Source organism: Paenibacillus sp. NPDC058174, from assembly GCF_042883865.1.
GTDB lineage: Bacteria > Bacillota > Bacilli > Paenibacillales > Paenibacillaceae > Pristimantibacillus.
On sequence record NZ_JBHVUY010000005.1, the window covers coordinates 1 to 57671 of the forward strand.

General features: G+C 51.7%; 54 protein-coding genes. 39 read left to right on the forward strand and 15 right to left on the reverse strand.

Annotated elements, in window-relative coordinates; translation table 11 throughout:
- Window positions 1-364: 364 nt before the first annotated feature.
- Window positions 365-1366 (reverse strand): ABC transporter substrate-binding protein, encoded by a 1002-nt coding sequence (locus ACFVVF_RS22050; protein ID WP_387814321.1) that lies wholly within the window; start codon window positions 1364-1366, stop codon window positions 365-367.
- Window positions 1367-1579: 213 nt separating this feature from the next.
- Entirely contained in the window at window positions 1580-2335 is a 756-nt protein-coding gene (locus ACFVVF_RS22055; RefSeq protein ID WP_387814323.1) for an exodeoxyribonuclease III, read from the reverse strand.
- 248 nt (window positions 2336-2583) lie between these two features.
- Here ACFVVF_RS22055 and rbsK point away from each other — a divergent pair, with 248 nt between their 5' ends.
- Together rbsK and murI are read left to right on the forward strand one after the other, a co-directional pair.
- Window positions 2584-3504 (forward strand): ribokinase, encoded by a 921-nt coding sequence (gene rbsK, locus ACFVVF_RS22060; protein WP_387814751.1) that lies wholly within the window; start codon window positions 2584-2586, stop codon window positions 3502-3504.
- 124 nt (window positions 3505-3628) lie between these two features.
- Window positions 3629-4402 carry a glutamate racemase gene (gene murI, locus ACFVVF_RS22065; protein WP_387814325.1) on the forward strand — a complete coding sequence of 258 codons (774 nt, stop codon included), beginning with the start codon at window positions 3629-3631 and terminating at the stop codon, window positions 4400-4402.
- A 105-nt stretch (window positions 4403-4507) separates the two neighbouring features.
- Here the strand turns inward: murI and ACFVVF_RS22070 are convergent, their stop codons facing one another.
- Entirely contained in the window at window positions 4508-5572 is a 1065-nt protein-coding gene (locus ACFVVF_RS22070) for a LacI family DNA-binding transcriptional regulator (protein ID WP_387814327.1), read from the reverse strand.
- A 259-nt stretch (window positions 5573-5831) separates the two neighbouring features.
- Between ACFVVF_RS22070 and ACFVVF_RS22075 the strand changes: the two genes are divergently transcribed.
- The 3 genes from ACFVVF_RS22075 to ACFVVF_RS22085 are packed head-to-tail and all read left to right on the forward strand — an operon-like array spanning window position 5832 to window position 10346.
- Window positions 5832-6824 (forward strand): ROK family protein, encoded by a 993-nt coding sequence (locus ACFVVF_RS22075; protein WP_387814329.1) that lies wholly within the window; start codon window positions 5832-5834, stop codon window positions 6822-6824.
- Complete coding sequence (locus tag ACFVVF_RS22080; RefSeq protein ID WP_387814331.1) at window positions 6817-9264, forward strand: glycoside hydrolase family 9 protein; 2448 nt, start codon at window positions 6817-6819, stop codon at window positions 9262-9264. The genes ACFVVF_RS22075 and ACFVVF_RS22080 overlap by 8 nt, the downstream gene beginning before the upstream one ends.
- A complete protein-coding gene (locus ACFVVF_RS22085; protein ID WP_387814753.1) occupies window positions 9264-10346 on the forward strand; it encodes an SIS domain-containing protein in 1083 nt (360 codons plus the stop codon). The genes ACFVVF_RS22080 and ACFVVF_RS22085 overlap by 1 nt, the downstream gene beginning before the upstream one ends.
- Before the next feature lie 765 nt (window positions 10347-11111).
- Here ACFVVF_RS22085 and ACFVVF_RS22090 read toward each other — a convergent pair.
- Window positions 11112-12008 (reverse strand): DMT family transporter, encoded by an 897-nt coding sequence (locus ACFVVF_RS22090; RefSeq protein WP_387814754.1) that lies wholly within the window; start codon window positions 12006-12008, stop codon window positions 11112-11114.
- 191 nt (window positions 12009-12199) lie between these two features.
- Here ACFVVF_RS22090 and hisA point away from each other — a divergent pair, with 191 nt between their 5' ends.
- Window positions 12200-12961, forward strand: a complete 762-nt coding sequence (gene hisA, locus ACFVVF_RS22095; protein WP_387814333.1) for a phosphoribosylformimino-5-aminoimidazole carboxamide ribotide isomerase — start codon at window positions 12200-12202, stop codon at window positions 12959-12961.
- Between the two features lie 83 nt (window positions 12962-13044).
- Here the strand turns inward: hisA and ACFVVF_RS22100 are convergent, their stop codons facing one another.
- Window positions 13045-13851, reverse strand: a complete 807-nt coding sequence (locus tag ACFVVF_RS22100; protein ID WP_387814335.1) for a 3'-5' exonuclease — start codon at window positions 13849-13851, stop codon at window positions 13045-13047.
- Window positions 13852-14046: 195 nt separating this feature from the next.
- Here ACFVVF_RS22100 and ACFVVF_RS22105 point away from each other — a divergent pair, with 195 nt between their 5' ends.
- The 4 genes from ACFVVF_RS22105 (at window position 14047) to ACFVVF_RS22120 (ending at window position 17912) form a co-directional block, all read left to right on the forward strand.
- Window positions 14047-15033, forward strand: a complete 987-nt coding sequence (locus ACFVVF_RS22105) for a diaminopimelate dehydrogenase (RefSeq protein ID WP_387814338.1) — start codon at window positions 14047-14049, stop codon at window positions 15031-15033.
- A 569-nt stretch (window positions 15034-15602) separates the two neighbouring features.
- Window positions 15603-16982 carry an NADP-specific glutamate dehydrogenase gene (gene gdhA / locus ACFVVF_RS22110; RefSeq protein ID WP_387814340.1) on the forward strand — a complete coding sequence of 460 codons (1380 nt, stop codon included), beginning with the start codon at window positions 15603-15605 and terminating at the stop codon, window positions 16980-16982.
- Between the two features lie 321 nt (window positions 16983-17303).
- On the forward strand, window positions 17304-17468 hold the full coding sequence (locus tag ACFVVF_RS22115; RefSeq protein ID WP_387814342.1) for a hypothetical protein: 165 nt from the start codon (window positions 17304-17306) through the stop codon (window positions 17466-17468).
- 300 nt (window positions 17469-17768) lie between these two features.
- Window positions 17769-17912 carry a hypothetical protein gene (locus ACFVVF_RS22120; RefSeq protein WP_387814344.1) on the forward strand — a complete coding sequence of 48 codons (144 nt, stop codon included), beginning with the start codon at window positions 17769-17771 and terminating at the stop codon, window positions 17910-17912.
- Between the two features lie 1119 nt (window positions 17913-19031).
- Here ACFVVF_RS22120 and ACFVVF_RS22125 read toward each other — a convergent pair.
- Window positions 19032-20183, reverse strand: a complete 1152-nt coding sequence (locus ACFVVF_RS22125; protein ID WP_387814346.1) for a winged helix DNA-binding domain-containing protein — start codon at window positions 20181-20183, stop codon at window positions 19032-19034.
- Between the two features lie 109 nt (window positions 20184-20292).
- On the opposite strand from ACFVVF_RS22125, the gene ACFVVF_RS22130 reads away from it, so the two are divergent.
- Both ACFVVF_RS22130 and ACFVVF_RS22135 read left to right on the forward strand, forming a co-directional pair.
- Window positions 20293-20589 (forward strand): 4a-hydroxytetrahydrobiopterin dehydratase, encoded by a 297-nt coding sequence (locus ACFVVF_RS22130; protein WP_387814348.1) that lies wholly within the window; start codon window positions 20293-20295, stop codon window positions 20587-20589.
- Window positions 20590-20682: 93 nt separating this feature from the next.
- Window positions 20683-21123, forward strand: coding sequence for a DUF4395 domain-containing protein (locus ACFVVF_RS22135; RefSeq protein WP_387814349.1), 441 nt, complete (start codon window positions 20683-20685; stop codon window positions 21121-21123).
- 82 nt (window positions 21124-21205) lie between these two features.
- Here ACFVVF_RS22135 and ACFVVF_RS22140 read toward each other — a convergent pair whose 3' ends face one another.
- On the reverse strand, window positions 21206-21412 hold the full coding sequence (locus ACFVVF_RS22140) for a hypothetical protein (RefSeq protein ID WP_387814351.1): 207 nt from the start codon (window positions 21410-21412) through the stop codon (window positions 21206-21208).
- A gap of 5 nt (window positions 21413-21417) precedes the next feature.
- Window positions 21418-21918: a hypothetical protein gene (locus ACFVVF_RS22145; RefSeq protein WP_387814352.1), complete on the reverse strand. Its 501-nt coding sequence runs from the start codon at window positions 21916-21918 to the stop codon at window positions 21418-21420.
- 539 nt (window positions 21919-22457) lie between these two features.
- Between ACFVVF_RS22145 and ACFVVF_RS22150 the strand changes: the two genes are divergently transcribed.
- From ACFVVF_RS22150 to ACFVVF_RS22165, 4 genes are all read left to right on the forward strand, one after another.
- Window positions 22458-23126 (forward strand): bifunctional 2-keto-4-hydroxyglutarate aldolase/2-keto-3-deoxy-6-phosphogluconate aldolase, encoded by a 669-nt coding sequence (locus ACFVVF_RS22150; RefSeq protein ID WP_387814354.1) that lies wholly within the window; start codon window positions 22458-22460, stop codon window positions 23124-23126.
- A gap of 231 nt (window positions 23127-23357) precedes the next feature.
- Window positions 23358-24746 (forward strand): class II fumarate hydratase, encoded by a 1389-nt coding sequence (gene fumC, locus ACFVVF_RS22155; RefSeq protein WP_387814356.1) that lies wholly within the window; start codon window positions 23358-23360, stop codon window positions 24744-24746.
- A 191-nt stretch (window positions 24747-24937) separates the two neighbouring features.
- Entirely contained in the window at window positions 24938-26887 is a 1950-nt protein-coding gene (locus ACFVVF_RS22160) for an ABC-F family ATP-binding cassette domain-containing protein (RefSeq protein ID WP_387814358.1), read from the forward strand.
- Between the two features lie 71 nt (window positions 26888-26958).
- Window positions 26959-27588 (forward strand): fumarylacetoacetate hydrolase family protein, encoded by a 630-nt coding sequence (locus ACFVVF_RS22165; protein WP_387814360.1) that lies wholly within the window; start codon window positions 26959-26961, stop codon window positions 27586-27588.
- Window positions 27589-27681: 93 nt separating this feature from the next.
- Here the strand turns inward: ACFVVF_RS22165 and ACFVVF_RS22170 are convergent, their stop codons facing one another.
- Both ACFVVF_RS22170 and trxB read right to left on the reverse strand, forming a co-directional pair.
- A complete protein-coding gene (locus tag ACFVVF_RS22170; protein WP_387814756.1) occupies window positions 27682-28131 on the reverse strand; it encodes a Dps family protein in 450 nt (149 codons plus the stop codon).
- 330 nt (window positions 28132-28461) lie between these two features.
- Window positions 28462-29409 carry a thioredoxin-disulfide reductase gene (gene trxB, locus ACFVVF_RS22175; protein WP_387814362.1) on the reverse strand — a complete coding sequence of 316 codons (948 nt, stop codon included), beginning with the start codon at window positions 29407-29409 and terminating at the stop codon, window positions 28462-28464.
- A gap of 144 nt (window positions 29410-29553) precedes the next feature.
- On the opposite strand from trxB, the gene ACFVVF_RS22180 reads away from it, so the two are divergent.
- From ACFVVF_RS22180 to ACFVVF_RS22210, 7 genes are all read left to right on the forward strand, one after another.
- Window positions 29554-30228 (forward strand): response regulator transcription factor, encoded by a 675-nt coding sequence (locus ACFVVF_RS22180; RefSeq protein WP_387814364.1) that lies wholly within the window; start codon window positions 29554-29556, stop codon window positions 30226-30228.
- A complete protein-coding gene (locus ACFVVF_RS22185) occupies window positions 30225-31601 on the forward strand; it encodes an ATP-binding protein (RefSeq protein WP_387814365.1) in 1377 nt (458 codons plus the stop codon). The genes ACFVVF_RS22180 and ACFVVF_RS22185 overlap by 4 nt, the downstream gene beginning before the upstream one ends.
- A gap of 72 nt (window positions 31602-31673) precedes the next feature.
- On the forward strand, window positions 31674-32549 hold the full coding sequence (galU, locus tag ACFVVF_RS22190; RefSeq protein WP_387814367.1) for a UTP--glucose-1-phosphate uridylyltransferase GalU: 876 nt from the start codon (window positions 31674-31676) through the stop codon (window positions 32547-32549).
- A gap of 89 nt (window positions 32550-32638) precedes the next feature.
- Window positions 32639-34330 (forward strand): ribulokinase, encoded by a 1692-nt coding sequence (locus tag ACFVVF_RS22195; protein ID WP_387814369.1) that lies wholly within the window; start codon window positions 32639-32641, stop codon window positions 34328-34330.
- Between the two features lie 112 nt (window positions 34331-34442).
- Complete coding sequence (locus ACFVVF_RS22200; protein WP_387814371.1) at window positions 34443-34955, forward strand: DinB family protein; 513 nt, start codon at window positions 34443-34445, stop codon at window positions 34953-34955.
- 227 nt (window positions 34956-35182) lie between these two features.
- Window positions 35183-36424: an FxLYD domain-containing protein gene (locus tag ACFVVF_RS22205; RefSeq protein ID WP_387814373.1), complete on the forward strand. Its 1242-nt coding sequence runs from the start codon at window positions 35183-35185 to the stop codon at window positions 36422-36424.
- A 27-nt stretch (window positions 36425-36451) separates the two neighbouring features.
- Complete coding sequence (locus ACFVVF_RS22210) at window positions 36452-37591, forward strand: S1C family serine protease (RefSeq protein ID WP_387814375.1); 1140 nt, start codon at window positions 36452-36454, stop codon at window positions 37589-37591.
- A gap of 107 nt (window positions 37592-37698) precedes the next feature.
- Here the strand turns inward: ACFVVF_RS22210 and ACFVVF_RS22215 are convergent, their stop codons facing one another.
- Window positions 37699-38442, reverse strand: a complete 744-nt coding sequence (locus tag ACFVVF_RS22215; RefSeq protein ID WP_387814377.1) for a hypothetical protein — start codon at window positions 38440-38442, stop codon at window positions 37699-37701.
- Between the two features lie 149 nt (window positions 38443-38591).
- A complete protein-coding gene (locus ACFVVF_RS22220) occupies window positions 38592-39203 on the reverse strand; it encodes a superoxide dismutase (protein ID WP_387814379.1) in 612 nt (203 codons plus the stop codon).
- Window positions 39204-39558: 355 nt separating this feature from the next.
- Here ACFVVF_RS22220 and ACFVVF_RS22225 point away from each other — a divergent pair, with 355 nt between their 5' ends.
- The 8 genes from ACFVVF_RS22225 to folE all read left to right on the forward strand — a co-directional run bounded on the left by ACFVVF_RS22225 (window position 39559) and on the right by folE (window position 43920).
- Window positions 39559-39981 carry a GNAT family N-acetyltransferase gene (locus tag ACFVVF_RS22225; RefSeq protein ID WP_387814381.1) on the forward strand — a complete coding sequence of 141 codons (423 nt, stop codon included), beginning with the start codon at window positions 39559-39561 and terminating at the stop codon, window positions 39979-39981.
- 114 nt (window positions 39982-40095) lie between these two features.
- On the forward strand, window positions 40096-40407 hold the full coding sequence (locus ACFVVF_RS22230) for a hypothetical protein (protein ID WP_387814383.1): 312 nt from the start codon (window positions 40096-40098) through the stop codon (window positions 40405-40407).
- Window positions 40335-40658: a DUF402 domain-containing protein gene (locus ACFVVF_RS22235; protein ID WP_387814385.1), complete on the forward strand. Its 324-nt coding sequence runs from the start codon at window positions 40335-40337 to the stop codon at window positions 40656-40658. Before ACFVVF_RS22230 ends, ACFVVF_RS22235 begins: the two co-directional genes overlap by 73 nt.
- Window positions 40636-41226, forward strand: coding sequence for a signal peptidase I (gene lepB / locus ACFVVF_RS22240; protein ID WP_387814387.1), 591 nt, complete (start codon window positions 40636-40638; stop codon window positions 41224-41226). The genes ACFVVF_RS22235 and lepB overlap by 23 nt, the downstream gene beginning before the upstream one ends.
- 13 nt (window positions 41227-41239) lie before the next feature.
- Window positions 41240-41677, forward strand: coding sequence for a ribonuclease HI (gene rnhA, locus ACFVVF_RS22245; RefSeq protein ID WP_387814389.1), 438 nt, complete (start codon window positions 41240-41242; stop codon window positions 41675-41677).
- Window positions 41678-41734: 57 nt separating this feature from the next.
- The gene (gene queG, locus ACFVVF_RS22250) at window positions 41735-42910 is read left to right on the forward strand and encodes a tRNA epoxyqueuosine(34) reductase QueG (RefSeq protein ID WP_387814391.1); all 1176 of its coding nucleotides are present in this window, start codon (window positions 41735-41737) and stop codon (window positions 42908-42910) included.
- Window positions 42911-43062: 152 nt separating this feature from the next.
- The gene (locus tag ACFVVF_RS22255) at window positions 43063-43284 is read left to right on the forward strand and encodes a YneF family protein (protein ID WP_387814393.1); all 222 of its coding nucleotides are present in this window, start codon (window positions 43063-43065) and stop codon (window positions 43282-43284) included.
- Between the two features lie 42 nt (window positions 43285-43326).
- Window positions 43327-43920 (forward strand): GTP cyclohydrolase I FolE, encoded by a 594-nt coding sequence (gene folE / locus ACFVVF_RS22260; RefSeq protein ID WP_387814395.1) that lies wholly within the window; start codon window positions 43327-43329, stop codon window positions 43918-43920.
- Window positions 43921-44001: 81 nt separating this feature from the next.
- Here folE and ACFVVF_RS22265 read toward each other — a convergent pair whose 3' ends face one another.
- The gene (locus tag ACFVVF_RS22265) at window positions 44002-45093 is read right to left on the reverse strand and encodes an alpha/beta hydrolase (RefSeq protein WP_387814396.1); all 1092 of its coding nucleotides are present in this window, start codon (window positions 45091-45093) and stop codon (window positions 44002-44004) included.
- A 239-nt stretch (window positions 45094-45332) separates the two neighbouring features.
- Between ACFVVF_RS22265 and ACFVVF_RS22270 the strand changes: the two genes are divergently transcribed.
- From ACFVVF_RS22270 to ACFVVF_RS22305, 8 genes are all read left to right on the forward strand, one after another.
- Window positions 45333-46076: an IclR family transcriptional regulator gene (locus ACFVVF_RS22270; protein WP_387814398.1), complete on the forward strand. Its 744-nt coding sequence runs from the start codon at window positions 45333-45335 to the stop codon at window positions 46074-46076.
- 75 nt (window positions 46077-46151) lie between these two features.
- Complete coding sequence (gene fliB / locus ACFVVF_RS22275) at window positions 46152-47369, forward strand: flagellin lysine-N-methylase (RefSeq protein WP_387814399.1); 1218 nt, start codon at window positions 46152-46154, stop codon at window positions 47367-47369.
- 135 nt (window positions 47370-47504) lie between these two features.
- Window positions 47505-48815 (forward strand): amidase domain-containing protein, encoded by a 1311-nt coding sequence (locus ACFVVF_RS22280; RefSeq protein ID WP_387814401.1) that lies wholly within the window; start codon window positions 47505-47507, stop codon window positions 48813-48815.
- A 26-nt stretch (window positions 48816-48841) separates the two neighbouring features.
- Entirely contained in the window at window positions 48842-49957 is a 1116-nt protein-coding gene (locus ACFVVF_RS22285; RefSeq protein WP_387814403.1) for a D-alanine--D-alanine ligase, read from the forward strand.
- Between the two features lie 21 nt (window positions 49958-49978).
- Window positions 49979-50296: a hypothetical protein gene (locus tag ACFVVF_RS22290; RefSeq protein WP_042167295.1), complete on the forward strand. Its 318-nt coding sequence runs from the start codon at window positions 49979-49981 to the stop codon at window positions 50294-50296.
- 3 nt (window positions 50297-50299) lie between these two features.
- A complete protein-coding gene (gene uvsE, locus ACFVVF_RS22295) occupies window positions 50300-51325 on the forward strand; it encodes a UV DNA damage repair endonuclease UvsE (protein ID WP_387814405.1) in 1026 nt (341 codons plus the stop codon).
- Between the two features lie 71 nt (window positions 51326-51396).
- Complete coding sequence (locus tag ACFVVF_RS22300; RefSeq protein WP_387814758.1) at window positions 51397-52215, forward strand: sulfite exporter TauE/SafE family protein; 819 nt, start codon at window positions 51397-51399, stop codon at window positions 52213-52215.
- A 119-nt stretch (window positions 52216-52334) separates the two neighbouring features.
- Window positions 52335-53189, forward strand: a complete 855-nt coding sequence (locus tag ACFVVF_RS22305; protein WP_387814406.1) for an inositol monophosphatase family protein — start codon at window positions 52335-52337, stop codon at window positions 53187-53189.
- Window positions 53190-54182: 993 nt separating this feature from the next.
- On the opposite strand, the gene ACFVVF_RS22310 is transcribed toward ACFVVF_RS22305, so the two are convergent.
- Window positions 54183-55814, reverse strand: a complete 1632-nt coding sequence (locus tag ACFVVF_RS22310) for a response regulator transcription factor (RefSeq protein ID WP_387814408.1) — start codon at window positions 55812-55814, stop codon at window positions 54183-54185.
- A gap of 3 nt (window positions 55815-55817) precedes the next feature.
- On the reverse strand, window positions 55818-57611 hold the full coding sequence (locus ACFVVF_RS22315) for a sensor histidine kinase (RefSeq protein WP_387814410.1): 1794 nt from the start codon (window positions 57609-57611) through the stop codon (window positions 55818-55820).
- Window positions 57612-57671 lie beyond the last annotated feature (60 nt).

A 57671-nucleotide genomic window follows, 5' to 3' on the forward strand; every position in this document is an offset into this window, starting at 1 on the left:
TGTTACGTGGCTGCTTTTCCATACCGAACACCTCTCCTCGTTAACCTTATTATCTTTCTACACTTAAGAGGTGTCCACTTATTATTCTAATTGCATAGTGCATTTTGATTGGCCCAAAACGGCTCGTTTGAATGAAATTCTGCGATTTCAACTGCACTTTTGCATTTTGAGGGCGGTTTTGGGTCATTTTGAGGCTTTCAAAATGTATTTTTGCATGTTGACCATTTATGGCGGGTACAGAGGGGCGGCAGGCGGTACCCGGCCAAACGCCGGCGTTCAAAACGTATGGAGGGGAGAGGTAGAAAAGCTCTTCCTTAAAGCAAAGAGGCTGTCCTATCGGACGGCCTCTTTGTATTAACAACCTTTATTTTTTGTTCTCTTCGCTTCTAGCGATCAGCATATCGACGATCATGTCAATTTGGCCGGTAATCGCAATCGGATCATAACGATAGAAGGTGTCGAAATCATTGTAGAAGATCGTGTTGTTCTTCGACGCGTCGAGATTTTTCCATACGGGGGAGTTTTTCAGCTTCTCGATCTCTTCGCCTTTTTTCTCTGGATCGTAAGTTGTCAAGAACATATAGTCGGCTGCATATTCCGGCAGCACTTCAAGGGAAAGCTGCGTCGTTGCTTTATCTGCGGATATTTTGGCCGGCATTTTTAACCCCAATGCATTATATACCGCTTGGCCGCCTCGTCCGGCGTTGTCGCCGAATACCCACAGCTCGCCTTTCTCAGTCAGCTCATATAAGCCGAAGGTTGCGTTCTCGTCGATGATGCCTTTCAGCTTCTCGCGTCCTTCCGCTGCTTTTTTATCGAAATTGGCGAGGAATTCATCGGCTTTCTCCGGTGCGCCAACGATGTCGCCGAACAGCTTCACGGCTTCAGAAATGTTGCTGGTCGTACCATATGGGATATGAAGCGTAGGGGCGATCTTGGAAAGCGCCTCATAGCTTTCGTCGTACATCACGACGATGAGATCAGGCTTCAGATCAAGCGCTTTTTCCGCATTGATTGGCGCGCCTACTTCTTTAGCATCCTTCAGCATATCTTTCAGGAACGGATTATCGAACGTAGTTGGCTCTACGCCAACTACTTTCGCGCCTACCGACAGCAGCTCGCCGCCGTAGTAGTCCGTAACAATTCGCTGCGGCTTAACCGGGATTTGGATATCGCCTTTATCGGTTTTATAGGTGCGGAATTGCCCTTCGGCTGGGGGAGCGTTAGTTGCCGCCGGCGCAGCCGTGTTCCCGCTGTTGTTGGTGGAAGTGTTGCCCTTTGAATTATTCGATCCGCAGGCGGATACGATGGCCGTCAGCACGAGCAGCAAAGCGGCGAGAGTGAGTAAAGATTTTTTGTTTTGCACAGGTGAAACCCTCCAGTTTATCAATTGAATGCCGTTTCGATTCACACAATACATGATATTGCGAATCATTATCAAATGAATGATAACAAATATCATTTGAGATGTCCACTGAAATGATCGGGAGAGGGGGGCCAGAAGATTTGGTTACTTAATAAGTAGGCAAATAAAAAAAACAGCCCGGCATTATAACCGGAGCTGTCCATCCATACAAAATTATAGTTCAATCGTAAGCGTCACCGGGCAGTGATCGCTGCCAGTAATATGAGGCTCGATGTCCGCGCTCATGATAGCAGGCTGCAACTGAGAAGAAACGAGGAAATAATCGATGCGCCAGCCGACATTCCGCTCCCGTACCTTCGGCATGTAGGACCACCAGCTGTAGGCGTCCGTCCGTTCGGGATGGAGATGGCGGAAGGAATCGGTGAAGCCGGATTGCAGCAGCTCGGTCATTTTGCCGCGTTCCTCCAGTGTAAACCCGGAGTTGCCGAGATTTGGCTTCGGATTTTTCAGATCGATCTCTTCGTGGGCGACGTTTAGATCACCGCAGACGATAACTGGCTTCTGCTTATCTAGTTCTAGCAAAAAGGTGCGGAACCGGTCCTCCCATTCCAGACGCAGTCCCAGCCTTGAGAGATCGCGCCGGGCGTTCGGCGTATATACATTAACGAGGTAAAAGCCTTCGAATTCGAGAGCGACGATCCGTCCCTCGGATTCGTAGTCTTCTTCCAAGCCATATCTTACCGACAATGGCTTCACCCGGGTGAAAACGGCAGTACCGGAGTAGCCCTTTTTCTCCGCATAGTTCCAGAATTGCTCGTACTCCTCGCCAATCTCCAGAGTGATTTGACCTTCTTGCAGCTTGGTCTCCTGTACGCAGAAAATATCGGCATCCGCTTCTTTAAAATATTCAATGAATCCTTTGTTGACGCAGGCCCGCAGGCCGTTCACGTTCCAAGATACGAGCTTCATTCGCGCATGTCTCCTTACCATCTGTCATGTTGATTCTAGTGTAACATACAATCCCTGAAGCATGTTCTGATAGAATAGAGGAAGAAACAGGAATGGGAACGAGGCTCCTTAATGATAGCTTTGATCGAAACCGGGTAAAATGAACAGCTATGCGCAAGACAGCGAGTTTGACAAACATTAGCGGCATTCGTACTATGAAGCTGTACATACAAGCAGTTGTTACGGAAGCAGAAGGGATGCGAGATAAAATGAATCAGCCACATATTGTAGTAATAGGAAGCTTAAATATGGATATTGTTGTCCAAATGGATCGGTTCCCGGTGCATGGAGAGACGTTGACTGGCCGCGAGGCGCACTTTGTGCCAGGCGGAAAAGGGGCCAATCAAGCCGTGGCGGCGGCCCGTCTTGGCGCACGTACGACGATGGCAGGGGCTGTCGGGGGCGATGCATTCGGCAAGGAACTGCTGGAATCGCTGTATCGCAGCGGTGTCGATCACAGCCAGGTACGGCAATTAGAGGGAGAGTCAACGGGCATTGCCTCCATTATGGTATCGCCTGACGACAACATGATCGTTATCGTGCCGGGTGCCAATGCGCAGTGTCTGCCGGAGCATGCGGCGGCGCTCGAACCGGTCATTGCGGCAGCGGATACCGTGCTGCTGCAGCTCGAAATTCCGCTGGAGACGGTGACAGCCGCAGCGGTGCTGGCGAAGAAACATGGCAAACGGGTCATTCTCAACCCGGCTCCAGCGCAAAAGCTGCCGCAAGAGCTGCTCGATTGCGTCGATGTCATCACGCCTAATCGCTCCGAGCTTGAGCTGCTGACAGGTCTCAAAGCTTCCGAGGGCGAGCTGGAGCAAGCGATGGATGCCATGCTGGCAATGGGGCCGGATACAGTTGTAACGACGCTTGGCGGAGACGGTGCGGTATTCAAGCAGCGCGGCGGGGAGCTTCATTCCCAGTCAGCTTACACGGTGCCAGTCGTTGATACGACGGGAGCGGGTGATGCCTATAATGCCGGACTGGCCTATGCGCTGTCGATCGGAGATGATATTCAGGCAGCTGCAGCACTGGCATCGAAGGTGTCGGCGCTTGCAGTGACGAAGTTCGGAGCGCAGGACGGCATGCCGCTGATGGCCGACGTACAAGCTTTTAACACTCACAATTAAATTAGAATTTTCAAATCCCCTTATTTGGAACGGGAATTGCCATAGTCGGGTCTTGCCGGATGGACGTATTCGTAATATGCTGGAATAGAGTTTGCGACTACATAGGTTAGGAATCGATGATACGATGACAATCGGTTTTTTCGACTCGGGGATCGGCGGCCTTTCGGTGCTAGCCGAAGCGCTGCGGCGGCTCCCTGCACAGGATTATTTGTATATGGCGGACACGCTTCATGTTCCTTATGGCACGAAAGAGAAAGATGATGTTAAAGCTTACGTAATGGATTCCGTCAGCATGATGATGGAGCGGGGGATCGACGCGCTTGTCGTTGCTTGCAATACGGCGACAAGCATTGCGGTGAATGAGCTGAGAGAGGTGTACTCGCTGCCTATCGTCGGCATGGAGCCGGCTGTGAAGCCTGCAGTAGAGATGAACCATGCTACGGGCAAAAGAGTGCTCGTATTCGCGACGCCGCTTACGCTTCAGCTGCCAAAATATTATGCGCTCGTCTCACGTGTGGACGAGGGCGGCATCGTCGATTCGCTGCCGCTTCCGGAGCTGGTTCGTTACTGCGAGAATTTGCAGTTTGATAAAGAAGTGATGGCGCAATATTTCCGCGAGAAGCTGGCAGATTATAATTTGGACGATTACGGCATTATCGTGCTTGGATGCACGCATTATCCTTTTTACAAAAATGTGCTGCGGGAGCTGCTGCCTCCGCATATTCAGATTGTTGACGGCAATGCTGGCACGGTTCGCAGGCTGTCAGCCTTGCTGACCAGATCCGGCATTGCGCATAACGGTACCGGACGCGTCAGCTTTATGTGCTCGGGCAACGAGCCTGCTTATTTGGATAAAATGCAGACTGCGCTCGCTTTTGTCCGGGAGTTGAACGATTAGCAGAAATTTGCGCTGCTCTAGGGAAGAGCAAATGAAAGAAGCCGCTGGCATTATGCCGGCGGCTTCTTTTTTTTGCAGGTTAACAGGTTGTTAAAATCGGAAGTATCATCGTCTGTTAGCAGCGCCGCAAGACTCGCGAACGATCAGCTCCGGCGAATGGTTGAGGCTGATCGTTTCATCCGAGCCGTTGATGGCGCTGATTAATTGCAGTACGGCCATTCGCCCTAGATATTCATTATGCTGGTCCATTGAGGTCAAGCGCGGAATGCTGTAATTACTCTGCTGGAACTGGTCGCAGCTCGCAATGGCAATTTGCTCCGGGCATGACAGTCCGCGGTCCTTCAGCGCACGCATAGCGCCGATGGCAACCATATCGTTCATGGCGATAACGGCGGTTGGGAGACGGTCTGGATTGCTGTCCAGCAGCCGGATCATGGCTTCATAGCCGTCGGGCGCATAATAATCGGACGGTACGATGTAAGAAGGATGCACGGTTTGGCCAAGCGCCTTCATTGACTGTGTAAAAGCTTCTATCCGCGACGTCGTGATGCGAATGCCCGGCTCACCTCCGACAAAGCCGATACGCTCATGGCCCAGCGCGATGAAGTGATGGACAAGTGACGTTACGCCCTGCTTCAAATTCCGCTCTACGAACAGACAGCTGCAGTCCTCGATCTTGGAGCCCATAATGACGACCGGCACCTGCCGATGGAGCTGGTTGAGCGCTTCGACGAACGAGGCCGGGACGTCTTCTTTGTCGATTTGGCCGCCTAGTATGAGAACGCCGTCGACCTGCTTCTCCAGAATGATTTTGAAATAATCCTCTTCTGCAATGGTTTCGTCATAACGGTCGGCGTTCCGTGAGAACATCGTGTTAAACAGCAGCGTCGCATATTGATTTTTGAGCGCAAAGCTCTCCACCTGCAGGAAGAGGGAGGCGAAGTAAGGATTCGTAATGTCGGGCAGAATGACCCCGATGTTTTTCGTTTTATGATTAATCATGCCTCTGGCGAAAATGCTCGGTGTATAGCCGTATTCGTCTATAACCTGCTGAATCCGCTCCCGTTTCTTGGGCGAGACGGAAGGGCTGTTGTTCAGCACCCGCGATACGGTAGAGACGGAGACGCCGCTTTTCTCGGCAATTTCCGTAATGGTAATCTTGCTTTTCAAAAATGCCACATCCTTTAAGCTTGCTAGCCGATGCTTCGATTCTAGCGCAACTTGGGGATGACTGCAATAGGAATTTGGTATCGTTACCAAATTGAATGGTGAATGATTGGTGTTTTGAATGCGGATAGATGAAATAGCTGTTAATGACGTGAAATATAACGATTGACAGTCTATTTTTCGTCTGATAATGTTTGCAGTAACAGCATTCTTTATCATTTCATTTGGTAACGTTACCAAATCAATCAGGAGGTGCATCACTTTGATTAAAGAGATTACGGAATCCGTCCTGGCGGTCGATCTCGGGGGAACCAGCATCGTTGTGGGCGAGGTGACGCCGGGCGGGGAAGTTCTGGGCATCAAATCCTATCCCAGTGATACGACAACACAGTCGTTTGCGCTGGCAGCCATTATGCGGGCAATAGACGATTATAGTCTAACTATAGGACTTCAAGCGGAAAAACAGCTCGCGATCGGCATCGGTCTCGTGGGACGGGTGGATGAGCAGCGGGGCATATGGATCGAAATCGAGCCGGGCAAGACGGAGGTGCTTGATGTACGAGGCATCATTGAGCAGCGTTACGGACTGATTTGCGGCATCGACAACGACGTCGCTTGCGCCACGAAAGCGGAACAGCAATTTGGCTGGGGCAAAGAATCGCAAAACTTCATCTACCTCAACGTCGGTACAGGTATAGCTGCTGGCGTGGTAGCAGAAGGGCAATATGTGAATGGCGCCAGCTTTAACTCGGGAGAAATCGGTCATATGGTCGTTTCCATGGACAGCGATGTTGCATGCGGCTGCGGACGCAAAGGCTGCGTAGAGCGGATCGCATCGGGCTTGGGCCTGCATGAACGGGTGACGGCCCTCAGAAGCCAGTATCCGGGAACCGTGCTGCCTGAACCGGCAGGCAGTGAACGAGTTGCTGCGGAGGTGATATTCGAGGCAGCGCAAAGCGGCGACGAGCTCGCGCTGAAGGTGAGCGAGGATGCAGCCAAAGCGCTGGCAGCGCTAGTGATGAATCTGGTGCGGGTCAGTGACCCGGATACGATCGTGCTGGGCGGCGGCGTTGTAAAAAATAATTATTTTGCCGGACGGGTTCGTTCGTATTTGAATCCGAAGACGATGCGCTTTGTTGCTCATCCTCTTGTACAGACGAAGCAAGCGACGACAGAGGTCGGCTTGGCAGGTGCCGCTTTGGCCGGCTGGCGGGCTAGCCAACGACACGGAGAGGAGATGAAAAGTCATGGATAAGCAGCTATTGGAGGATATTGTGAGGTCCGGTTATATTCACCGGCCGCTGCCGCTGTATGAGGACCGTTCGTTGGAGCATAAGCAGAAGGCCGAGCCGGTGCTGGCGGAGCTGACGCTTATTGGAGAAGGCTCCGGGGAGAGCTCCGGCTGGGTGCATCGTGGTCCAGGTAATTTAATCTTCACAGAAGAGCAGACGGTAACGTTAAGCTCACCGACGCTGATGCCGCATTGGCCGGAAGGAGCTCCTGCTGACGGCGATTACGTCAACTTCGGCATCGCATCAATGGTTAAGACGTTTGAGCGCGCTAATTGGGAGGAGTATAACCGGATCACGATCGAGGTTTATCCGGATTTTCCCGGCGTACCGAATACGTACTTGTACATGAAGTTTAAGAATGAGGGCGAAATTGCGATACCGGATATTTATCATCGTGAAGGCTATCATGGCGTCAACTTGAAAAACAGGCAATGGAACGTCATTCATCTGGAAATCCGCGAGCTGCCGAGAGATGCTGTTACCGAGCTGGAAGTCGGCTATTACTTGAACGGAAAAGACCGTGCTACGGGTGACCGGATGGAGCTGACACTGCGCGCAGCTAGGCTGGAGAAAGTCGCCGGTCATGAAATCTCGAAGGGCTGGACGCCAAAGCCCGGCGACATCATTTACTCGCATAGCGGCTACAACCAATCCGGTGTGAAAACGGCTTTTTCGGCTGCGGATGGGGCTAAGGGCGAGGGTAGAGGAACAAGTGCGGGTGCGGGACGTGAGTTCTACTTGAAGCATGCCGGAAGCGACGAGATTGCTTATACGGCTCCAGTTGGCTATATCGATACCGGAATAGGACGGTTTGAGACGTATGACTTTTCCGCGTTCTCGGAGAGCGGTCTTTACTGGCTGCAAGCGGGAGAGCTGTGTACGGAAAATTTCGCGATTGGCAATGCAGCGGAAGTCTGGCAGTCCTCGGTATGGAAATCGCTGAATTTCATTTTTTGCGAGCGCTGCGGCTATCCCGTTCCAGGCATTCACGGCAGCTGCCATGCCGATATCGTTGCCAGACATGAAGGAACGGTTCTTTCCTATAATGGCGGCTGGCATGATGCAGGTGACGTTTCCCAGCAGACCGTCCAGACGGCTGAAGTGGCGTTTGCGCTTTTTGAAATGGCGGAGAAGGTTGAGGGGCTGGACGGCGATTTGTATTTGCGTCTGATCGAGGAAGGCGAATGGGGACTGGACTTCCTGCTGAAGACTCGCTTCGGCGACGGCTATCGTGCGACCAGTGCGGGCATTACCCGCTGGACGGACGGGCGTATCGGCAATATGGATGACGCAGAGGCGCGCGTTCACAATCAGGCCTATGAGAATTTTTATCTGGCTGGCATTGAGGCCTATATTCATGAGCGGCTCAAGACGTTAAATCCGGCCCTGTCCGAGCGGCTGCTGCGGTTTGCGGAAGAGGATTTCGAATTCGCAATGACCGAATTTGCGAAGCACGGGATGGATCAGAAGCCGATTTTCTGGGAGCACACCTATCAAAGCTCGGAGAGCTTGTATATGGCGACTGCCTCTTGGACGGCTTCGATGCTGTACCGTTCGACGGGCGACGAGCGTTATGCGGTTCATGCGGCCAAATTTATCGGCTACGTGTTGGAGAGCCAGGAACAGGAGGGTCTCTCGCTCGATGACGGAACGACGATCGCCGGTTTCTTTTACCGCAATCCGGACAAGAAAGTCGTACAGCATTTCAATCATCAGGCTAGGGAGCATCTGTATTTGCTTGCTCTGACCGCGATTCGCGAGACGCAGCCGGGGCATGAGGATGCCGGACGCTGGCAGGCGTCTATTGAAAGCTACGGTGATTATCTGAAAAAGCTGGCCGCCTATACGGCGCCTTATCCGATGATTTCGAGCGGAATCTACCACGTTGACGAGCATCTCGATGAGAAAAGCTTCGGCTATCAGCACCTGCTGACGGATGAACGGGCGCGTGAGGATTATGGTGTGCAGCTGGGACATGGCGTTAAGCTGAACGACTCCTATTATTTGCGCCGTTTCCCGGCTTGGTTCTCCTTCCGGGGCAACAATGCGATCCTGCTCTCGACGGGCAAAGCGGCTTCGCTGGCCGGTGCTTACTTGAATGATGCGGAGCTGATTGGCATCGCAGAGGGACAGCTTCAATGGATCGTCGGGAAAAACCCGTTCGCCCAGTCGCTTATGCATGGCGAAGGCTACCGCTACGCGCAGCAGTATTCGGTGCTTGGCGGAGAGATGACGGGGGAAATCCCGGTTGGTATTCAAACATGGGGCAATGAGGATGAGCCTTATTGGCCGCAATTCAACAATGCGACTTACAAAGAGGTATGGACAGGCAACGCCGGCAAATGGCTGTCGATCGTAGCCGATCTCTATGCCAATGATAAGAAAAGCGAGGGATCACGATGATGAAGCCAACGATGATGACCTATATTCATGAGGAGCAGGAGATGGTGGAGAGCATTCTGGCCAGCTATCCGGACAACGTCCGCGCTTTCGCGGAAACGGCGCTGGACAAGACGGACTGGCTCGCTTTTGCCACAGGCTCCAGCTATAATGCAGCGCTTAGCGCCAAATATTATATCGAAAAATGGGCGGATGTCCGGATTGATGTGAGGGAGCCGTTCCACTTCACTCATTACGATCGGCTGTCGCCTTATACGGATCTGGCACTGGGCATTTCCCAGAGCGGGCAAAGCACCTCGACGATTGGCGCTTTGCAGCGCGTGCGCGGGGAGCGGGACATCGCCGCAATCGCCTTGGCGAGCGATATAGGAAGCGCGATTTCGGAAACGGCGGATGTGACGATCGATATCGGCTGCGGCAAAGAGCGGGTCGGATATGTAACGAAAGGCTTCACAGCTACCGTGTTGACGCTTATGCTGGCAGGGCTTCATCTGGGTGAACGCAAAGGGAGAGCAACGGCGGCGGAGGTGGAGGGGCAGCTTGCTGGTTTCCGTAAAATGGCGGCTGCTATTCCTTCGATTATTGCGGGGACGGAAGCGTTCTACGACCGCTACCAGTCCGAATTCGTCAGCGCACCGCGTTTTACCGCTGTGGGCAGCGGCCCTGCCGTCGGCACGATCAAGGAGATCGAGACGAAGTTTTGCGAGACGGTTCGGATGCCGTCGCAAGGTATCGAGCTGGAGGCATTCATGCATGGCCCGTACTTGGAAGTGAACCCGGAGCACCGGATCTTTTTCCTGGAGACGGAAAGCGCGGTGAAGGAGCGGCTGGAGCTGCTGCGCAGCTATGAAAGCCGGATTACGCCGTATACGTATACCGTTAAGCTGGCGGCCTCCTCGGAGGAACGTACGCTGGGGCTGGGCGTCGAGCTTGACGAATTCCAGGCGCCGCTTGCGCTCATCATTCCGTTTCAAATACTGGCGCATCATATCGCCGGAGGCCGCGGCATCGACCTGACCAACCGGATCTACACCGATTTCGGCATGGCAATGCGGAGCAAAACGCAGCCGGGCGACTACGCTTAAGACTCTGCTGAGCTGCACAAAAGAAAAGGACCACATTCCCGCTAACAGCGGTTGAATGGGTCCTCTTTGTGCTTGGCATGGGGAGCGCTGTATGCAGACTCTTAGAGTGAGTCCTTGCATAGGTAACTTCGTTACGTGTTGTTAAGTCACACATTGCGTAGGTAGCTCTGTTGCGCGTTGTTAAGTTACACAATACATCGACAAAATGTACCTCGTCGGGCCTCTGTTACGTGTGCCATATAACTAACTACATGTGCATCATTAAGTCCATAAAAGCCCATGCTGCTGCTCATGAAGCCAACATTATGCACCGCTATACCGTCGCTCGCAGCATCAAAATGTAAAAGTACATTTTGATTTTGCTTTTTTCGCCCAAAAAGCTGCTCAAAATGCAAATCTGCAGTTTGATTTGGCTTAAAACGCCGATTTCAGGCAAAACCGGCCGATCAAAATGTACTTTTGCATTTTGAAGCGTAAAAACGGCCATTTTCGACGAAACAAAATGCACTTTTACATTTTGAACGGTAGGTGCGTAAATGCCGCTTATCGCATGGTATGGAGCACTGGGAGCAAGCCGCCTTTTGCAGGGAAAAGGCGGCTATTCGCGTAATGCCTTTCCTCTGCAAGAAACGGCTATTCGCTATGCCTGTCCAGACACGCGGCAGGCTTGCATCCGCTTCATGCAGCGGAAAAAGCGCGAATGCGTTTCATGCAGCATAAGTGGGCTGTTACGCTTCATGTTGCGGAAGAAGATTGCCTATCACTCTAGGCTTCAGCAGGTTCCTTCTCTTTGCCGTAACGGATGAACAGCCATACGCCGAACAGGATGAACAGTCCCGCGCCAAGCTGATAGCCGGTCAGCGGCTCCTTTAGCAGCATCCATGCGAGCAGCGATGCGATGACCGGCTCGCCGAGCACAGACATCGATACGGCGGCAGCCTTCATGTACTGCAGCAGCCAGTTGAACAAATAGTGGCCGAACAGTGTCGGCACGATCGCCAGCAGCAGAAAAATGCCCCATTCCTTGCCGCTGTAGCCGCCGAAGGCGTTGCCTTGGACGAGGTTGTACAACGCCAGCGACGTTGCTGCGAACAGAAACACCCAGAAATTATAGGCGAAGGCATTCACTTCCTTGCGCAGTTCCTTGCCGATCAGCATATGGACGGCGACAGCGGCCGCTCCAAGCAGCGACAGCAAATCGCCAAGCAGCGCCTGCGGCGACAGTCCAAAATCGCCCGAGCCAATCACGACCGAGCCGATTAAGGCGATGCCCATGCCGAGCAGCATCATCCGGTTCGCTTTTGTCCGGAACAGAAAGTAAGAGCCGATCATGACGAAAACAGGCTCCAGCGTAAGAATGACGGTGGAGCTGGCGACGGTCGTCAGCCGGAGGCTGGCCATCCAGAGCAGAAAGTGAAGCGCCAGCATAGCTCCTGAAGCGGCTAGCCAGCCCCACTGCCGGGCGCTTAGGCGGAACATGCTGCTGCGGTATTTCCAGACGAAGGGGAGCAGCAGAAGATTGGTCAAATACAAGCGGTACATCGCAATGACAGCGACGTCAGCCTCCGACCAGCGGACGAAAATCGACGAGAACGAAATACCGATAATGCCGATTATAAAAAGCAGCTCATGGGTGGTGAAAAGTTTGACGCTGCGGTTCATATTTTGTGCGGTTTCCAATGACGATAACACTCCAGACGGGATGAACTTCGCCTGTAATACTACTACACCGGGAAAGCCCGTTGCAAATGGTAATTTCATCGGTTGTCCCCATCAGGGCCAAGCCAAGGCTCAACGAAGAGCGGCAATTCTGTTACAATAGGAGCAGAACCTGTCGGGAAAGAGGAGATTGGATGAAATTCAGGCCATGTATCGATCTGCACAGCGGTAAAGTGAAGCAAATTGTCGGGGAGACACTCGACGCGAATCCGCAGCAGGTTGTGGAAAATTTCGTATCGGAGCATGACTCGGCTTATTACGCTAATATGTTCAAACGGGACGCCTTAACCGGCGGCCATGTCATTATGCTGGGCGGCGGCAATGAGGAAGCAGCGATTCAAGCGCTGCGCGCTTATCCGGGAGGCCTTCAGCTTGGCGGCGGCATCAAAGCCGAGAACGCAGCCTTTTATCTGGAGCAGGGAGCCTCACAGGTCATCGTAACGTCCTCCATTTTCCGCGACGGCGAGCTCGATTGGGACAGCCTGAGACGGATCGTCTCCGAGGTCGGCAAAGAAAGACTTGTCATTGATCTCAGTTGCAAACAGCGGGACGGACAATGGCATGTCGTTACGAACCAATGGCGTACGTTCAGCAGCCTGGTCGTGAACGAAGCGAACTTGCGGGAGCTGGAGTCCTACTGCAGCGAATTTCTTATCCATGCGGTAGATGTGGAAGGAAAGCGGACAGGCATTCTGGAAAGCCTCGTTCAGCAGCTTGCGGAGTGGGTAACGATTCCGACTACCTATGCGGGCGGAGCGCGCTCTATGGAAGACCTCGAATTGTTCCGGAGGTTGTCGGGCGGCAAGCTGGACATTACGGTCGGCAGTGCTTTGGATATTTTCGGCGGCAATCTGTCCTACGATCAAGTTGTCGCTTATTCGGCTTCGATTCAATAAATCAGACGTGAAAAAAGAGAGTCAGCTGCGGGGCACATGTATATTGTGCGTGAAGCGGCTGGCTCTCTTTTTGCGGTTGGCTCTTAATTTGCAGTTGCGGAATCGGCAGTGGCTGCCGGTGCTTTTTGCGGCTTCTGCTGCGCTTTTAGCAGCTCGGCATCGAAGCATTCGCGCAGCTCGACGATTTTACGCAAATCGGTCAATACGACCTTATCTTTCAAATATTTGTCATGGAACAGTTCCCAGGTCGGGGCTGTTTTTTGCGCCATCAGCGTACGGACTGCATTTTTAACCATGCGTCTTTCCTTCGCGTTGGTGTATGTATCCTTGTACAGCTGTTTCCGCTCGAAATCGAGGTTCTGGAATACGGCACGGAATACATCCGCCGTCATGCGTGCGTCGTCAAGCGCCCGGTGGGCGGTGCCTTCTGGCGTAATCTCGAGATCCTGAAGAGCCGCCTCCACGCTGACGTCGTTCGTGACGTTTTTATAGCGCAGATAGCCTTTAAGCAGATCGAAATAGTAGGCAGACATCCAGAAGCTGTCATCGAGCTTGTGCATGCGTGTATCAAAGACGATACGTTTCAAATCCTCGCCGCCCCAAGTGAGCAGAAGAAACTCTTCTTCACTCCGGTTCAGCCATGCGATAAAATCAGCAATTACTTTTTTAAAACCGCTGGCACGGTCGATATCTTCTTGCGGAATGCCTGTTTTTTTCTTGATGAAGCTATTTAGCTTGGAAAAGTAAACCGGCTTGATCAAAGCCGAAAATTCATCGGTCTGACGCAATTCTGAATTAAGGCGGACAGCGCCGATCTCGATGACTTCCATAGGCAGCTCGCTCGCGAACTTGCGGCCGTTGAACTCAATATCTAGTACGATATAATCCATCGTTTTACCCCCGAATAAATGACTCCCTGCTATTTTACCACATCAGGCGGGGTAAGCACTAAATTTGACGTTTTAGTGCCTTTTTTTGATTAAATTTTAGAAAAAAGCCAATCCATAGTTTACATCCCATGTCGCATCTATATACTTAGTAGATGAATCACTGTGGTGATCTACACCATTGAAGGAGGAATATTTATGCAAAAAACGATTAAAATCGGCATTGTAGGATATGGAAACCTGGGTAAAGGCGTCGAAAAAGCGATCGCTCAAAACCCGGATATGGAGCTGACAGCGATCTTTACGCGCAGACAGCCAGATCAGCTTCAAAGCACAGGCGGTGGCGCGAAATTCGAGCACATCTCCGCTGCTGAGACGTATAAAGGAATCATCGATGTTATGATTCTTTGCGGCGGTTCGGCAACAGACCTTCCAGAGCAAACGCCAGTACTGGCGAGTATGTTCAATACGGTCGACAGCTTTGATACGCATGCGAAAATTCCTGAGTTTTACGAGTCGGTTAATGCAGCGGCTAAACAAGCTGGCACGCTCAGCGTCATTTCTACGGGCTGGGATCCAGGCTTGTTCTCGCTTAACCGCTTGCTCGCGGAAGCTATTCTGCCAGAGGGCAAAGACTACACGTTCTGGGGCAAAGGCGTTAGCCAAGGCCACTCCGACGCAATCCGCCGCGTACCAGGTGTAAAAGCCGGCGTTCAATACACCGTGCCTGTACAAGCTGTCATCGACCGTATCCGTTCCGGCGAAACGCCAGAGCTGGAAACGCGCGAGAAGCACCTCAGAGACTGCTACGTGGTAGCTGAAGAAGGCGCGGATCTGGAACAAATTCGTCAAGCAATCGTGACGATGGAGAACTATTTTGCCGATTATGATACGACTGTTAACTTCATCACTGAAGAGCAGCTGAAAGCTGAGCACCAAGGCATGCCGCATGGCGGCTTTGTTATCCGCAGCGGTGTTACGGGAGAGAACACGAAGCAAATCATCGAGTTTGGCTTGAAGCTGGAGAGCAATCCGGAATTCACAGCCAGCGTTCTTGTCGCTTGCGCGCGTGCGGGCTACCGCATTAGCCAAGAAGGCGGCACTGGCGCGAAAACGATCTTCGATCTGCCGATCGGCTACCTGTCGCCGAAATCCGCTGAAGAGCTTCGCCGCGACCTTCTGTAATTCAGAGGGAAGCAGCATATCGGCCATCGAGAAGAGCCTTGTCCTCGGAAATTCCGGGACGAGGCTTTTTTTTTGCGTTAGAAGGGCTTACACAGTCATGTGGCTTTGTTTGGCATGTGAGCTTTTCCGTTCGAAGTTTCTTGTTTTGATTGGTTAAGAACATTCGTGTTTAGTGCGGGAAATTTAATTTTGGGCTGGGTTTTGCAGATTAGATTGCGTCGATTAACGATGTTCCGGAAGAAAAACAGATGGGGAAAACGATCGGGATTTTAGTATTTTTGACAGGGGGAGGTTTCCTTACATTTCCTTTCGCAGCCCTTAAGGGGCTTGATTTTAGGATCGTTTCACTTTCTTAAATTATTTAAATTTTAGGAATTGTAAAAGTTTGAAAGCGTTTCAAATCCTTTAGTAAAGCCGAACGATGTCAGGTTATAGAACGAATTAATCAAGGTAAAAAATAATTTTTATTGGCATGTCAGAATATATATGTTTTAGTATTTATGCAACAGAGTACAAAGTATCTTCAAAAAGTGCAAATGACTCGTGAGCCAGCCAAATAAGGAGTGTTGATGACCTTGACAACAGCGGTAACTGAACAACAAGCGACGGCAAAAAAATACGTGCAATCGGTTTTTGAAACGATCTCCAAACGCAATCACCATGAGCCTGAGTTTCTTCAAGCGGTGAAAGAAATCGTAGATTCGCTTATTCCAGTGTTTGAAAAACAGCCCCAGCTTATGGAACTCGGTATCCTGGAAAGAATCTCCGAGCCAGAGCGTGTCGTGTATTTCCGCGTACCTTGGGTTGACGACAAAGGTAAAGTGCAAGTCAACCGCGGCTACCGCGTGCAGTTCAACAGCGCACTTGGTCCATACAAGGGCGGCCTGCGTTTCCATCCTTCCGTTAATGCCAGCATTATCAAGTTTTTGGGCTTCGAGCAAATTTTCAAAAACAGCTTGACCGGCCAACCGATCGGCGGCGGCAAAGGCGGCTCCGATTTTGATCCTAAAGGCAAATCGGACAACGAAATCATGCGCTTTACACAAAGCTTCATGACTGAGCTGTACAAATACCTTGGACCAGACGTTGACGTACCAGCAGGCGATATCGGTGTTGGCGCTCGTGAGATCGGCTACATGTTCGGTCAATACAAGCGCATCCGCGGCGGACACGAAGCTGGCGTGCTTACAGGTAAAGGTCTTGGCTACGGCGGCAGCTTGGCTCGTAAAGAAGCTACAGGTTACGGTACTGTATACTTCGTACAAGAAATGCTCGCTTCCAAAGGACTTAGCTTCAACGGCAGCCGGGTAGTCGTATCCGGTTCCGGTAACGTATCGATCTATGCAATCGAAAAAGCGCAGCAGCTGGGCGCTCATGTCGTTGCTTGCAGCGACTCCAACGGTTACATCATCGACGAAGACGGCATCAAGCTTGATACGGTTAAGCGTCTGAAAGAAGAAGAGCGCAAACGGATTAGCGATTATGTATTAGAGCATCCGAATGCGGTTTACGTGGAAGGCTGCCAAGGCATTTGGTCGGTCGCTTGTGATATTGCACTTCCTTGTGCAACGCAAAACGAAATCGACGAGAATGATGCGGCTAAGCTGATTGAAGGCGGCGTAAAAGCAATTGGTGAAGGTGCAAACATGCCTTCGACGCTGGAAGCAATCGACGTATTCCTGAAAAACGACGTACTGTTTGGACCAGCAAAAGCTGCCAATGCAGGCGGCGTAGCGGTTTCCTCGCTGGAAATGTCGCAAAACAGCATGCGTTTGTCTTGGACTTTTGAAGAAGTTGACGCAAAACTGCATGTCATCATGAAAAACATCTACGACAACAGCGTTAAAGCAGCTGAAGAATTCGGCTACCCGGGCAACCTCGTAGTTGGCGCTAACATCGCAGGCTTCATGCGTGTTGCCAACGCTATGGTATCCCAAGGCGTTGTGTAAAATATACAAATTGTAACGAATGATTGGACCTTATCTGGTGGCGTAAAGCCATTGGATAAGGTCCTTTTTTTGCGTTTGGCGTTGTTGGCAGGGGGATTGGCGGAGGATGCTGCGGAGCTTATGACGGGTGTGTCAGGTACTGTGTCAGCAAGCGTGTCACAATGAGCGTACGGCAGCTGACATGGCGGCCAAGCTGGGGGGACGCGAACTTGGTTCCGGTTCGCTATTTGCTAGATCGGAGTCAGCTTGGAGGCGGTAGCGAAGCTGATTCGCTAAATAGAGAAGCTGGATTCGTTCTAGAGGCTCATTAGAGGGAGGGGAATGGAAATAGCGAAGCTAGCTTCGCTGTCCATGAACCTTGGTTCACGAATAGCGAAAAAAGGTTCGCTGTACGCTACGATGGTAGCAGGCGAGGCTGTGGCAGCGAAGTTCACTTCGCTAAATTGCGAACCCAGTTCGCTAAATGTAGAGTCGAAGCTGGCTTGACGGCTGTAACGAAGTTCGTTTCACTAAATTGCGAACCCGGTTCGTTAAATGCAATGTCGAAGCTGGCCGGGCGATTGTAAGGAAGTTAACTTCGCTAAATTATGACTCTGCTTCGCTAACTGGCTTGACGGCTGTAACGAAGTTGGCTTCACAAAATAGCGAACTTAGTTCGCTATTTGCTAGATCGGAGTCGGCTTGGAGGCGGTAGCGAAGCTGCTTCGCTAAATAGAGAAGCTGGATTCGCTACAGAGGCTCATTAGAGGGAGGGAAATGCTAATAGCGAAGCTAGCTTCGCTGTCCATGAACCTTGGTTCTCGAATAGCGAAAAAAGGTTCGTTGTACGATACGATGGGGGCAGGCGAGGCTGTGGCAGCGAAGTTAACTTCGCTAAATTGCGAATCTGCTTCGCTAAATGCAGAGTTGAAGCTGGCCGATCGGCTGTAACGAAGTTGGCTTCGCAAAATAGCGAACTTAGTTCGTTATTTGCTAGATCGGAGTCAGTCTGGTGGCGGTAGCAAATCGGGTTCGTTATAGCAACGGTGTCAGGACCGGTCTAGAGGCAAAAGCGAACGTAGGAGTGCAAAGGGCATCTAGTCTGGCAAAGCAACTTCGCTGTGGCAGGCTGCAGCTCATAACGAGAGGAGGGGAGAGGTAAGTTTCTGGATTAGTGAATGGCAGGGAGTAACTGCAGAAGCAGTATGTTGGGCGCGAACTTATATGAGCAAAGCACGTTACTTGAGTAACCAAATTGTGTTGGCGGAAGCAGCTCATGATGAAGCGGTAGCGAGATGTTAGATGTCTGAGTTACGGCGAGTAATAGTTAGTTTGAGAGTCGGGGTATAGTGGCGAGGTTAGACGGTTGACGGAATAGCGTGGTCATAGAGGAAATTGTCTGCTAACTAATTAATTTGACGGCTTGATGAGGTCGTATGATGAAGAAATCAGCGAATATTGAATTTGAGTAACTGTAGCTAACAGAGTAGTGTCAGATTAGCTGAGAGGTGATCTACACTGAACTGAGCTGAGCAGACTGAACAGCACTGGATTGGTCTGAACTGATCTGGGTTGGTCTGAACTGATCTGGGTTGGTCTGAACTGATCTGGATTGGTCTGAACTGATCTGGATTGGTCTGAACTGATCTGGATTGGTCTGAACTGATCTGGATTGGTCTGAACTGATCTGGATTGGTCTGAACTGAACTGATCTGAACTGGTCTGAACTGGTCTGAACTGGTCTGAACTGAACTGAACTGAACTGAACTGAACTGAACTGAACTGATCTGAACTGGTCTGAACTGATCTAATCTAATCTAATCTAATCTAATCTAATCTAATCTAATCTAATCTAATCTAATCTAATCTAATCTAATCTAATCTGCCTTGCCCTGAACCACGCTGCAATGCATAGCTCTGAACTGCCTTGAGCAGAACATTGAACTTCCCTGTCTTAGCTATAAAGCGACGCCTGCCCAGCAAATTATCCGTTATTACATCTCACCTACCGAGTCTACCCGCAGAAACCATCAAGCGGCCCCTTCACAAGGAGGCCGCTTGCGCTAGCTACTAATAATCACCGCCAAAGCGGATTTCCCGCTGGGCCGCTTCAGGTTCGGCGAAGGCAAGCAGACGCTCGCCTTCGTCGGCTAACGCTTCTTTTTCCGCTGCTGAAAGCTCACGGAACGGTTCAATATGAAGAACGGCAAGAACGCAGTCCTTCTCTTTCACAGTTTCCAGCCGCCAAAGGCCGCTTACGAAACCGTCGACCAGTATCGTCGCTTTAATGATGCCGTTCACGGTAAACACGAGCGGTTTGTATTCGTCTGGCAGGATGCGTGATCTGTCCGCATAGGAGAGAAGCATGTTGTCGAACTCGGACAAAAATCGCGGTGGTACGGGAGTGTCAGGATCGGGCAGTGTGATGTCCGCCAGATCGAACAGTTCTATGCCGTTGTCATCGCGATAGATGACAAGCTGATCGCGCAGCCGCTGCACATGTGCCCGCAATCCGGTAAGGCCGCACCAGGCCTGCATATCTTTAATAGAAGCTGGACCGAAGGCGGCAAGATAGCGGAGGATAAGCTTCTCGGGTTCAATAGTTTGAGCAAGCGGGCGTCCCAGCCAAGCTTCTGCGGTCGTATGGCGGGCTTGTCCGCTCTTACCCCATATGCCCCGAGGAGGCACCTGTACGAGCGGCAGCACCGCCCTCGAGATTTGGGCCAAAGCCCCAGGCTCCCGCCCGGGAGCCAGAGGCGACAGCAACTCGCCAAGCTCCTGAAAGCTAAGCGGCGCTTGCTCCACATGGACGCGGCTTGCCTCTGCTATCCTATCTAGATCTACGCCCTCGAGCCGTTTGCGATAGGCGCTCCGGAACGCCTGATCCAGCATGGGCTGCAGAACGGGACGCATCCATAGGCAGTCTTCGGCGCTGACGAGATGAATCGTCGAACGCATGAGACTGATTCGGATGGCCTGACGACTCACCAGCAATTCAGCAAGCTGCTCTTGACGGAAATCATGAAGCCGAGTCCATAACGCAAAATAAGGCGGGAGCGGCGATTGAGACTGCAGGCCGGCCAGATGCCCGATTGCATCCAAAACACCCATGCCGGAACGGCTTATAAGGAGCTGGCGGTCCAGCAAAGCGCGGTTAAGGGCCTTGCGGCTTAAACGTCGGGGCTCCATTGAAGCAGAGCGTTGCAGCGGATTCTTTTCCATAACGGAGGCTCCTTCCTGCCTATATGCAGCCCTATAGGGCAACCTGTCTTTTCCAATTATTATAGTTAACTTTATAATGGATGAAAAGAATAACAGGGGGATCGATGCTATGGCAAAACAACCGCTGCTTACCGAGCGAGAGCTGCAGGAGGCGTTGTCAGATGTGGAAGGCTGGAGAGTGGAGGAGGAGAAATGGCTCGTAAAATCATACCTGCATTCTACATTCCTAGAAGCAGTCGACTTTGTTAACCGGGTAGCCCAAGCTGCGGAGGAAGAAAATCACCATCCCTTCATCACGATTGAATACAGGAGAGTCCAGTTGAAGCTGACGACCTGGTATTCAGGTGGCTTAACCCGACTGGACATCATCATGGCTCAGAGATGCAATTCACTTTTCAAAAAATAATACCTACTATTCTCATTGGTTATATAGTACAATGTGACTAGATAAACAACGTGATTTCACATCTCTATCATAGCTAATGGAGGATTGAATAACATGACTCAAACGGAAACGACGCCTGTTCCTTCTGTTCCGCTCCCGCTGGTGCGGTTTAACACTTGGGTGACGCTGGCTTTTGTAGTAGCCAGCTGGCTGGCTGGTCAGGCTTGGATTCTCATAGTGCCGATTGTGTATAACGGACTTGGTGCGGCGGCTGGCTGGAATCCGCTTATTGTATTGGCCAAACGGTTCTTCAACAGGCCTCCATCCTCATACGTATCGGAAGAAAAAGCACAGCTGCGCTTTAATCTGACGCTTAGCACCTCGATGTTAGGGGCTGCGCTCATCAGCTTTTTGGCGGGCTGGACTGTCGGCTATTACATTTTTACAATCATGCCTGTGCTGGCGATGATTGCGATGCTGGCCGGCTTTTGCATCGGCTGCGTAATTCGTTACCGGTGGCAGCAATACCGTTATGCGAAAAGCAAAGCTAGTTAACGGCGAGACGTATTCGATACTCAGCGCCACATACGCGACCAAAAAACCGTTCCATACCGGAACGGTTTTTTGGTGCGTACCATTAAGGATTGGCATGAACATAAATGATATTGGCGTAAAAGATACGCAGCTCATACGTAAAGCCGCTCTCCTCGAAGGAGACAAGAATATAGTCGTTGCCGACGCGTTCAAGTGTTCCGACGACGGCAAGCTGGCCGAATCCGTTGGTTACGACCGTTACTTCTGAGCCGATGAGCGGAATTAAATCGCCGGAAATCGTAGTTGCCATTTGCGTCACACTCCTTGCGGGCTTAAATCCTCGATATTCGTGATGAAAGCTAGAGGGATCGTCATCGTCGTTCCTGTGCTGGTCAGAAACGTGGCGATGGTCTGCTGCACGCTTGTAACTGTGCATGCCATGCCGGTAGGCTGACCAGGCGTCATGACGTTAATAAGCGTCTCTGCGTCCAAGTAGCCGTTCAGCAATGCGATCAGCTCTGCAAAGTCACCGGAAGGTCCGGGAGGCCCTGGCGGTCCAGCAGGGCCGTCTGCACCAGGTATCCCCTGCGCCCCTTGCGGTCCAGCGGGACCGGCAATGCCTTGCGGACCGGCCGGTCCCTGCAAGCCTTGCAGCCCGTCTACGCCCGGAAGTCCAGGGTCGCCTTGCGGCCCTGACGGGCCAGCGAGGCCTTGCGGTCCAGTTGGCCCCGGCAGGCCCTGCGGACCGGATACACCCGGCAAACCGGATGCGCCTGGCGTGCCGTCGGTCCCGGCCGGTCCGGCGGCTCCGCGCATACCATCCGCTCCCGGAGGGCCGGAACTGCCGGACGATCCGTGAAATCCTCTAGGCCCTCGTTTGCATTTGATCACTTTAATAATCGTTTTCTTGCGTTTATGAGAGCATTTTTGGCGATGATGCGGCTGACGCTTCTTTCTTTTTCGTACGGGCTTGCATCTTCTTTTGCGTTTTTTCTTCTTGTGATCCCTTTGAACAAACTCCACAAGCCTAACCAAAGAATTAGGGTCCTTCAGCCAGATTAAGTTACGCTGCGTACGCCTCCGTCTTATCGGAGCAATCATCAGCCTATATCCTCCTCTGCAAAAGCTGTTTCTATTAATTTATCCGTTGCAGCGGTGGAGCGGACTAGTGATATGTCCTATTTTTGCGCACATTTTCGAAATCGGTTAGGAGGGTGACAACCATTGCTGAAAACGCTTAAAACGAATATAATAAAACGGTAATGATCATACCTTTTCGAACAAATGCACACGCAATGCGCCGACTTCAAGTCTAATCCACGTAATTGGCGCACAATATGAGGGGGATTATCGAGATGAAGAAGATACGAGTGCTCCAGCAGCTGGCCGACGCAGGCGTCGTTGCCGTTCTCCGCGCCGACTCGCCGGAGGAAGTAGCTGATATGGCTCGTCACGCTATTAAAGGCGGCATTAAAGCGATTGAAATTACGATGACCGTTCCGTTCGCGCTCCGCGCGATAGAAGAACTGTCTAAACAATATTCGAGCTCGGCTCCGCCGGACGCAGACAACTTTGCTATTATCGGCGTTGGAACGGTGCTTGACGCAGAGACAGCCCGCGCAGCGATTCTGAGCGGTGCGGAATTCGTCGTTGCTCCGGCTCTTAATCCCGATACGATCAAGCTGTGCAACCGCTACTCGATCCCGGTAATGCCGGGCACGATGACGGTTCATGAGATTCAAAGCGCACTGGAGCTCGGCGCAGACATCGTCAAGCTGTTCCCTGGCAATCTCTTCTCGCCAAGCGTCATTCCGTCCATTAAAGGACCGCTGCCGCAAGCGAATATTATGCCGACTGGCGGCGTATCGCTGGAGAACTTGAAGGATTGGATCAAAGCAGGCGCCGTAGCAGTCGGCATTGGCTCCGATTTGACGAAGGAAGCGGTTCAGAAGGGCGATTTTACGCTCATCGAGAAAAAAGCCGGTGCATATATGGAAGCTTACCGCAGCGCCAAAGGGCTGTAATTGCAATTGCAGCATAGCCAAGGCACAACAAGCGCTGCCTTAATAGGAGACAAGCCTCTTGCAGCCCCGGAATATCCCGGCTCAGGAGGCTTTCTTTATGATACAAATGCATGCCGGCTCCCGTAAGAAATAAGAAGATTCGATGAAATAGCGGACGCCGTATTGAAATGGTCGCTTTGTTATGTATAAAGTAGTATTATGTGCAAGGAAAAGACGAAGGAGGCTGTATACATGGAATTTCGGATTGAGAAAGACACGATGGGCGAAATCAAGGTTCCTGCGGACAAGCTGTGGGGCGCGCAAACGCAGCGCAGCTTGCAAAACTTTAAAATTAGCGGCGAACGTATGCCGATTCAAGCCGTCTATGCGATGGCAATCGTGAAGAAAGCGTCGGCTAATGCCAACCTGAAGCTGGGCGTGCTGGATGAAGTGAAGGCAGGCGTGATCGGCGAAGCGGTCGACGAGATTTTGGCCGGCAAATGGGATGATGAATTCCCGCTCGTTGTCTGGCAGACAGGCAGCGGCACGCAAACGAATATGAACGTGAACGAGGTTGTTGCACACCGCGCCAACCAATTGCTGCAGGAACGCGGCAGCTCTGTACGCATTCACCCGAATGACGACGTTAACCGTTCGCAAAGCTCCAACGATACGTTCCCTGCTGCGCTGCATATTGCAGGCGTTATTGAAGTAGAAGACCGTTTGCTCCCTGCAATTGACGTACTTAGCCGTACGTTCCAGGAGAAGCAAGAGAAGTTCGCGAATATTGTGAAAATCGGCAGAACGCATTTGCAGGATGCAACGCCGATTACGCTTGGTCAAGAAATTAGCGGCTGGTACGCGATGCTGGAGAAAACCCGCAATATGATCGTACAGAGCGTGGACACGATGCGCGAGCTGGCGCTTGGCGGTACAGCCGTCGGTACAGGCCTGAACGCTCATCCGGATTTTGCTGTGGAAGTAGCGGCTGAAGTGACGGCGTTGACGGGCAAAACCTTCATCACTGCGCCGAACAAATTCCACTCGCTGACGAGCCATGATCAAATTACTTACGCTCACGGCGCAATCAAAGCGCTGGCGGCGGATCTGATGAAAATCGCCAACGACGTCAGATGGCTGGCCAGCGGTCCGCGCTGCGGCATCGGCGAAATTTCGATTCCGGAGAATGAGCCGGGCAGCTCCATTATGCCAGGCAAAGTAAACCCGACGCAAAGCGAAGCGATTACGATGGCTGTATGCCAAGTGTTCGGCAACGACGCGACGATCTCGTTCGCGGCAAGCCAAGGCAATTTCGAGCTCAACGTATTCAAACCGGTTATTATATACAACTTCCTGCAATCCGTTGCTTTGCTGGCGGACGGCATGATTTCCTTCAACGACAACTGTGCGGTCGGCATCGAGCCGAACGAAGCGGTTATCAAACGCAACCTGGATCAATCGCTCATGCTCGTTACGGCGCTCAATCCGCATATCGGCTACGAGAATGCGGCAGCTATCGCCAAAAACGCGCATAAAAACGGACTGACACTGAAAGAATCCGCAATAGCGAGCGGCTTGCTTACTTCCGAGCAATTCGATGAGTATGTGAAGCCTGAAGCGATGATCGGCACGCGCAAATAAGCTCAGAAGCTGTCAAATCCCTCTACCTTGAAAGCATGCTAAAGCGTGCTGCCGGGATAGGGGGATTTTATTTGCGGCAAATGCTGCCGGAATGGCCCTGAACCGTGATCGTTAACGCGGATTATGGTATGATACGGTTGGTAAGCCGAACCAAGGCGAACCATCAATCCGATGCAAAGTAGGTTGTACACATGCATTTATTATCTGTTGAACATATAACGAAAAGCTATGGCGAAAAAATGCTGTTTGAGGACGTCACATTTGGAGTCGAGGAAGGCGAAAAAATCGGCATCATCGGCGTCAATGGCACAGGCAAGTCGACGTTCCTGAAAGTGATCGCGGGAATTGAGCCCGCCGACTCCGGCAATATCGCTATAGGCAACCGCGTGACGGTGCGGATGCTGGCTCAAGATCCGGCATTCGAGCCGGGTGAGACGGCGCTGGAGCATGTGCTTGGCGGCCAGTCGCCGCAGCTTCGTGCAGTCCGGGACTATGCTGATGCACTGGCTGCAATAGAGTTAAATCCCAACGACGAATCCCTGCAGCAAAAGCTGATTTCGGCGAACCAGCGCATGGACGAATGGGATGCGTGGACGCTAGAGAGCGATGCGAAGGTGGCGCTTGCCAAGTTAGGCATTTTGAATTTCGACGACAAGGTCGAAACGATGTCAGGCGGTCAGCGCAAACGGGTTGCGATGGCGGCTGCACTGCTGCAGCCATCCGACATTCTCATCCTGGATGAGCCTACCAACCATATCGACAACGATTCCGTTGCCTGGCTGGAAGGCATGCTGCAAAAGCGAAAAGGCGCGCTGCTTATGATTACGCATGACCGATATTTCCTCGATCGTGTCAGCAACCGCGTCATTGAGCTGGATAAAGGTCGGGCTCATTTCTATGAGGCCAACTACAGCCGGTTTCTTGAGCTGAAGCTGGAGCGGGAAGAACGGGAGGCGGCTTCGGAGGATAAGCGGCAAAACCTGCTTCGCAACGAGCTGGCTTGGATCCGGCGCGGTGCAAAAGCGCGGACGACGAAGCAGAAGGCGCGAATTGACCGCTTCGAGGCGTTGAAAGCGCAGGCTCCCAAGCAATCGGGCGGCAAAATGGACGTATCGGTCGCTTCCTCGCGGCTGGGCAAAAAGATTCTTGAAATCGAGAAGGTGTCCAAGCGCTTTGGCGAGCGCACGCTCATTCGTGATTTCAGCTATATTGCCGTACCGGAGGATCGTGTCGGCATTGTAGGCCGCAACGGCAGCGGCAAGTCGACGCTGCTCAAGCTCATTGAAGGCAGACTGCAGCCGGATGCAGGCTCCGTCGTGCTGGGGCCGACGGTTAAGCTCGGCTGGTTCTCGCAGGAGCATGAAGAAATGGACGAGTCGCTGCGCGTCATTGAATATATTCGCGAGGGTGCAGAGCAGGTGAAAACGGCAGACGGGCTGATGATCTCGGCCGGGCAAATGCTGGAGCGCTTTCTATTCCCGCCGGCCATGCAGTGGTCGCTTATTGCGAAGCTGTCGGGCGGAGAGAAGCGCCGTCTGCAGCTGCTGCGCGTGCTGATGAATGCCCCTAACGTGCTGCTGCTTGACGAGCCGACCAATGATCTGGACATCGCGACGTTGTCCGTATTGGAAGACTATTTGGACGACTTCCCGGGCGTCGTATTCGTCGTGTCCCATGACCGGTACTTCCTTGACCGGACCGTTGATAAAATATTGGCGTTTGAAGGCGAAGGTGCCATTACCCAGCATACCGGCAATTACACCGAGTATCAGGAATACGTCGCCAAGTATGGCGGCGATGCGGCAGCAGCTGGAACGGTCAAAGCCGCTCCGGCCGGAAAGCCGAATGCAGGTGCTGGCGCCGAGAAGACGGAAGCAGCACCCCGCTCATCGGAGCGGGCACTGCGCATGTCCTATCAGGAGCAGAAGGATTATGAGGGGATTGACGGCTGGATCGCAGAAACAGAAGAGGCGTTGAATGCTGTGGCTGAACGAATGAATGCATCGGGAAGCGACTCGCTGCTTCTGCAGCAGCTAGTAGAAGAGCAGCAGCAGCTTGAAGCCAAGCTGGACCAGCTGCTGGAACGCTGGACGGAATTAAATGAGCTGGCTGAGCGGATTGCGGAGCAGAAGAAAAACTAGCTGTTGTCAAACAGCCACCTAATAGCGATAGACATCAAGAGGGCTATAGTGCCCGGGAGGAGACGTGCGGAATGACGGATCAAATTCGCAATATATACTGCATCGGGCGCAATTATCGCCTGCATGCGCTGGAGCTTGGCAATGAGGTGCCGGAATCGCCGCTCGTCTTTACGAAGCCGTCTCATGCGGTGGCGCCGATGAACGGCAATGTCGTCACACTGCCAGCCGGTCGCGGTGAAGTGCATTTCGAGCTGGAGCTCGTGCTGCACATTGGCAAAGCGCTCCACCCCGGCATGAAGCCGGATGAGTGCGTCGACGGCTTGGCATTGGGTCTGGACTTGACGCTCCGGGACGTTCAAAGCAAGCTGAAGGCGAAGGGCCAGCCTTGGCTCGAAGCCAAAGGCTTCAAAAACTCAGCGCCTCTGGGCGGCTGGATGCCGTTCCCGGGTGAAGAACAATTAAAGGCACACAACTTTAAGCTGATCCGCAACGGCGAGCAGGCTCAGCTGGGCAATTCGGGAGATATGCTGTTTGGCATCTCCGAGCTGATTACTCACATCGATAACGCTTACGGACTCGGTCCTGGCGATCTCATCTTTACTGGAACGCCTGCTGGCGTAGCGGCATTGCAGGATGGAGATGTGCTGGAAGCTTATTGGAATGATCAGCTGGCAGCGAACTGCACAATCAGCTTGGTCTAACATAGGATGGAACAAAAATAGGGGCAGTCACCGTAGGGAATTGAATCCGACGGTGACTGCCCCTATTTTGCCGGGAGCCTTATCTATCATTTATTAAGCATTAAAGGCTCTGAGCATCCATACATGCTTCTCAAGCGTCGTGTGGACGGCGAGCAGCATGTCAGCTGTCGTCTCGTCTCCGGCTTCTTGCGCAATGCCCATTCCTTCTTTCAGCTCCGCTATAACAGTGGAAAAGTCGGCAATCAGCGAATCGACCATTTCGGTTGCGGATTCCGCACCGCTGGCTTCCTTAATGCTGGAGGTTTTCAAATACTCCGACATCGTAGCGAGCGGTTTGCCCTGCAGCGCCAGCAATCGTTCGGCGAGCTCATCGACATGAAGCGCAGCCTCCTCGTAAAACTCTTGGAATTTTACGTGCAGCGTGAAAAACTGCGTTCCTTTTACATACCAGTGATAGTTATGAAGCTTAACGTAAAGCACGCTCCAGTTAGCGATTTGTTTGTTCAGAACGGCTTGTGTCGAAGTTGTTGTCGTTGTAGTCATCATGATCTCATCCCTTCTCCGCTTAGTGTGCGCCCTTCCAGCGCTTTCATGCAAAGGAAGCAGGCAACGTTATTGTTTATATTAATTACTTATTTATAATTATTACAAATAACGAAGCCGATGTCAAGCATCCTGAATCAAATTTACCCTCAAACCAGCGGTATGAAACAAAAAAAGGTACAACCGCCGTTTTTCAACGAGGTTGCACCTTTTCAATTACGGACGGAGGAATCGTCCTTATACAAGATAGCATTGCCATTTATTTTAACTCTCAACATGTTGAGTATACTACGTTCTGAGGCAATAGACTACCTTTTTATGCGAAAAATATTAAGCTTTAACGGCTGTTTGCAGACTGTGTGCCTCTTCCAGGTAGCGTTCGCAGTCTAACGCCGCCATACAACCGCTGCCTGCTGCTGTAATCGCTTGGCGATATTTATTGTCCTGTACGTCGCCGCAAGCGAATACGCCTGGAATATTCGTCTCGGAAGTGCCAGGCTTCACGATGATGTAGCCTTGCTCATCCGTATTGATTTGGCCGTTAAGGAAGCCGGTGTTAGGCGTATGGCCGATTGCGATAAAGACGCCGTCGGACTCGATCAGCTCTTCTTCGCCAGTCTCATTATTGCGGACCTTCATGCCTTTCAGCCCTTGCTCGCCTGCTACAACCTCAAGCGGTGTGCGGTTCAGGTTCCAGCTGATTTTCTCATTGCTGCGGGCGCGGTCCTGCATGATTTTGGAAGCGCGAAGCTCTTCGCGGCGGTTGACGACCGTTACTTCCGATGCGAAGCGGGTCAGGAAACCGGCTTCCTCCATTGCGGAGTCGCCGCCGCCGACGATGATCAGTTTTTTGCCGCGGAAGAAGAATCCGTCGCAGGTTGCGCAAGTGCTGACGCCGCGTCCAATGTTGTCCTGCTCGCCTGGGATGCCCAGATATTTGGCTGAAGCACCTGTCGAAATAATAACAGACTCCGCTTTCAGCTCGCCGATGCCTTCTACATCAAGCGTATATGGGCGTTCGCTGAAGTCAACGCTTTTCACAGAGCCCGTGCGGAACGCAGCGCCAAAGCGCTGCGCTTGCTTGCGCATATTGGACATCAGCTCGCTGCCGAGAATGCCTTCCGGGAAACCCGGGAAGTTCTCAATCTCTGTCGTTGTTGTCAGCTGTCCGCCAGGCTGCCAGCCTTCAATAACGAGAGGCTCCATATTAGCGCGCGCCAGATAAATCGCCGCTGTTAATCCGGCAGGGCCGGTTCCGATAATAATTGTTTTGTGCATCGTAATCCCTCCATTTGTTGCGGTTTCGTTTCTGTTCTGTAGTTTAAAATTATTGTAATCTGGAATAAAAGTCAACAATGTTCATCTTAAATTCATGTAGCTATATTACTGTTAGAAAGAATGCCGTAAACAGGGGGAATTGCAATGCCAAAAATACTAGTCGTCGATGATGATCCGAATATTCGCGAGCTGGTTATTCTTTTTTTACGCAGAGAAGGCTATGAGATTGTTGAAGCCAAGGATGGCGAGGAAGCGCTGGCCAAGCTGGAGGAGGTGCGTCCTGATCTTGCGGTCATTGACGTCATGATGCCGCGTATGGACGGGTGGGCGCTGTGCTCAGCTTTGCGGGAGTTTTATGATATGCCCATATTGATGCTGACGGCTAAGGGAGAGACGGCCCAGAAGGTGAAGGGTTTCGAGCTGGGTGCCGACGATTATGTGGTCAAGCCCTTTGATCCGCCTGAATTGATCGTACGGGTCAAGGCGCTGCTGAAGCGGTACCGGATCGCTTCCTCGAAGACAGTGGACTTCGGACGAATCGCGATGAACCGCAGCGAATATCAGACGCTGGCGGGAGGAGTCGAGGTGGCGATGCCGCCTAAGGAGTTTGAGCTGCTGTTCAAGCTGGGCAGCTACCCCGGCAAAACCTTTTCCAGAGAGCATCTGATCGAGCAGCTGTGGGGGATGGACTATGAAGGAGATGAACGGACGGTGGACGTGCATATCAAGCGGCTTCGCGAGCGGTTTCCCGAAGAGAAGTCGGGATTCCGGATCGTGACGATTCGCGGGCTGGGCTACCGGCTGGAGGAGTCGTTATGATTCGCAGTTTGTATGTCCGCGTCACGATCACCTTCCTAATTATCGTGCTGATCAGTATGGGGATCGCTTTTTTTATGGCTAATCTGCTGTTTCAACGGGATATGAAGGGCCGGTTCGGCAATTCGATGGAGCACACGATTGACCGTATCGAGCAGCTTTATACGGGCTCCTCGCCCCGCTCGCTGCCTGTATTTCTGGAGCAGGTGGCCAACCTGCAAGGGCTGACGCTAGTTGCAGTTGGACAAAACGGGATGCTTATTTCAGTAGGGCTGAACCGTGATTCGCTCGTCAGTCACTTGACGAGGGAGACGCTCACCAGCGTTTTTGCCGGGCAGACGGTACAGGTTGCAATAGACGAGGAAGGGGAGAACAAGACGAGCAAGCCGCCGGCATACGGAAGGACTGTCCGGTTCGGCAACATGGAATGGGCGTTGTTCGTGACGCCTGACCGCGCTATGGAAGTGAAAAGCTTCCAGCGCAATACGTTCACGATTCTGACGACGGTGCTGGTGGTCGGAAGCATTTTGATTCTGGTGGCTGCCCGATATTTGGTGAAGCCGCTCAAAATGATGACAGCAGCAACGACGAGAATCGCCAAAGGCGACTTCGACGTCCAGCTTCCGCTGCAGCGGGGGGATGAGCTTGGCGAGCTCGCTGACAGCATTAACCGGATGGCGGTCGGTTTGTCGCAGCTGGAGATGATGAGACAGGACTTTGTCTCCAATGTCTCGCATGAAATTCAATCGCCGCTGACCTCCATCGGCGGCTTTGCCGAGGCGCTGCGGAGCGAGCAATTGACCGAAGCGGAGCGGGGAAGGTATGTCGGCATCATTAAGCAGGAGAGCAGCCGGCTGTCGAGGCTAAGCGAGAACCTGCTGAAGCTTGCATCGCTTGATTCTCAGCAGCATCCGTACGCCCCGATGCCGTACCGTCTGGACCGGCAGCTTCGCGATACGGTGCTGTCATGCGAGCCGCATTGGGTAGCTAAGCGGCAGACGGTGGAGCTGTTTCTGGAGGAGACGGTCATTACAGCAGATGAGGATCAGCTCAGTCAGGTATGGATTAATCTGCTGACGAACAGCATGAAGTTTACGCCGGAGGATGGACATATTTCCTTTCATTTAACAGAGCAGGACGGCTTCGCGATCGTGAGGATTGCCGATTCTGGCAGCGGAATTGCGCCGGAAGACCGCGAACGTGTATTTGAACGCTTTTATAAATCGGATGCATCTCGTGATCGCACGCTTGGCGGCAGCGGATTGGGTCTGTCAATCGTCCATAAGATTGTGAGCATTCACGGCGGGACAATTGAGATTGAGGAGGGGGAAGGCGAAGGGGCGGTATTCGTCGTTCGTCTGCCAGTTGAGCTATAGGGATGGATAAATATTGGAAGACGAGTTATGATGGGAGCATATATTTTTCTGGAGGACAGGGGGGCTAGCCGGATGAAACAAACGGTACGCAAAGCGATAATACCTGCTGGCGGTTTGGGGACGAGGTTTTTGCCTGCAACTAAAGCGCAGCCGAAAGAGATGCTTCCGATTATCGACAAACCGGCCATCCAATATATTGTGGAGGAAGCGGTGCAGTCGGGCATCGACAGCATCGTCATTGTAAGCGGGCGTCATAAGCGGGCGATCGAGGATCACTTTGACAAATCCTTCGAGCTTGAAGCCGAGCTGGAGGAACGGGGCAATGAGCAAATGCTGGCCATCGTTCAGGAAATCTCGAAGCTGGCCGACATCTACTACGTGCGTCAGAAAGAACCGCTTGGTCTTGGTCATGCGGTGCTGTGCGCAAGACGCTTCATCGGCGACGAGCCGTTTGCCGTGTTGCTCGGTGACGATATACTGAAATCCGATCCGCCTTGCTTGAAGCAGATGATAGACGTATATGATAAGCGGCAAACCTCCGTTATCGCCGTTACTGAAGTTCCTTGGGAGCAGACGCATAAATACGGTATCGTCGACTTTGAGCCAGGCAATAAGGACGGTCTGCTGCGCGATTTGGTGGAGAAGCCGATGCAAGGGCATGCGCCTTCCAATTGGGCTGTTGTCGGACGTTACATACTGGAGCCGGCGATTTTCGATTTGCTGGAACGTGCTGTTCCAGGCAAAGCCGGAGAAATTCAATTGACTGACAGCTTGCAGAAGCTGAATCGGATTTCGCAGCTTATTGGACATCGTTTTACTGGCAAACGGCATGATGTCGGGGACAAGCTGGGCTTCGTGCAAGCGACGATTGATTTTGCGCTGGAGCGTGAGGATTTGTCTGCTGATGTGAAACGGTACTTATTAGAGCGGTTAGCTCAATTATCCTAAAAGCAATTAAAGACGTTCCAGCTTGTGAAGGGAACGTTTTTAATTCGAATTTTTTGAAAGCGTTAACAATCTAGAGTGGAGGAGATTTCATGAGCCGAAAATATGCAATTGGCATCGATTTCGGAACGCAATCCGGCCGTGCCGTCCTGGTGGATCTATTCAATGGAGAGGAGCTGGCGGAGCATGTAACGCCCTACCGGCATCTTGTCATCGATGAGCAGCTTCCAGTCTCCGGAATTAAGCTGGAGCAAGACTGGGCGCTGCAGCATCCTATGGATTACATGGAAGTGCTGGAGCGGTCCGTACCGGAAGTGGTTAAGCAATCCGGCGTTGCGGCGGAGCATGTGATCGGAATCGGCGTTGATTTCACTGCTTGCACCATAATGCCGATTGACGCGGCAGGCGTTCCTCTATGTTTATTGGATGCGTATCAGGCTAATCCGCATAGCTGGGTGAAGCTGTGGAAGCATCACGCCGCACAGCCGGAAGCGAACCTTGTTAATCGAATTGCGGCGGAACGCGGCGAGCGGTTTCTGGAGCGCCATGGCGGCAAAGTGTCGTCGGAGTGGATGATCGCGAAGGTGTGGCAGGTGTTGAATGAAGCTCCGGATATTTATGAGCAGGCGGATCAGTTCGTTGAAGCGGCCGATTGGGTCATCGGTCAAATGACCGGCCATATCGTCAGAAACAGCTGTACAGCCGGCTATAAGGCAAATTGGCATAAGCAGGAGGGCTATCCTAGCCGGGAGTTTTTTGCGGCCTTGGATGGCCGGCTTGCTGATGTAGCAGATACGAAGCTGCGAGGCGAGGTATTGCCGCTTGGATCGAAGGCTGGGGAGCTTACAGCGGAGCAGGCCGGACGGATGGGACTGATGCCGGGTACAGCGATTGCGGTTGGCATCATCGATGCGCATGCGGCTGTGCCTGGTATCGGTGTCGTAACACCCGGCAAGCTGGTGATGGCGATGGGGACTTCGATTTGTCATTTGCTGCTTGGAACAGAGGAGAAGCTGGTAGAAGGAATGTGCGGTGTCGTCGAAGACGGCATCATACCGGGTTATTTCGGCTATGAGGCGGGGCAAGCCGCAGTGGGTGATATATTCGAATGGTATGTCGAAGAAGCGCTTCCCGCCTATGTGCGTGATGAGGCCGAGCGCCAAGGCGAGAGCGTTCACGCTTATCTGGAGCGGCATGCATCTCTTCTGAAAGCGGGACAATCCGGGCTGCTGGCGCTCGACTGGTGGAACGGCAACCGGTCTGTATTGGTCGATACCGATCTGACGGGGATGATTATCGGCCTGACGCTGTCATCGAAGCCTTGGGAAATCTACCGGTCGCTGCTAGAGGCCACCGCATTTGGAACGCGTAAAATCGTTGAAGCCTTTCACGGAAGCGGCATAGAGATTCATGAGCTGTACGCTTGCGGCGGCCTGCCGCAAAAAAACCGGCTGCTTATGCAGATTTATGCGGATGTGACGAACCGCGAGATTAAAGTGGCCGCCTCGAAGCAGACAACGGCTATTGGGGCGGCGATGTTCGGAGCTGTTGCAGCGGGGGCTGAACGGGGCGGCTATGACAGCATCGTGGATGCCGCGGAGCGTATGGCCCGGGTTCAGGAGGAGACGTATAAGCCGATTCCAAGCAATGTAGCGGTATACGACAAGCTGTATGCGGAGTACAACGCGCTGCATGATTACTTTGGACGCGGCGCCAATGATGTAATGAAACGGCTGAAGGCGATAAAAGAATCGGCTGCCGTCAAAGGAGCAGTACCGGAGTAAATGAATGAGTAGCTGTCTCTGGCTCAGTGCTTAGGGACGGCTATTTTTTATGGAAAAGCGAAGGCAAGGCATGCTATAATTTGCTCAACCTAGGCTTTAGGAGGAGATTCAGATGATTGGAAGACCTCTAGCGGAAGAGTATGCAGGATACAATAAAGCCTATGTCGAGCTGGTGCCGGATTGCAATATCAGCGACTATTTGGGCAAGCAACTGGATGAAATGACCGCTTTCTTGAGCGAAATTCCCGAAGCGCTGGGCGATTACAGCTATGCGCCAGGGAAATGGACGCTGAAGGAAGTCATTGGACATATATCGGATAATGAACGAATTATGAGCTATCGCTTGCTCGCCATTGCAAGAGGAGAACAGCAGGTGCTGCCTGGCTATGACCAGGACCCGTATATGGCGACGGTCGATTACAGCGGGAACACACTGGGGCAGCTGATTGAAGATTTCACGCTGGCACGCCGTTCTTCGCTGTCGATGATCGGGCTGCTCTCCGATGAAGCGCTGCTTCGTACCGGAACGTCAAACGGGAAAGTATCAGCCCAGGCCCTCGCTTATATTTTGGCGGGGCATGCTCAGCATCATTGGAATGGCATTGCAGGCAACTATTTGAAATAACGAACGAAGCGGCAGTCCGGAGCTTGCTGGTGGAGCTCATGAAGGGCTGTCTTTTTCTATTATTTTAATGTGAAAAAGGGGAAAGACAGCTAGTTTGATAGAAAAATGATCGTTATCTTCCATTTTTTAAATTTTTCCATCATTTAAAAATGGAGATCATTTACTTTTTCAAGTAGAATAGAAAGAAGCATGAGAGAGAGAACTACGGCGGCAGGAGTTGAATAGAAGTGTATTGCCAGCATTGCAATAGAAAGCACGAGCCCGACGCAGTATTTTGCAGCCAATGCGGCAAGAGACTGACGGCTGCGGAGCGAGCGAATGAAACGTCGTTGGAGGAGCAAGCCCGGCAGCAGGTGAACACGGGTATGACGCAGTCTGGGGCCGCGATAGAAGCGGACGTTACGATACGGAAAAAGGCAGGCGGCAAGCCGGTTATGATCGGATTGATTCCTGTATTTATCTTCATCTTTACAGCAGCGGCTGTATTCTCCTATTTCCTATATGAAACGAAGCATAATGAACAGGTCAGTCAATGGCATGAAGCCGCGAAGCAGGAAGCGCTGCTCGGGAAGTACGAGGAGGCGCTGCATCATTTGAAAGAAGCGTCCCAGCTGCGCCCGAAATATGAAGCTCTGGCAGCTGATACCGTTGTTGTCGAGGAAGCAATTGCGTTCCAGCAATCGATCGACGACATTAGCGGGCGGATGAGCCGCAATGAGCTGAAGGATGCGGAGCCGCTGCTCAATCAGCTGAAGCAGCAGCTTCGAGGCCGGGAAGAGCAAGCCTTCACCGTTATTCGCGAGCAGCTCTCAGAGCTGATTGTCCGGATGACAGTCGGCCAGATCGAGAGGGATTTGGACTCGCTTCAAAGCATTGAGGCGCTGGCCACCAAGCTGAACCAAGTGAAAGGACTGTCCGGCAAAGAGGCGCTTTCGCTGCAGCAGCAGATCGAAGCGAAGATCGTCGCGATCAGCTATAAGCAGGCTGAATTGCTGATGAAGAAGAAAAGCTTTTCCGATGCTTTGTCGACGGTACAGCTGGGGATGAATTACGCTGCGGAAAACGAGCAGCTAACGGCGCTCTATGGCCGGATTCAGAAGGAAAAACAGAAGTTTGAACAGGCGGAGCAGAAGCGGATTGAGAACGCCATGCAAAAAGCGGCCGAAGAGGATCTGATTAATCAGACTGCCGCCGTCGAAGTGCTGCATGTCAATACAAAGCGGGACGAGAACGGAGACTTCCATATTGAAGGACAGTTGAAGAATGCGGCAACAAGGCCGATTTATTCCGTCTCGATCGAATATACGGTTCATGACAGCCAAGGCAAAAAGATCGAATCGGGCAAAGTTGATGCCACGCCTAAATATATAGAGGCCGGAGAGACGTTCAATTTCACTGCAGTTGTTCATGGCGTGGAGGACGAGCATGCCAAAGTTGTAATTGATCATGCGACCTGGTATTTGGACTAAAGGATTGCAGGGGCGGGAGACGAGAAGATGAGAAAAGCAACGTGGATCAGCATCCTTGCATCTGCTGCCGTATTGCTGGCGGGGTCAGGGGCGGCTTATGCCGTTCATACTGAGGTTCCTAAGCAGCTTACGGGCGGCCCGCTGCTGGCCGATACACAGCGCGGCAGCGCGCCAAAGTCGTTAAAGGATATTATTTATGAGACGCAAAAGCTGGTCGTTATGATTGAGACCAAGGAAGGGACGCAAGGTTCCGGTTTTCTCTATAACAATCAAGGCGATCTCATTACGAATGCGCATGTCGTGAGCGGGGTCAAAAAGGTCATTATTAAAACGGCCGACGCCAGAGAGCTGGAGGGCGAGGTCATCGGCATCAGTACAGACATCGACGTGGCCGTCGTCCGAGTTCCTGATCTTGCGGGGATGGAGCCGCTGCAGATGGTGCGCTCGGAGAAGGCGGAGGTTGGCGACGAGGTTATTGCCGTCGGAAGTCCGCTGGGATTTCAAAATACGGTCACGACCGGCATTATTAGCGGTCTGGGCCGCAGCTTCGAGATTGAGCCATATACGTACAAAGATTTGTATCAAATATCGGCGCCAATTGCGCCAGGCAACAGCGGCGGTCCATTGGTCAGCAAGCGGACGGGCGAGGTGCTGGGCATCAATTCGGCAGGCATAGAGGAGAGCTCGATCGGCTTCAGCATTCCGATCATCAACGTGCTGGAGCTGGCGGAATCTTGGTCGGCAGAGCCGATGACTACGCTGCCTGAGCTGGCTTTTACCGATGACAATGGCGTTGCACAGCAGGATGCCTCGATAAGCGAGTATGCCGGATATCTGGTTACCCACTTCTACGACAGCTTGAACAATGCTGATTATGTATATGCCTATTCACTGCTGGGCGGCAACTGGAAGCTCGGTACGAGCTATGAGGAGTTTAGAGAAGGCTATATGGGCACGCGCAACGTCGTCATTGACGATATGCATGTGACGCCCAAAGGCGATGATGAAGCGACGGTTACGGCAATCCTATCCGTTGACGAACGGGTGGACGGCGAGTATAAGCTGAGCAAGTATCAGGTGACCTATGAGGTTGGCTACGAGAACGACCAGCTGAAGCTTATTATTGGCAAAGGGAAAGCGATTTTGCAGGATAAGAAAAAATCCTGATTCCTTGCGGGATGATTCAGTTGCTTTGTGTAAAAAGAAGTGCAGTTGGAATCGTTACAGACCGGCCTATGGCGCGGTTTGCGGCGAGTTCAACTGCACTTTCTTTATTAACGATTATAACGATCTGATCCGCTATCCCCTTCATCATACACGGCTTGATTGCTCTTCTTTTTTTTGACCGAGCTGAGCGATACATCGGAAATATCAGCAAGCTCCTCGTCATCGGGACGTCCGGATGGCGCATATTGGAGCTCTAAGGTGACGCTATCGTTTAATTGAAGCGGGAAGTTCAGCAGGGTAGTCGGAATGATGCGTCCATTGAGGCGCAGTACATAGCCGATCGGCCCGCCAATCGGAATGCCGCTGACGGATTCGATGTCACCGTTGAACGAAAACTGGACGACACCTGTGGCGGCAAGCGCCTGGAAGATCGATAGTCCCGGTTGATACGGAATCCGGTAGCCTTGCGTTACGTTAGGGAAAAAGCTTCCGCCGTTAATCCATACGTTGACCGTGCCGACCGGGAAAGGTCCGGGTCCCGGTCCAGGTCCGGGGAAGGGAACGGGAAATGGGACAGGAAGCGGGAACGGAAAAGGGAAAGGCCCAGGTCCGGGCGGGAAAGGGCCATGCCCCGGCGGATGCCCAGGCGGGAAATGGCCGTGTCCTGGCGGAAATTGTCCATGCCCAGGCGGAAACCCTCCCGGTCCTGGAACAAATTGTCCCGTACCGTGTCCGTGAGGATGCATCGCTGCGGCACGTCCGCCTGGAGGAAGCATGCGCGGCCCGCCGCAGCCGCAATTACGCACTTCGCTTCCATCCAGCGTGTTAATGTATTTGTAAGTATACCTCATGCAACAGTCAGACTCCTTCGCATTGCAGATTAGGCGTTTATCCTCATCCATCATATGCGGCAGATGCCTATCCCTGTGCATGGCGCCGGATACAGAAAAAAGTGGCGCTTTCTCCTGGGAGAAAGCGCCACTTCAGTTGTTAGCGGATATTACAGAGCTGCTTCGTAGCGTTTGCCAACTTCAGCCCAGTTTACTACGTTCCAGAACGCCGCGATGTAGTCAGGGCGTTTGTTTTGGTAGTTCAGGTAGTAAGCATGCTCCCAAACGTCCAGACCAAGCAAAGGCGTTTCGCCTTCGAAGATCGGGCTGTCTTGGTTAGGCAAGCTGGATACTTTCAGTTTGCCGTCTTTCACGGAGAGCCATGCCCAGCCGCTGCCGAAACGAGTAGTTGCCGCTTTAGCGAAATCAGCTTTAAAGTTTTCGAAGCCGCCCAGCTCGCTTTCGATTGCTGCTGCAAGAGCGCCAGTTGGTGCGCCGCCGCCGTTTGGTCCGATTACTTCCCAGAACAGGGAGTGGTTCGCATGGCCGCCGCCATTGTTGCGTACAGCTGTGCGGATAGCTTCAGGAACGATTGCCAGGTTGTTGGCAAGCAGTTCTTCCAGCGATTTGTCTTGCAGCTCAGGAGCGGATTCCAGAGCAGCATTCAGGTTCGTTACATAAGCATTGTGATGACGATCGTGGTGAATTTCCATCGTCAACGCATCGATATGCGGTTCCAGTGCGTTGTTAGCATATTGCAGAGCAGGTAGTTGATGTGCCATAGTTAACAGCCTCCTAATAGTAGATATGTAGATCTCTTCAATCATTATCCCCTATCCGAGTGAATAAATCAACATTTATGTTGAAAAAGTCGGAGCTAGGTAAAAGGGCGTATAACAACATTAGAATGGCATGATTTTGAAGCATTTATGCAATAACGCGAGCTTTTCCGTCAAAACATGAGAAAACATGAAATAATATCATTGTAAGCGCTTAATATAAAGCGTTTTCAATGAATATTCGAGAATTTATTTAAAATTTTTAAGATTTTTTAAATTTTTAAGCAGGAAATCGTTTTTTCATGTCGTATTTTATATACTTGCAGCACTATGACAAGGTATAGAAGGTGTATATGTAATGAACGTTCGTTCCTTCCAGTTATCGGACTACAGACCACTAACGGCACTTCTTGAAGATGTACTAACCGAGGAGTGTTACGAGCAAACGATGGAAGCTTTTGCACGTCAATTGTCATGGGACAGTGAATTGGTACTTGTCGCTGTCGAACAGTCGGAGATTGTAGGTATGATTATCGGTACAATAGATAATAACAAAGGTTACTACTATCGTGTTGCTGTCCTTCCTAGCCATCAGCGGAGAGGAATCGGCAAGGCGCTTATCCAATCTTTGCGTCAGCGCTTCGAACAGCGTAATGTTATGAAGATCCTGATAACAGCTGACGAATACAATGAACCGGTGCTTCCGCTGTATGAAGCAATGGGCTATGCCGCGAACGATTTTTATCGTTCCTTCCAAAAATTGAGTATTATTGCAGGCTAAGCGGCTTCGTTGCTGCGAATAGCCATATGTGCAGAGCATATCTTTGCCGCCATTGCTTTTGGCGGTGAGATATGCTTTTCTATTTATATAGCAAACAAGTACGAGGAGATCGGCATGAACAAATACCGGCACTGTGTCATTAAAAGCTTTAAGCATGACGGACATTTGCACCGAACCTGGCAGCGCAATTGGCTAGTACCGAATGAGCGTCTAGCCGCCGCGCAGAGAGATGAGAATATGATAGTGCTTATCAATCGCCAGACGCCGATTCAGGAAGCTGACGGCAAGCTGTGGATTAGCCGGGTGCCGGCCGTTTCTTTTTTATCCCCGGAGAATGGTATAATGTCGTTGCATTGCTTGAGGATGCCGGCATTCGTTATTACTGTAATGTGGCGTCACCGCCGTTCATGCAAGGGGATGTATTAACCTACATCGACTATGACCTCGATGTCATTCGTACCGCAGACGGCAGCAGGCATATCGTGGATCAGGATGAGTATGAGCTGCATAAGCTTGCCTATCATTACCCGAAGAAAGTCGATGACCTGGTCTGCCAGGGGCTGAGATCGCTTCTGCTGCGTATTGACCGGGGACAAGCGCCGTTTGAGGAAAGCCAAGTGCGCGCTTATTATAAGGAATGGGACGAACAGTTTGATGAAAGCGAAAGCGAGGGATAAGCAGATGAACGTCTCCTCACCGGAAAATACGGCTCCAAAGCCCGCGTGGCTGAAAGAGCTGTGGGATTGGACGAAGACGATTGTAGTTTCTTTTGCTATCGTCATGGTGCTTCATTTGTTTGTATTTAATCTGTCGACCGTTCAAGGCCATTCCATGGAGCCTACGCTGCATGAACGAGAGTGGCTGTTTGTCAATAAACTAGTCTATATGCTGGGAAAACCGAAGGTAGGCGACATTGTCATTTTGGAAGATCCAATGTCCTATGGCGACAAAGAGGAACTGCTCGTCAAACGGGTTGTCGGCGTGCCTGGAGACCGGCTTGAAATATTTAATAAAGAGCTCTATCGCAATGGAGAGTTAGTTGAAGAAACCTATATCGATTCGGCTATTGAGGACCTGGATTTTATGCCGATTCAACTGGCAAAGGATTCTTACTTTGTCATGGGGGACAACCGGCATGCGAGGGCGAGCAAGGACAGCCGGATTTTCGGAACGGTGAAGGAATCGACCATTCGGGGAAGAGCGGATTTTATCGTGTGGCCGCTGGGCAAGTTCAAAGCTTTGTAAAGGATGTCGGCGAATGAAGGACGTTATGATCTATACAGACGGCGCTTGCTCAGGCAATCCCGGTCCGGGCGGCTGGGGCGCAGTGCTTTTCTACGGGCCTCACCGGAAAGAAATTTCCGGCGGCGAGAAGCAGACGACGAACAACCGGATGGAAATTGCGGCGGTTATCGAAGCGCTGCGGCTGTTGAAGGAGCCCTGCAAGGTGAGCGTATACAGCGATTCTGCCTATGTAGTGAATTGTTTTCAAAAGGGCTGGATTCACGGCTGGCTGCGCAACGGCTGGCGCAACAGCAAGAAGGAGCCGGTCGAAAATCAGGATTTGTGGAAAAGCTTGTGGGAGCTGATGAAGCTTCATCAGGTGACTTACATTAAGGTTAAAGGACATAGCGACAATGAATGGAATAATCGCTGTGATGAGCTGGCTCGCGGAGCGATCAAACAGCTCGCTTAGACACTTAAGCGTGCTATTAATAGAACATACAGATGTCGCAGGCAAGGAGGGATAGGGATGACAGACAAGGATCGCTGGACGCGGCTAAAGGAAGAGATGAATGAAGCGGCAAGGTCGCTTGGCATTGATAAAATCGGCATAACCTCCGCAGATCCGTTCACGTCGCTGAAGCAAATACTAATTCGTCACCGCGAGCTGGGACGCGAATCAGGCTTCGAAGAACCGGATCTGGATAAAAGGACGAATCCGGCTTTGCTCTTCGAGAATCCGCAATCGATCATAGCGATTGCCATCGCCTATCCATCCAAGCTGCATAATCCGCCGAAGTCTGAGCCTGGTGCCAGACGGGGCATCCTCGCCCGCGCTTCATGGGGTGAGGACTACCATAAAGTATTGCGTGACCGGCTGAAAAGACTGGAAGACTGGCTGCGAGAGCGGGTTCCAGAGCTGCGAGTAGAGAGCATGGTCGATACGGGGGCGTTGTCTGACCGCGCGGTTGCAGAGCGGGCAGGGATAGGCTGGGGCGCTAAAAATTGCATGATCATGTCGCATGAGCTGGGCTCCTGGATTTATCTGGGCGAGATGATTACGAATTTGCCGCTTCCGCCGGACAAGCCCGTTATAGAGGGCTGCGGCGAGTGCACGAAGTGCATTGATTCTTGTCCGACCGGGGCGTTAGTTGGCCCTGGGCAGCTTGATTCCAAGCGTTGTATTTCGTTTGTAACGCAGACGAAGGAGTTTATATCGGATGAGTTCATGCGCAAGATCGGCAACCGGCTCTATGGCTGCGATACGTGTCAGATGGTCTGCCCTATAAACCGGGGCAAGAACTGGACGCATCAGCCGGAGCTTCAGCCCGATCCCGAGCAGGTGAAGCCTTTGCTGGTTCCGCTGCTGACGATCGGGAATAAGGAGTTCAAAGAGAAGTACGGCAGCACTTCGTCGGCATGGCGCGGCAAGAAGCCGATTCAGCGGAACGCGGTTATTGGGCTGGGCAACTTCAAAGAGAAAAGCGCAGTCCCGGATTTGAAGCAGGTGCTGCGGCAGGACCCTCGCCCTGTGCTGAGAGGCACGGCCGCGTGGTCGCTTGGCCGTATCGGCGGAGAAGAGGCGGAAGCCGCTCTGCGTGAGGCGCTGCCTCTGGAGAGTGATGAAGAAGCCAAAGCTTATATTGAGCGGGCGATCGCTGTACTTGAAGCTTCCGGGGAAGCAGAAGGAACGGTAGAGATCTAATAGCGGGTGGATGACTCGTTCGAAACGGCGGATAAAGCTAGTAAAATTTACTTTTATAGCGCGGTTTGCGAAGGTTTGCTTTCCATGCTATTATAGGGGACATTATTAGACATATGAGAGTTTATAGCGGGAAAGGGCCAGGTGAATTTTGAATGGGAGTATGGGGTTATATTATTCCGATTGTAACGTTGATCGTAGGGGCGGTCGGCGGATTTTTCGGCGGCGTATTCTATTTGCGCAAGCAGCTGGAACGCATGCAAAGCGATCCGGAAATGATTCAGAAAATGGCAAAGCAAATGGGCTACAACTTGAATAAGCAGCAAATGCAGCGTGCGCAGCACATGATGAAAAATCAAAAAGCGCCGCGTAGATAATAGCGCAATTCGTGAGAGGTAGCCGGAGAGGAGAATGCGGAAATGGCGGGAAGAAAGGATTACGTCAATTCGGCTGTATCTCGTAACCGGGAGCAAATCGAGCACCACGTAAAAGAGATATTGAAGCTGATAGGCGAAGACGTGGAACGAGAGGGACTGCATGAGACGCCTGCTCGTGTTACGCGGATGTACGAGGAGATTTTTGCCGGTTATGAGGTAGAGCCTCGCGAGGTGCTGGGCGTCACATTCGACGAGCAGCATGAAGAGCTGGTCATTGTAAAAGATATTATCTACTACAGTCAATGCGAGCATCATATGGCGCCATTTTTCGGGAAGGTGCATATTGGCTATCTGCCAAGCGGCAAAATCGCCGGCTTAAGCAAATTTGCCAGACTCGTTGAGGCGATAACGCGCCGTCTGCAGGTGCAGGAGCGAATCACGACGCAAATTGCCAATGTGATGGAGGAAGAGCTTCAACCGCATGGCATTATGGTTGTTGTCGAGGGTGAGCATCTGTGCATGTGCTCGCGCGGCGTTAAAAAACCGGGCAGCAAGACGGTTACATCGGCGGTTCGCGGCGAATTCCGTTCTAATCCGGCGCTTCGCTCGGAATTTTTGTCCTTAATTAAAGAATAATCATGCAAGGCGTAAAAAAAGGACCGTTGTCCCTCCGCTCTGAGAGCGGGAGAACAGCGGTTCTTTTGTTCGGTTGCTACTTTAGACGGCATCGGAAGCGAAGGTTTGATTGACTTGGCTTAAGAACAAGGCAGCGCGTTGAATATATTCATTCGGATATTCCCGGAACAGCATCTCATGCTGGCCTTGCGGAACGATCCATGAGCGGGATAACGGATTGCTTTGCTCCGCGGCAATAGTCTCAGCTGTCTGGTAAGGCGCCTTAGCATCGCTTGTGCCGTGAATGATGTACAGCGGGATGTTATAGCCTTTGCCGTTCATAATGCGGTCAACCGGAATTTGCTTCAGGCTGGCGCCGGACCAGATTGGCATCATCGATTCAATTAAGGTCATCGACGGGAAACGCGGCAAATCTACGATTTGCTTAACGTTGTTGTACAGCGTATCCGGACTCGCGATAAACAGGCTGTCGAGTATCATCGCGTCGATCTCGTCAGTTTGCAGCGCGGCTTGCAGTGCGGTGCCTGCTCCCATTGAGAAGCCCCATACGACGATCTCTTCCGCGCCGCGGGATTTGGCGTAATCGACGGCAGCGAGCAGCTGCTGCGATTCTTCCAATCCGCCTGTAGCCGGCGCTTTATATTCATAGGATGCATAGCCGTAGTCGAAAAGAACTACATTATAGTTCAAGCTGTGCAGCAGATTCGTTAACTCATACATAGGCACCCATGTTTCTTCCCGGTTAGCCCCATAGCCGTGGCTGAATACGACGGTCCGGGTTGAAGAGACGGCCGAAGCGTTGGCAGAGGAGGCAAGCGTTACGCCATCCGAGTCGCCTGCTGCCGGAACATACCAGCCGCTGACCATCGTTTTGCCGCTGTGGCTTGGGATAACGATGTCTTCATAATCCAGCCCGATCGCATCTTTCGGATTGGACGTAAGCGGTGCTACGTAAGGGTGGGCAAGCATCCATGCAACATAACCATGAAATACGACGACGAGAAGAAAGCACATTGCGGCAATCGCAGCTGTCCACGCGGTGAGCAAATGGTAGCGCCGCGTTCTTGCTTGCGGACGCTGGCGATTCAGCAGGCCGTCAATCGGCGGAAAAGGCTGCAATACTTGGGGGAAGCCGCTTTCCAGCGGTATCGGCGTCATAACGGTTGTGCTCATGTCGTTGTCCTCCCTGCATGTTGGATGAGTGAAAACGCTTCAAAAGATCTAGTACTTTTATCGTATTCCGCTAGATTAGGCCTGTCAATTGATGTCGACGTAATGTTAAGCAGTTGTAATGATGCTGTAATGAAGTAACTTTTCTTTACGGGCAAGACAGGATTGGGGTATACTGAACGAGAATCATTTTCACTGTGCGGAACGAATGAACAGTGGTGGTCAGAGGAGGTGCGGCAAGGATGGAAGAAGGCAAATCGCATGTGCGCGCGGTTGACCGAGCGCTTGATATATTGCTTTGTTTTACGACGGGAACGAATCTGGCCATGACTGAAATTGCCGAGAAGGTCGGGCTGCATAAAAGCACCGTGCATCGGATGCTTGCTACGCTGGAGGATAAAGGCTTCGTCGAGCGGGACCCGGTTTCCGACCGTTATCATTTAGGTATAAGGGTGTGGGAGCTGTCCGCCCATTTATCCGGGAGCGATGAACCGGCTATTATCTGGCAGCCCGAAATGGAGCGGCTTCGTGATCAGTTGGGCGAGACAGTCAGCATCTATGTGCGTGACGGGCTTGAGCGGATTCGCATTCAGGCGGTGCAGAGCAATCAGCCTGTACGCCGGGTAGCGCCTGTAGGCGCAAGGCTGCCGTTATATGCGGGCGCGTCCAGCAAAGTGCTGATCGCTTATGCGGATCTTATTGTAAGGGAGCGGATCATCGGCGATCCGTCTTGGCCTTCTATTATTGATTTGGAGCAGTATCAGGAGCAGCTGGAGGAAATACTTACTCAAGGGTATGCGACAAGCTTTGAGGAGCGCGAGCCGGGCGTAGCCGCCTTGTCGGCGCCAATCTTCAACCGCAACGGCAATTTGTCTGCGGCCCTGTCCCTCTCCGGCCCGTCCAGCAGGCTGACGATTGAGATGATGCGCGAATACGCGCCTCTGCTCATGGAATCCGCCAAGCGGATGGGGACGATGCTGAGGTAATATTTTTAATGAAGTAACGGAAGCGCTATGTAATAATATTGCATAGCGCTTAAAATATATATAAGGGGGGCGAGCATGTTGGAAGCCTTGCAAACATTGACGTACCTTACACCGGAGTATATAAAGCAATTTCAATGCATTGGCTCAGCTTGCGAAGATACGTGCTGTTCACTATGGGAGATTTCAATAGACAAGGACACGTATGAGAAATATCAAAATGTTGCAGATCCAAGTTTCAAGGAATCTCTGATACAGAATATACAGACCAACAACAGCAGCTCAAATGCTGTCTCTTTTATAATGGATGAGAAGACGGGAAACTGTTCGATGCTTTGTGATGGATTATGTTCAATTCAGTCTACGCTTGGGGAACAATATTTGTCTCAAACCTGCTCTACGTATCCAAGGGTGCTCAACAATATAGGGAGTACTACTGAAATTTCCGCTCTGTTGTCCTGTCCCGAAATTTCACGCGCGTTGCTTCTTAACCCAAACGCCATGGATTTTGACAACACATTCAAACCAACAACACCGAACCTCAAGGTTGATAAGATTGCTTATAAAGAACACATCAATAAGGCAATAGATGACGTTAGACTTTTTGCGTACGATGTGATGAATGACAGGAGATTTTCCTTCCAGCATCGTCTCATTCTGCTAGGCGTTTTCTTTGATAACGCAGATGATTATCTGGAAGACGGGCAATATGCCAGAATTCCAGCTTTTATAAACGAGTTTAAGACAGAGATCGAGAATAACCTGGAACTTCGTGACTACGATGCGTTTCCGCAGGATAATGCGTTTCAATTCGAGTACTTGCATAATACACTAATGGAAAACTTAAAAGCGTTTATCTGGAATAAAAGATATACGGAATGTGTTAATTCTTACATGCGTGGAATCCAATTGAATAATACTTTGCTAGAGGATTATGTTAATACATATAAAGACTGCAAGAGCGCTTTCTTAGAAGGCTACATGAATGAGAACCCTCATGTTATGGAGAATTATATAAAAAATTATATTTATCAATATCTTGGCGGCACTGTACACAGCGGTAAAAAGTTTTTCGACTTTTATATCAAAATGGTGATGGAGTATGCACTTATCAAATTGCATTTAATTGGCATTGCGTCTGAACAAAAGGGCTTGAACGATGAGCATGTAGTAAAATTAATTCAATCCTATACAAAGAATTATAAATTCTCAGATAAGTTTATCGATATTGTATATGATAAGGTAAAAACAAACGGATATAATTCACTTGGGTATATGTCGTTATTGATTAAGTGAAATAAACCGGATTTATTCTATTAAAATGGAGAAGGCCTGCCCACGATAACTGGGCAGGCCTTCCATTTGTTAACGAATAGCCCCTCTAATTCCTTCATATAATGAACCAGCTAATGAGGATTGGGAGGGATAGCTATGTCTTCGCGAACGGTCAAGCAAGGAACGGGCGGCCGCATCGACCGGCAGCCGAAGCAGCCGTTGTTGAGAGGGACGGCTGCGAATCAATCACCGCCGTCGCCAGTCTCGCCGCAGTTGCAACCGCAACCGCAGCAGCAAGCCAAGCCGGTGAAGCCGCAGGCCAAGCAGGCTAAGGTGTCTGCGGACAAACAAGTGATGGCTGCTGCCGATCAGAGGGCAGCTTCCAAACTAACCTCTCTATTGCGCTCTTCGGATTATATCGCTGGCAGCCGGGATCGCCATGACGGCTGGAAATCGGCAATTCATCAATATGTCAGCCTGTACAATCAAGCAGAGACGGAGCAGCATGTTGCTGCTATTGACGATTATGTATCTGACCGGGATCACTGCTCAAGACTGCATGGCAGGCTGGAGCGGCTGCGCCAGCGGGATTTGCTGCGCGGCTGCTTGCCTTCCCGAGGTGAGACGAAGGCGGAGCTTGTACGCGTGAACGAATCGGCTGCTGAAGTTTCCGTTCTAGTGAAGCTGCATATCAAACGACAGATGGAGCAGTCGGGACTCTACTATATCGAGGAAAGAACGGAATCCGAGCGTATATGGCTTGCCCAGTCCGGAGGGTATTGGCAAATTGTCCGCATTGAGCCTGTCATCGGAGAGAGACGGCCTCGCTTTGGCATCTCTGAATATGCGAACGGATTTGAGGAAGCGGAAGATTATATGGCAGAGGGCAATTCGCTCGTCCGTTCGACGCCTTTTCTCAATTACGAGCTGTTTCCGCAGTTGAAGCACCGGCAGGCTGGCATTCCTTACAGGAGGGATTTGGCAGCCGCTTATGCGGATCAGTGGTGGAATCAGCCGAACCCTGCCTACGAGGAATTTGAGGTGAATTGCACCAACTATACTTCGCAGGCGATCTTTGCAGGCAATGGCCCAATGAACTATACTGGTAAAAGAAGCAGCGGCTGGTGGTACAAAGGCCGCAATAAAGGCGGCGAGTGGTGGAGCTACAGCTGGTCGGTATCGAATGCGCTGGCTAATTATTTGACTGCGCCCCGCAGCTCAGGTATGCGCGGCAGCGTCGTACAATCAGCGGAGGAGCTTCAGCTTGGAGACATAATAACGTATGACTGGAACGGTGATAGACGCTTTGAGCACAGTACGATCGTGACGGCTTTCGATGCGGCGGGCATGCCGCTTGTTAACGCCAATACAGTGCCGAGCAGGCATCGCTACTGGGATTATCGGGATTCCTACGCGTGGACGGAACAAACGAAATATCGTTTTTTTCATATTGCGGACCTATTATAAAAAATATAGAATCCGGAGGAGCGTCCATGGGGAAGAAAGTGCATGTAGGACTCGTTTACGGGGGAAAGTCTGGCGAGCATGACGTATCGCTTCAAACGGCATTTGCGGTAGCAGGGGAGTTTGATTATGCTAAATACGAAATCACCCCCTTTTATATAACGAAGCTTGGCGAATGGAGACAGGGACAGCTTCTGAATGCCAAGCCGGGCAGCATCAGCGAGCTGAAGCTGACGGCTGCACAGTGTGCAGTCCCGGCCGGGTTTCCGCTTGCCCCGCTTTTTGAACAGTTGGGAGCGGGGACGGCCGCGGCAGGCATTTCGCCAATTGATGTTGTTTTCCCGCTGCTCCACGGTACATTTGGCGAGGACGGGACGATTCAGGGGCTGCTGGAAATGGCGAATATTCCATACGTGGGAGCCGGTGTTCTTGCTTCCGCAGTTGGCATGGACAAGATCACGATGAAAAAGGTGTTCGCTTACGAGGGGCTGCCGCAATGCGTCTTCCGCTACTTTAACCGGACGCAGTGGGAGAAGGACTCCGCTTTTTTCATTATGGAGGTCGAGGTCTCGCTTGGTTATCCTTGCTTTATCAAGCCGGCCAATCTCGGTTCCAGCGTCGGCATATCCAAAGCGAAAAATCGCGAGGAGCTGATTGCCGCCGTCGATCATGCCTTCCGGTTCGACCGCAAGGTCGTCATCGAGGAGTTCGTTGACGCCCGTGAGATCGAAGTAAGCGTGCTGGGCAATGACGAGCCTAAGGCTTCCGTGCCGGGTGAAATTGCGCCGTCCAACGAATTTTACGATTATAAAGCGAAGTATATCGACGGAAAGTCAACGATACAGATTCCAGCCCTGCTGCCATCTGGTGTAACGGAAACTATTCGTGAAATGGCGGTTCAAGCTTTTCTGGCAATTGACGGGTCAGGGTTGTCCCGCGTCGACTTTTTCTTGCGCAAATCGGATGGACAGCTGTTTATTAACGAGGTAAATACGCTGCCGGGCTTCACTCCTTTCAGCATGTATCCGCTGATGTGGAAGGAAACCGGATTGCCGTACCGGGAGCTGCTGGATAAGCTGATCGAACTTGCGTTCAAGCGTTATGCCGACAAGCAGAGCATCGATTACGGCGGAAGCGGCAATTAACATTAGAGGAGGAAGCATGAGATGGGTTTTGCAACAGAGTTTAATTCCGTGTGTAAATTTAAATCAGAGCAAGAGCTCTATGAATTGTTGGAATATGGTCGGGGTAAAATGGTAAAGAACGGCTTCCGGGTCTTTCCAACCGGTCAGAAGGTTATTGCTTATACACCAAATAACGAAGCGATTGCGATTGTCCGCATTCTCGCTTCGATTGCCGAAATTAACTTTCAAGGCGATGAGGTTACCGAGGTTGAAATGGAGCTTGTAAGAAAGCTGACGGAGGAAGAGTCGCGGATCCAAACGGCGCTTGCTTTTGAGATGTTTTTCGGAGAGCGTGCCTAGCGGATGATTGTCAGATTCGGATTTGTCGCTATGAGCTTATTGCTTGAGAACGCTTCGCCTTCCCGCACGATGACCTATACCAATTTCGCCAAGCTGCCTGACCGGGAAGCGGGAATACGCAGGCTTGAACAAATCGCCAAAGATAATTTGCACAATACGCTGCGTATTTTGAAGCATGCTGCAGCGCATGATATCCGGCTGTACCGGCTTACCTCCAAAATCATTCCTCTAGCAACTCATAACGGATTGGCGGATTGGAATCCGTATCCCGAGCTTCAGCCTTCTTTTGCCGAAGTGGGTGAATATGTGCAAAAAGCAGGGATTCGGGTTTCGTTTCATCCCGATCATTTTTGCGTATTCAGTACGCCTCGTCCAGAAGTGCTGGTTAACTCAGAGAAGGACCTGGACTACCATGTGCGTATGATTGAAGCGATGGGTTTGCCGGAGACGGTGAAGAACAATATTCACATTGGCGGGGCATACGGCGACAAAGCTGTCGCCGGGGAGCGCTTCGTGCGTCAGTTCGGGGCGCTTGAGCAGCGGCTCCGCAACCGGGTCACGCTTGAGAACGACGATAAAACGTTCAATGTTGTAGAGACGCTTGAAGCAGCGGAAGCTGTTGGCGTGCCTATGGTCCTGGACATTCATCACCATGATTGCAATGACGGCGGAATTTCGCGGGACGAGCTTGCCGGGGAGCTATGGCAGCGGATCTTGGGCACCTGGAGGCGTGAAGCGGACAGGCTGGGCTGGGACGCGGTGCAAGGCGCTGATGCGCTGCCGCCAAAAATCCATGCGTCAAGCCCTAAGAACGAATCGGAACGAAGAAGCCATGCCGACGGCGTAGAAGCTAGGCCTTTGCTCCGCTTTTTGCAGGAGATTGCAGGCTCAACGAGTCGGGTGGATTGCATGCTGGAGGCGAAGCACAAGGATGCGGCGCTGCTGAAGCTAATGGAAGATATGAAGGAACTGGAGGCGCTCGGTGAGGGCGTCCGTGTAATCGACGGCGGCAGTATTGAAGTGCTGTAGCTATTTCGTTTTATTGGATTTAGTGTTGAATGATGTGTGAGGTGTAAGCAGAAAGCGGGGTATTGAAGTTGCTGGAATGGATATTGCTTGTCCTGCTAGGCGTAGTTGCAGCTATGTTCGGCAGCATCGTTGGCCTTGGAGGCGGCATTGTTATTGTGCCGGCGCTTATGCTTCTTGGACCGCAGCTTACTGGCGGAGAGATTGATCATGCAACTGCAGTGGGCACCTCGCTGACGATGCTTATCGTCACTGCACTGGCGTCAACGCTGAGCTATGCGAAGAAGAAAATCGTTGATTTTCGCAGCGGGCTCCTGCTATTTATAACTAGCGGACCCGCCGCCTTAATTGGCTCGGCATTGACAGGGAAGCTTCAAGGTGCAGCTTTCTCCTTAAGCTTCGGTGTTTTTATGCTGCTTATGGCGGGACTCCTTATCGCTCGTGATTATATGAAACCGGTTACGCGGCAATGGCCGATTGAGCGTACGATTACGGATGCGTCTGGACAAGTCCATACCTATGGCTACGGACTGCTGCCACTGCTGCTTATTGGCTTCGCCGTCGGTTTAATATCTGGATTGTTCGGTATCGGCGGAGGCTCCTTGTTCGTGCCGGTTATGGTGCTGCTGTTCCGTTTTCCGCCGCATCTGGCGACGGCAACATCAATGTTCGTTATCTTTTTATCATCTATACTGGGCAGCGGCATGCACGGCTGGCTGGGAGAGATTCATTATTGGCTGCTATTGGCGCTGGTGCCGGGGGCTTGGGTTGGCGGCAAGCTTGGCGCTTTGGTGGCAGGACGCATGAGCGGGAAGAAGCTGCTGTGGCTGCTTAGGATTACACTGCTTCTGCTCGCTTGCCAGCTGATTATCGAGGGATGGATGGAGCTATAGCCCGTTTCCATCCCTCAGCGGGACATATTACGAAACTTTTAAGGCCTCATCTCGTATTTCTATACGATAACTATTATTTTTTCAATTATTCAGACAAGTAGAAGGTAGTGTGATGCACAGTGAGCGATCAGCAGGATGCAGCCGTTATCGGCAGCAAAAGCTTTACTGCCGTAGCGATTAACTGCGCGGCAAAGGCTGGCGAATGGATTAAGACAAAGCTAGGAAATTATGAGAAACTTGATATAAAATACTCCTCGACCGACCTTGTAACGGAAGTGGACAAAGGGTCGGAGACGCTGATTAAGCGGCTAGTACTGACCCATTTTCCGCATCATTCCTTTCTTGGTGAAGAGGGCGTTGAACCGGGACCTGAAGCTTCGGCCCGCGCGCTTGAATCCAAGCTGGAGAATGAATATTTGTGGATCGTCGATCCAATCGACGGCACGACGAACTTCGTACATGGCTTTCCGTTTTTTGTCGTGTCGATAGCGCTTGCTTATCGGGGAGAAGTCATTGTTGGTGTCGTATACGATCCGATGAAGGATGAGCTGTTCCTGGCGGAGAAGGGCAAGGGTGCGTACGTTCACGGCAAGCGAATGAAAGTATCCGGTGAGGATACTTTGAGTAGCAGCCTGGTGGCAACCGGCTTTCCGGCAGATCAGCAATATGCGCTGCCATTGAATATGAAGGGCCTTCAGGCCGTTGCGCCGCAAGTGCGCAATATCCGTTCCGGCGGTTCGGCGGCGCTGCATATGGCGTACGTAGCTGCTGGAAGACTGAGCGGCTTCTGGGAAATTGGGCTGAACAGCTGGGACCTGGCAGCAGGTTCGCTGCTCATTCAGGAATCAGGCGGCACGGTTACCGATTCGCTCGGGCAGCCGTACCATCTAGGTGTCCGCAACGTAGTCGCATCTAACGGGTTGATCCATGACGAGCTTGTCGGAGTTTTGGACAAGGCCGAAGCGACGGTATAGTTGGAGAGTAAGGAACAGGCATGGTGCAAGTGAAATGCAGCCCCCACGTTTGAAATAAACGTGGGGGCTTTTTGATTTAAGGAGATGTATGTAAATTGTCATTGGCGGCTAGTAGAGAGCTGGCTCGTACGGAAAAGAACTCAAGGCAGCTTGTAGCAGGCCAAGTTACTCAAAGGACTCAAAGGACTCAAAGGACTCAAAGGACTCAAAGTAACTCAAAGTAACTCAAAGTAACTCAAAGTAACTCGAAGTAGCTCGAAGTAACTCGAAGTAGCTCGAAGTAACTCAAGAATGTTCAAAAACCTCAAAGTAACCAAAGCGCCTCCAGTAACCAGATCTCTTCGTTACGCGGCTTGTGGAGCGATAACTCGAGCTCGGAGGGGGATTTGACTGACTGTATGCGGTAACGAAAGCAATTTCGTTGTTAGCCGCTCTTTTTTCCTTATTTTCTGGCCGATGGAGCCGTATTTGAGCGAATTTGTCCATATAAGTGACATTTTTTCTTTATAAGGAAATGAAATGCCGCGCTTATGAACTTTTTTACCTTAGGTCGTCAAATTCCACTTTCGGCTAAGGGAATAAGGAAATTACTTACTTAACAGCGAAATTGGGCACCTGAGCAGCCCACTAGCCTCTAAATAGCTTAGTTGGTTACTAAACTTGGTCGTGCCTAGCGACAGCCAGCATCATCATGCCATTCAGCATTGCCATCATGCGAGCGTGCCGGCACGTCACCATCATGCAACCAGCATCCCAGCATGCAGCATCCTAGTCAGTATGCTCCTGTCAGTCGGCATGCCAGTGTGCCAGCACGTCACCATCATGCAACCAGCATCCCTGCCATGCATCATCCTAGACATTCTGCTCCTGTCAGTCGGTATGCCAGCGTGCCAGCACGTCACCAGCATCATGCCATTCAGCATCCCAGCATACATCACGCCAGTCAGGATGCATCATCCCAGCATCCCGACCAACCAACAACAAACTGCAGCCCTACTGCAGTTTGTTCCGGTACTCCTGCGGCGTGAGGCCGTAGTGTTTTTTGAACAGCTGGATGAAGTAGCTGGGTTTCTGGTAGCCGAGCATTTGCGAGATTTCATAGATCTTCTCGTCCGTTTGGGACAACAGCTGTGCTGATTTCTCCATTCGGGCGCGGAGCATGAATTCGCTGATGCCTTCGCCGGTTTCAGTCTTATAGATTTTGGACAGATAGGATGGATTCAAGAACACATGGGACGAAATCGAGTGTAGGGAGGCATTCTCCAGATGTTCGTGAATATACTCCTGCACTTTGCGGATGATACCGGAACGGGAATCCTTTTCCTCGGTACTGACGGACGTTTTATAGTTTTCGATGATGCGGTAAGCCCATGTTCGCAGCTCGTCAACGGCGGTAATCGGCCGCTCGTTGGCAAACGCGTGGAAGTCGTCGCCGATCGTGTCGGACAGCCATTGCTTGTTTTTGTGGACGAGGGCGGCAAGCGTTGCGGCGATGGTGAAATAGGTTTCCAGTACATGCTCCTGGGAGTCGCGCCAATCTGTCTCCAGCTCGTGGAAAATCGTATCCAGCTTGCTGCGCGCCGCATCCCACTGACCAACCTCTAGCAGCTGGAGGATGGTCGGCGGGCGATGCAGCTCGTTGATTAGTTGAGGAGCGCCGCCGCGGGCAGGCTCCTTGGCGAGTGAGATATATAGATCCTTCTCGCCGCCGATAAAGTGGCGGAAGTTCGTAATCGAAGCTTGATAGAGCGGCGCTGCCTCGGCCGGAAACAAACCGGATTTGCTCGTCAGGACGGAGATGCCGACACGTAAATACGATTTGACGACATGCTGGAGTTGGAACGCTCTCCGCTCGATCCATTCTTCCACGCTCTCAGTCGTACTGACTTCAGCCGTACTTTTTGCTTGCAGCAGGCAAACGAGAAAACCATGTGTATCCTTCGCATGCCAGAGATGCAGCTGCTCTCCGAAAACCTCCTCCGCCATATTGGCTAAGGCATAGTCAATCAGTGCTTCGCTTTCGCCGCCTTCATACAGCTTTTCGCTGTCGTCCAGCCGCAGCAGCATAATGTGGACCGGAATGCCCTCGCGGAACGGAATTTCATACATCGTAAGCTTCGGCATCAGCCGCAGCGGCTCGGCAGACTGCTTGCCGCTCAGCAGATCCAGAAGCATATACTCGCGAAGCTTAGGCAATTGCTCCCGCAACGAATACATCGCGCGCTGGACGGAGCTGATCTCCTGCCACTCTCGCTCCAGATCGCCGATTGCTTTGCGCACAGCCCCAATTAATTCATCGTCTGAAGCCGGCTTAAGCAAGTAATCGCTGGACTGCAGCTGCAAAGCCTGCTTCGTATATTCGAAGTCCGAATAACCGGATAGAAGAATGCATTTGGTATGCTTCCAATTCCGTTTGACTTCCCGAATCAGCTCCAGACCAGACATGCCAGGCATCCGGATATCGGTAATGATGACATCGATCGGCTGTTCATTCATAATGTCCAGCGCTTCTTGCCCGGAATACGCTTTATAGACATTCGTAATTCCGGCTTCCCCCCATGGAATCATATCCGCCAGATCATCTGCCAAAATAGACTGGTCATCGATAATGAGCAACTGTCGCATGTCCTATTCCTCCTTTGATTTTCCGCCGTTCGCATGAGCCTCGGCTGCGGCTGCAATGGAAGCGGCAGCTTCCCTGACGATATCTGGTTCATTCGGCCAATAGAGCTCGACAGCGACCCCGCCTTCATCCCTTTGCAAAATGCGAAGGCCGGCTTCCTGTCCGAATTGCAGCAGCATACGCTGCCGGGTATTCCATAACGCGCAGCCCTTGTCCTCCGTAGGCGGCATGGACATTTGCTGGCGCAGCTGCTGCAGCTTTTCGTCACTGACGCCAATTCCGTTGTCGATGACGGAGATAATGTTGTAGCGGTCATTTTGCGAGCCGATGATCCGAATATCGCCTTCGCCAACCGGCTCAATACCGTGGATCACCGCGTTTTCTACGAGCGGCTGAAGAATAAGCCGCGGCAGCTCCAGCTCCGCCATTGCTTCTGGCACTTCAATACTGAAGCGCAAATCCTGAACGTTCATTGATTGAATCGCCAGATAGCTCTGGACAAGGTCAAGCTCCTCGCGAAGGAAAGCGGCCTGTTTCTCCGAACGTGTTGTATACCGGTAGTAGCGGCTCAAGTGCAGCGCTAGATCCATAACGGATTCTTTCTTGCCAAGGCGGGTCAAGCTGCGGATCAACGTAAAGCAGTTGTATAGAAAATGCGGATTGATTTGCGATTGCAGTTGCTTCAAGTTGGCGTCTCTGGAGCGAATTGTCTCCAGATAGACATTTTGGATCAGCGTCTCGATCTGTGCGGCCATATCGTTGAAGCTGACGAGCAGGAAGTGAAACTCGTTATTCGGCCGGAAGACGTTCAGCTTCGGATACTCGCCCTTTTTCAGCTTTTTCACGCCGCGTACGAGCTCCCGGATCGGCACCTGCACATTGGTATAAAGCACATAGGCGGCAATCGTGCTTCCGATTAATAGGAAGAAGATTGAAATGTAGAAGAGCAGACTGTTCGTTGTAATCGGGCGAACGACGTCGTCGATTGGCAAGTAGTCGAAGAGGTACCAGCCAAGCTCCGGCATCCACACGCTGCTTACCGTATATTCGACTCCGTTCAGCTTGACGCGTTCATACTGCCGATGCGAGAGCGATTTGAGCTCGACATGAGAGAGAAGCGCAGACTGCAGCTCTTTATCGGAGCCTTTGACGGACAGAATCTGATAGTCTTCGGAGACAAAGCTGGCATCTCCCTTGCCGCCTTGCTTGAAACGATCAAGCGCTTTCACAAGCTCGTCCGCCGCGAAGCTGACCTCGACGATCAAGCCTGCTTTGCGGGCCGTACTGTCGAAAGGCTCTGTAATAAAGCGGACGAAGCGGGGCTGACCCCGATAATAGGGAGCGACGACATTGGTATATTTCCATACGCGTGAATAATTGCTGTCAACCAGATTGGCATTGTATTCGAGATAAGTATTAGTCGATACGAAGGTTTTGGTCGCTGGGGCATAAATGCTGATGGTCGTATCCCAGGCTGAAGAGGCATTAATTAAACGAAGCTTGTCGTTGACGCGAAGCTTCTCATCGGTCTGCTCGTATAGGGAAGCGATTTCGATAAATTCCAGGTTGCGAACGTTGATGTCCTCGCTGATGATGAGTCCGCTTTTCGCCAGCTGGGAGGCAGTTTCGTCAGTTTTGGCCGCAAAATAGGACAAGTCCTTATACATCGATTTCTCGACCTCGTTCATCACGACATCGAGGCTTGTCCGGTTGGAAAACCAATAGAGCACGATGATGGGAATCAGCAGCATGACGATCAGTCCCATTACTTTTGTAAACGTATTCACACGAAGCGACATTGCCGCTCTCCTCCTCTTATCGATTGAGATAGAGACAAATAATTGGGTATCGTTCTAAAA

Excerpts from the sequence above, each read along its gene's own strand:
- ACFVVF_RS22055 (WP_387814323.1), bottom strand. The coding sequence starts at position 2,335 with ATGAAGCTCGTATCTTGGAACGTGAACGGCCTGCGGGCCTGCGTCAAC.
- rbsK (WP_387814751.1), top strand. The coding sequence starts at position 2,584 with ATGAATCAGCCACATATTGTAGTAATAGGAAGCTTAAATATGGATATT.
- murI (WP_387814325.1), top strand. The coding sequence starts at position 3,629 with ATGACAATCGGTTTTTTCGACTCGGGGATCGGCGGCCTTTCGGTGCTA.
- ACFVVF_RS22080 (WP_387814331.1), top strand. The coding sequence starts at position 6,817 with ATGGATAAGCAGCTATTGGAGGATATTGTGAGGTCCGGTTATATTCAC.
- ACFVVF_RS22085 (WP_387814753.1), top strand. The coding sequence starts at position 9,264 with ATGAAGCCAACGATGATGACCTATATTCATGAGGAGCAGGAGATGGTG.
- ACFVVF_RS22090 (WP_387814754.1), bottom strand. The coding sequence starts at position 12,008 with ATGAACCGCAGCGTCAAACTTTTCACCACCCATGAGCTGCTTTTTATA.
- hisA (WP_387814333.1), top strand. The coding sequence starts at position 12,200 with ATGAAATTCAGGCCATGTATCGATCTGCACAGCGGTAAAGTGAAGCAA.
- ACFVVF_RS22100 (WP_387814335.1), bottom strand. The coding sequence starts at position 13,851 with ATGGATTATATCGTACTAGATATTGAGTTCAACGGCCGCAAGTTCGCG.
- ACFVVF_RS22105 (WP_387814338.1), top strand. The coding sequence starts at position 14,047 with ATGCAAAAAACGATTAAAATCGGCATTGTAGGATATGGAAACCTGGGT.
- gdhA (WP_387814340.1), top strand. The coding sequence starts at position 15,603 with ATGACCTTGACAACAGCGGTAACTGAACAACAAGCGACGGCAAAAAAA.
- ACFVVF_RS22115 (WP_387814342.1), top strand. The coding sequence starts at position 17,304 with ATGGAAATAGCGAAGCTAGCTTCGCTGTCCATGAACCTTGGTTCACGA.
- ACFVVF_RS22120 (WP_387814344.1), top strand. The coding sequence starts at position 17,769 with ATGAACCTTGGTTCTCGAATAGCGAAAAAAGGTTCGTTGTACGATACG.
- ACFVVF_RS22125 (WP_387814346.1), bottom strand. The coding sequence starts at position 20,183 with ATGGAAAAGAATCCGCTGCAACGCTCTGCTTCAATGGAGCCCCGACGT.
- ACFVVF_RS22130 (WP_387814348.1), top strand. The coding sequence starts at position 20,293 with ATGGCAAAACAACCGCTGCTTACCGAGCGAGAGCTGCAGGAGGCGTTG.
- ACFVVF_RS22135 (WP_387814349.1), top strand. The coding sequence starts at position 20,683 with ATGACTCAAACGGAAACGACGCCTGTTCCTTCTGTTCCGCTCCCGCTG.
- ACFVVF_RS22140 (WP_387814351.1), bottom strand. The coding sequence starts at position 21,412 with ATGGCAACTACGATTTCCGGCGATTTAATTCCGCTCATCGGCTCAGAA.
- ACFVVF_RS22145 (WP_387814352.1), bottom strand. The coding sequence starts at position 21,918 with ATGCGCGGAGCCGCCGGACCGGCCGGGACCGACGGCACGCCAGGCGCA.
- ACFVVF_RS22150 (WP_387814354.1), top strand. The coding sequence starts at position 22,458 with ATGAAGAAGATACGAGTGCTCCAGCAGCTGGCCGACGCAGGCGTCGTT.
- fumC (WP_387814356.1), top strand. The coding sequence starts at position 23,358 with ATGGAATTTCGGATTGAGAAAGACACGATGGGCGAAATCAAGGTTCCT.
- ACFVVF_RS22160 (WP_387814358.1), top strand. The coding sequence starts at position 24,938 with ATGCATTTATTATCTGTTGAACATATAACGAAAAGCTATGGCGAAAAA.
- ACFVVF_RS22165 (WP_387814360.1), top strand. The coding sequence starts at position 26,959 with ATGACGGATCAAATTCGCAATATATACTGCATCGGGCGCAATTATCGC.
- ACFVVF_RS22170 (WP_387814756.1), bottom strand. The coding sequence starts at position 28,131 with ATGACTACAACGACAACAACTTCGACACAAGCCGTTCTGAACAAACAA.
- trxB (WP_387814362.1), bottom strand. The coding sequence starts at position 29,409 with ATGCACAAAACAATTATTATCGGAACCGGCCCTGCCGGATTAACAGCG.
- ACFVVF_RS22180 (WP_387814364.1), top strand. The coding sequence starts at position 29,554 with ATGCCAAAAATACTAGTCGTCGATGATGATCCGAATATTCGCGAGCTG.
- ACFVVF_RS22185 (WP_387814365.1), top strand. The coding sequence starts at position 30,225 with ATGATTCGCAGTTTGTATGTCCGCGTCACGATCACCTTCCTAATTATC.
- galU (WP_387814367.1), top strand. The coding sequence starts at position 31,674 with ATGAAACAAACGGTACGCAAAGCGATAATACCTGCTGGCGGTTTGGGG.
- ACFVVF_RS22195 (WP_387814369.1), top strand. The coding sequence starts at position 32,639 with ATGAGCCGAAAATATGCAATTGGCATCGATTTCGGAACGCAATCCGGC.
- ACFVVF_RS22200 (WP_387814371.1), top strand. The coding sequence starts at position 34,443 with ATGATTGGAAGACCTCTAGCGGAAGAGTATGCAGGATACAATAAAGCC.
- ACFVVF_RS22210 (WP_387814375.1), top strand. The coding sequence starts at position 36,452 with ATGAGAAAAGCAACGTGGATCAGCATCCTTGCATCTGCTGCCGTATTG.
- ACFVVF_RS22215 (WP_387814377.1), bottom strand. The coding sequence starts at position 38,442 with ATGAGGTATACTTACAAATACATTAACACGCTGGATGGAAGCGAAGTG.
- ACFVVF_RS22220 (WP_387814379.1), bottom strand. The coding sequence starts at position 39,203 with ATGGCACATCAACTACCTGCTCTGCAATATGCTAACAACGCACTGGAA.
- ACFVVF_RS22225 (WP_387814381.1), top strand. The coding sequence starts at position 39,559 with ATGAACGTTCGTTCCTTCCAGTTATCGGACTACAGACCACTAACGGCA.
- ACFVVF_RS22230 (WP_387814383.1), top strand. The coding sequence starts at position 40,096 with ATGAACAAATACCGGCACTGTGTCATTAAAAGCTTTAAGCATGACGGA.
- lepB (WP_387814387.1), top strand. The coding sequence starts at position 40,636 with ATGAAAGCGAAAGCGAGGGATAAGCAGATGAACGTCTCCTCACCGGAA.
- rnhA (WP_387814389.1), top strand. The coding sequence starts at position 41,240 with ATGAAGGACGTTATGATCTATACAGACGGCGCTTGCTCAGGCAATCCC.
- queG (WP_387814391.1), top strand. The coding sequence starts at position 41,735 with ATGACAGACAAGGATCGCTGGACGCGGCTAAAGGAAGAGATGAATGAA.
- ACFVVF_RS22255 (WP_387814393.1), top strand. The coding sequence starts at position 43,063 with ATGGGAGTATGGGGTTATATTATTCCGATTGTAACGTTGATCGTAGGG.
- folE (WP_387814395.1), top strand. The coding sequence starts at position 43,327 with ATGGCGGGAAGAAAGGATTACGTCAATTCGGCTGTATCTCGTAACCGG.
- ACFVVF_RS22265 (WP_387814396.1), bottom strand. The coding sequence starts at position 45,093 with ATGAGCACAACCGTTATGACGCCGATACCGCTGGAAAGCGGCTTCCCC.
- ACFVVF_RS22270 (WP_387814398.1), top strand. The coding sequence starts at position 45,333 with ATGGAAGAAGGCAAATCGCATGTGCGCGCGGTTGACCGAGCGCTTGAT.
- fliB (WP_387814399.1), top strand. The coding sequence starts at position 46,152 with ATGTTGGAAGCCTTGCAAACATTGACGTACCTTACACCGGAGTATATA.
- ACFVVF_RS22280 (WP_387814401.1), top strand. The coding sequence starts at position 47,505 with ATGTCTTCGCGAACGGTCAAGCAAGGAACGGGCGGCCGCATCGACCGG.
- ACFVVF_RS22285 (WP_387814403.1), top strand. The coding sequence starts at position 48,842 with ATGGGGAAGAAAGTGCATGTAGGACTCGTTTACGGGGGAAAGTCTGGC.
- ACFVVF_RS22290 (WP_042167295.1), top strand. The coding sequence starts at position 49,979 with ATGGGTTTTGCAACAGAGTTTAATTCCGTGTGTAAATTTAAATCAGAG.
- uvsE (WP_387814405.1), top strand. The coding sequence starts at position 50,300 with ATGATTGTCAGATTCGGATTTGTCGCTATGAGCTTATTGCTTGAGAAC.
- ACFVVF_RS22310 (WP_387814408.1), bottom strand. The coding sequence starts at position 55,814 with ATGCGACAGTTGCTCATTATCGATGACCAGTCTATTTTGGCAGATGAT.
- ACFVVF_RS22315 (WP_387814410.1), bottom strand. The coding sequence starts at position 57,611 with ATGTCGCTTCGTGTGAATACGTTTACAAAAGTAATGGGACTGATCGTC.